Genomic DNA, 57,671 nt, shown 5'->3' with positions numbered 1-57,671 from the left:
CATTGCGTGCCCGGCCGCGCCGATAACCGGCTTCGATGTAGTCGGTGCCGCTATAGTTCCGGCCGGCGGTGACAACGTCGCGGTAGTCGGCCTCTGAGCTTGCGAGATCAGCCGTGGTCTTGGTCGCCACGGCCGCCGCCTGCTCGGTGAAAGCGATCGGCTTCAGCGTGTGCTCAAGGATGCCGGGATCGAGACCTGGCCCATCCATGGTGACCTGCGCACCGCAGGCATCGAGAATGGCGAGCGCCTTGCCGAACGCCGCGCGTACATCCGGGTTGATTGCGGCATAGCCGAAATCGACGCTCACGCCGATGCGGATGCCGGTCAGCGAGGCTGCGTTGGCATCAAACCGGCGCGGAGCTACAGGCAGGCTGGCAGGATCACGCAGATCGTAACCGGCGATGATCTCCAGCGTCAGCGCGGCATCGGCGACAGTGCGCGTGATCGGCCCGGTATGGGCGAGCGAGGCCCAGGACGGTGGCGAGAATCCGGGCGAACGCGGCACGAGGCCGAAGGTCGGCTTTAGCCCGAATACACCACAGAACGACGAGGGCACGCGGATCGAGCCGACGCCATCCGTGCCGATCGCGATCGGGCCGCAGCCGGCAGCAACGCCGGCCGCTGCGCCGCCGCTCGATCCGCCACTGGTACGACCGGGATTCCAGGGATTGCGCGTCGTGCCGGTGACCGGGCTGTCCGCCGTCAGCTTGTAGCCGGACTCGCAGGTCGTGGTCTTGCAGGTGATGATCGCACCGGATGCCTTCAGCGCCGACACGACGGCGGCATCGGCCTCGGGCACAAAGCTCCTGTTCATCGGCGAGCCGCCATAGGCCGGCACGCCGGCAACGAACACGAGATCCTTGATCGTGACGGGCACGCCCGCCAATGGCCCCGTGGCTTCGCCCGCGCGCATGTCCCTGGTGAGACGATCGGCCTCCGCCCTCGCCTGCTCGTACATCGGCGTCACCACCGCATTGCAGGCCTCGTTCGTCGCTTCGAGCGCGGCAATGGTGTCGTCGACGACATCGCGCGGGGTGAACGCCTTGCGCCGGTAGCCGGCCATGATCTCGGTTGCAGAAAGCGCGCCAAGGCCAGTCGGCGCCGGCGGAACGGCCGTTCGGCCGGAACCATCAGTCATCATCAACCCTGAAAAGCTAGCTGAGCGCCGCGTCGACGGCGCGTTTGGCCATGACCGTCACGAGATGGGCACGGTAGTCGGCTTCGGCATGGATATCGGAGGTAAGACCGTCGGTGTCGATCTTGATCGCCGCGATCGCGGACGGATCGAAATTATCCGACAGCACCGCCTCCATCGGAGGCACCCGGAATACGCCGGGACCCGCGCCGGTCACTGCGACGCGGACGCCATCAGCGAATTTCGCGACGAACACACCCACCAGCGCATAGCGCGAGGCCGGCGCCTTGAATTTTGTGTAACCGGCTTTCTGCGGCACGGGAAAACGGATCGCGGTGATAATCTCGCCCTGCTGAAGCGCTGTCTCGAACAGGCCGAGAAAGAATTTGTCGGCGGGGATCTCGCGCATACTGGTGACGATGGTCGCGCCGAGACCGAGCACGCCGGCAGGATAATCCGCCGCCGGGTCGTTGTTGGCGACGGAGCCGCCGATCGTGCCGCGGCTACGCACGGCGGGATCGCCGATCATGGACGCAAGCGCAGCGAGCCCGGGGATTCTCGCCTGCACCAGCTTTGAGGCGGCAACCACGGCATGCGGCGTCATCGCGCCGATGGTGATGGTCGCGCCATCGTCACTGATCCCCTTGAGATTTCCGAGCTTGGAAAGGTCGATCAGCGCGGGCGGATTGGCCAGCCGCTGCTTCAGGGTCGGGATCAACGTCATGCCGCCGGCGACGAGCTTGCTGTCCTCGATCGAGGTCAGCAGCTTTGCGACGTCCGGAATCTGGTCCGGCTGGTGATAGGCAAACGGCTTCAATGTTATTCTCCCTATTCTGCAGCGACCGGCAGCGATGCGTTTTGCAGCAGGCGCCAGATCCGGTTCGGCGTCGCCGGCATGTCGACATGGGTGACGCCGAGATGCGACAGCGCATCGACCACGGCGTTGATGACCGCGGCCGGCGAGCCGATCGTGCCGACCTCGCCGCAGCCCTTCACGCCCATCGGCGTGTGCGTGCAGAGCGTGGAGTGGGTCGCGACCTTCATCATCGGCAGATGGTCGGCACGCGGCATGCAATAGTCCATCAGCGAGCCCGACAGCAGCTGGCCGGAGCCCTCGTCATAGACCGCGTTCTCGAACAGCGCCTGGCCGACGCCCTGCACGATGCCGCCATGCAGCTGGCCTTCGACGATCATCGGATTGATGACAGTGCCGACGTCGTCGACCGCGGTGTAGTTGATCAGCGTTACCGTGCCGGTCTCCGGATCGACCTCGACCTCGGCGATGTGGCAGCCGCCGGGATAGGTGAAATTGACCGGGTCGTAATAGGCCTGCTCCTCCAGTCCCGGCTCCAGCACTTCGAGCGGATAATTGTGCGGCACGTAAGCCGCGCCGGCGATCTCCTCGAACGTCTTGCTGCGGTCCGTGCCGGCGACCGAGAATTTGCCGCTCTCGAACTGGATATCCACCTCGGCCGCTTCGAGCAGATGGGATGCGATCTTCTTGCCCTTGGCGATCACCTTGTCGGTCGCCTTCGACAGCGCGGCGCCGCCGACGACGAGGGAACGCGAGCCGTAGGTGCCCATGCCGAACTGCACGCGATCGGTATCACCGAACACGATGTCGACATTCTCGAAGGGGACGCCAAGTTTATCCGAGACGATCTGTGCAAACGTCGTCTCGTGGCCCTGGCCGTGATTGTGGGTACCGATCATGACCGTCACCTGGCCGGTCGGATGCACGCGCACGGTGGCGCTCTCATAGAGACCACCGCGCGCGCCCAGCCGTCCTGCGAAGCGCGAGGGCGCAAGGCCGCACGCTTCGACATAGGTTGAGTAGCCGAGCCCCCGGAACTTGCCTTTGCTGGCTGACGCCGCCTTGCGAACACCGAAATTCTTGACGTCGGCGGCGGCCAATGCGCCGTCGAGGCAGCCCATGGGATCGCCGGAATCATACTGCACCAGCACGGGCGTCTGATACGGATAGGCCTCCTTCGGGATCATGTTGCGGCGCCGGATCTCGACGCGGTCGATGCCCATCTCGCTGGCTGCGACGTCGACGATGCGCTCCAGCACGAAAGTCGCCTCGGGCCGGCCCGCGCCACGATAGGCGTCGACGGGCACGGTGTTGGTGAAGACCACCTTCACATTGCAGTAGATCGCAGGCGTGGTGTAGACCCCGCCGAGCAGCGGACCATAGAGGTTGGTCGGAATGTTGGGGCCGAAGGTCGAGAGATAGCCTCCCATGTTGGCCAGCGTCTTGACCCGGAACGCGAGGAATTTTCCGGTCTCGTCGAGCGCGAGCTCGGCTTCGGTGACGTGATCGCGGCCGTGGCGGTCGGAGACGTAACCCTCCGAGCGGCTCGCGACCCATTTCACCGGCCGCTTCACGCGCTTGGCGGCCCAGGTGATCACGGCCTCTTCGCCGTAATGGAACTGCTTGACGCCGAAGCCGCCGCCGACATCCGGCGCCACCACGCGCAGCTTGTGCTGCGGAATGTTCAGCACCAGCGCGCCCATCAGGAAGCGCACGACATGTGGGAACTGGCTGGTGGTCCACAGCGTGAAGCGGTCGGTGCCGGGCTCGTATTCCGCAATCGCCGCGCGCGGCTCCATGGGATTGCCGATCAGGCGGTTGTTGACCAGGCTGAGCTTTGCGACATGCGCGGCCTTACGGAAGGCCGACTCCACGGCCGCCTTGTCACCGAGCTCCCAGTCGCAGCAGATGTTGTTCGGCACGTCATCGAACAATTGCGGCGCACCCGGCCTGACGGCTTCGAGCACGCCGACCACGGAGGGCAGCACCTCGTAGTCGATCTTCAGCAGCTCGGCCCCGGCATTCGCCTGCTCCGGCGTCTCGGCGATGACGAAGGCCACCATGTCGCCGACGAAGCGCACCTTGCCCTGTGCCAGCATCGGGAATGGCGGCTCCTTCATCGGCACGCCCTTGGCGTCGGAGATGCCCCAGCCGCAGGGCAGCGAGCCAAGGCCGTCGGCCTTGACGTCGTCCCCGGTCAGCACCGCGATCACGCCGGGCGCAGCAAGCGCTGCGCTCTCGTCGATGCCACGAATGACGGCGTGCCCATGCGGCGAGCGCACGAACACGCCCGCCGTCATGCCCGGACGCTTGATGTCAGAGACATAATTGCCCCGGCCGGTGAGGAAGCGCTGGTCTTCCTTCCGCTTCGGCGCTGCACCGATTCCGATCACATTGCCCATGGTCATTCTCCCTTGGCGGCGTTCATGGCGGCAGCGCCAGCCATCACCGAGATGACGATGTTCTGGTAGCCGGTGCAGCGGCAGATATTGCCTTCGAGGCCGTGACGGACGTCGGCCTCGGTCAGGCCAGGCTTCTCGGTGGCCAGGGCGATCGCGGTCATCAGCATGCCCGGCGTGCAGAAGCCGCATTGCAGCCCGTGATGTTCGCGGAACGCTTCCTGCATCGGATGCATCCGGTTCGAGCCCGGAGCGCCTTGCAGGCCTTCGATGGTGAGCAGCGTCGCGCCATCGAGCGCAGGCACCAGCAGTGTGCAGCTCTTCACAGGCAGTCCGTTGAGATGCACGACACACGCACCGCACTGGCTGGTATCGCAGCCGATATGGGTGCCGGTGAGATTGAGCTGCTCGCGCAAGAGTTCGGCGACAAGCGTTGCCGGTTCGACCTCGACAGTGGTGGGCCGTCCGTTGAGTGTGAAGGATATCTGCACGATCATACTCCCTGTGTGCGACGGGTCTTTAGGCGAGTGGCAGCGCGCTGTCGGTGGCCCATGTGGCCATCACGACATCGCCGACGGTGAAGGGATCCGCGAAGAAGGTCTTTTCCGGCACGTAGGCGACGAACTCGTCGTCCGGCACGGTGTCGAGCATGACCTTGACGAAATAGCCCTGATACTCGATCGCGAGCACGCGGCTCGGCAGCGATGTGGTGCAGCCCGGCGGCAAGTCCCTGCCCGGCCGGACCAGCGCCACATCGTCGCGGCGCACGGCGATGTCGACATTGTCACCGACGGTGACGGTCGAGCGTGCCTGAAGAGGCACCTCGATGCCCGAAGGCGCGGCTTGTCCGAGGACAAAACTCGCGCCATTGACCTTCTCGACCCGGCCCGACAACACGTTCTGCCCGCCCATGAACTCGGCGACGTAGCGATCATGCGGGCGCGCATAGACCTCGCGCGCCGCGCCGGCCTGCTTGATCTTCCCCTGCTCCATCACCACGACGAGATCGGCGAGCGCGATCGCCTCGAGCTGGGTATGCGTGACGTGGATGAAGGTGATGCCGAGCTCCCGCTGCATTCGCCGGAGCTCCTGGCGCATCTGCACGCGAAGCTGCTCGTCGAGCGCAGACAGCGGCTCGTCGAGCAGCAGCACCCGCGGCTCGGTGATCGCGGCGCGCGCCAGCGCAACACGCTGCTGCTGGCCACCGGAAAGCTGCGCCGGCAGCCGGTCGGCGAACTGTGTCAGCCGCACCTTCTCGATCATGGCGTCAGCCGCCCGCAATCGATCGGTTTTGGACTGGCCCCGGACGCGGAGCGCAAAGGCGATGTTCTCGCGTACCGTCAGATGCGGGAACAGCGCGTAGGACTGGAACATCATTGCGGTACGGCGCTGCACCGGCGCAAGCCCGACGACATTCTGCCCGCCGATGACGATCTCGCCCGCGGTTGGGTCCTCATGGCCGGCGATCATGCGCAGGATCGTGGTCTTGCCACAACCGGAGGGACCGATGAAGCAGCAATAGGCACTGTCGGCGATCTTCAGATTGACGCCATCGACCACGTTGGTAACGCCGTCAAAGCTCTTGCAGACCCCTGCCAGTTCGATATCGCCGCGATCGCTCTTCATTCTTAGCCCTTTGCCGCGCTGCCGCGCTTCTTCTGGATCAGCACGATGGCACCGAGGCTCGCACCGATGACGATGAAGGAGACGATGGTCGTCACCGTGCCGAGCGCGTAGAGCGATGGCGAGGTGACGTTCAGCGTCATGCTCCAGATTTCCAGCGGCAGCGTATTCAGCGAGCCCGCGGTCTGGAGGCTGCGCGCGAACTCGTCATAGGAGAGCGTGAAGCCGAACAGCGCGACGGCGACGAGACCGGGCGCCAGCACCGGGATCATCACCAACCAGATCGACTGCCAGCGGCTGGCGCCGAGATCGTAGGCCGCCTCCTCCCAGACGTGGTTGAAGCGCGACATTACCGCAAACATCACAAGCACGCCGAACGGCAGCGTCCATGAGAGCTGCGCGCCGAGCGCCGAGGTGTACCAGCTCGCATTCAGCCCGAGCGCCTGGAACAAGAGACCCGTGCCGAGGCCGAGCACGAGCCCCGGCGCGACAAGACTGCCGATCGTCATGTAAAACACAAATGTGTCGCCGCGGAAGCGCCTGCGGAAGCCGAGTCCGGCGAGGAACGACACCACCACCGTGATGATGGTGACGATGACCGCAAGCTTGATCGAGCGGTCGAACGATCCCTTGACGTCGCCGGTGCGCACCTGGGTGAAGAGGTCGACGAACCAGTGCAGCGAATGTCCCTTCATCGGAAACACGAGGCCGCCGCGGATATCCTGGAACGACAGGATGTAGATGCAGAACATCGGGCCATAGAGCGCGATCACGTAAGACGCGAACAGTGTCGCCAGCACGTAGAACGTCCAGGGCCGGCCGCCCCTGCTCGGCGCAATTGCCTTGGTCATCGCCGGCGCGACCGCCTTGGACATGTCGGTTTTGGGCATGCCGGCGAGAACCGCGCTCATCGCGTGATCTCCTGCCTGATGTCCACCGTGCGCAGGATCAGCGAGACGATTGCGACCAGCACCAGCGTCAGCAGCACGGCGCTTGCCGCCGCGGTCGGATATTGCAGCACGCCGACGTCCTCGTAGAACGCGCTGACCACCGAGGCCGAGCCGCCGCCGGACATCACCTTGACCACGAAGAAATCGCCCATCACGATCGAGACCACGAAGATGGTGCCGAGCGCGATACCGCTCTTGGACATCGGCACCACGATCAGGCGCATGATGTCGAGGCGGCTGGCACCGGTATCGATCGCGGCCTCGATCAGCTTCTTGTCGATCCGCGCCATGGAGTTGAAGATCGGCACGATCATGAAGATCGTGAGCTGGTGCACATAGGCGATGACCACCGCAAGGTCCGAGAACAACAGCACTTCGAGCGGCTGGCGGATGATCCCGGTCGCAAGCAGCGCCTGGTTGATCAGACCTTCCTTGCCGAGCAGCGGGATCCAGGAGATCATCCGGATAATATTGGAGGTCCAGAACGGCACCGTGCAAAGCAGGAACAGTCCGATCGCCAGCAACTGGTTGCGGACGTGGAACACCAGGAAATAGGCGACACAGAATCCGATGATCAGGGTGAAGACCCAGGTCAGCATCGTGAACTTCATGGTCGCCAGATACAGCTTGAACGTCAGCGCCGCGTTGAGCACCTCGATGTAGTTCGAAAACGTGAAGCCCGGCGTCAGCCCGCCGAAGCCGTCGGTGGCAAAGAAGCTCGCCGCCAGCACGACAAGGATCGGCGCCACGAAGAACGGCACAAGCACCAGCACCAGTGGCGACACGTAGAGCCAGCCGGCGAGATTTGCGCGTGACGGATTGGGATTGGGCTGCATAGCGGCGAAGGCCTCGAAGTTGGTCGTGGCTCGCCGGCGCGTCGCCGCGCCGGCACGCTCGTCACGTCAGGAAAGCAGGTTTCAGGCCACCTTGAAGTCGTTCCAGCGCTTGTTCATGTAGGCCGCCTCGTCCATCAGCGTGTTCCAACACGAGATGTTCTTGACGCGGTCGAGGAACGAGCCGCCGTCACGCTTGGTGCCGGCTTTTTCCATCGGCACGCCGTAGGGGTCGTTGACCACCTCTGGCGCGGGCAGCCCTACGTACCAGAACGCCCATTCCGCCGGTGTCAGGAATTTCTTCGCGGTCGAGGGCACCGGACTGTAATAGCCGTAGCGCGCGACAAAGCCGCCCTGCCAGCCCGAAAGATACCAGTTGAGGTATTCGTAGGCCGCATCGAGCTTCTTGCCAGAAAGGTGTTTCATCAACCCCATGCCGTTGCACCAGCCGCGATAGCCTTCCTTGCCGTTCTTGACGTTGACCGGCGCATAGACGCAGGGAATCTCCTTCACGCGCACCGCCGCAACCGCCGGCGACCACATTGACTGGATGACGACTTCACCGGCGGCCATCAACTGCACCGACTGGTCGAAGGTGGTCCAGGTCGCACGGAACTGCCCCTGCTTCTTCAACTCGATCAGCTTGTTGCAGGTAAAATCGATCTCCTCCTTCGTCATGTTACCCTTGTTGCCGTACTTGATCAGCCCGGCGCTCTCGAAGCAGAGCGCGGCGTCCATGATGCCGATCGCGGGCACGTCGAGGATCGCGGCCTTGCCCTTGAACTTGGGATCGATCAGATCCTTCCACTCGGTGACTTCGTGGCCGACGAGGTCGGGCCGGTAGCCGATGGAGTCGGCGTTGTAGACCTGCGGCAGGAAGGTCGCCCATTCGGTGACGCCTTCGTGCAGATCAGTCGCGTCGGGCCTGGAGATGTACATGGCCTCATAGGGCGAAATGCCTTGGCGCGGAATCTTGTGGCCGTCGATCTCGCCCTTGGTGAAGATCGGCAGGATGTTGTCGAATTCCTTGATCTTCTTGACCTCGATGCCCTGTATCACGCCGCGCTTGGCGGCGAGCTTGGCCTGCCAGCCCTCGAGGTCGGCGATATCAACCGTATTAGGCTGGCTTATGAAGCGGTTAATGGCGGCGGAGGTGTCGAGGTTCTGCATCGTCACCTTGAAGCCGAGATCCTTGGCCGCCTGGTCGCCGATCGCCTTCACGACCGAATAGGAGACGCCGACATGGCGCAGCTCGATGTCCTTGATCTCCTGCGCCCAGATGGTCGGGAAGCCGCGGATCGCGTCCGACCCTGCGGCCGCGCCCGCAACTGCCGCCGCGCCCTTCAACAGCGTGCGCCGGCTCAGCTTTTTCGCAGGTCCCGCCTCCGTTCCCGCCGGATCGGAAGTGAACGTCCCCTTGGCCTCATCAGACATGGCAACCCTCGTTGGTTACGATGAACGCTCGCACCGGTCGCCATTGACCGGCTGCGGATGTGATCGGTTGCGCGTGAGGCTATGGGCAGGATTTTGCGAAGTAAAATTGGAAGAAAAAATTCGCAATATAAACGAGACTAATGGTCGGCTCGAATGCATCTCGCTTCGGCACGCCGCATAAGACGGCAGCAACGCCGTGTGCGGCTACGCCCAATGTTTCCCGACTCGCTCCAATCCATCATGGGGGCGGCTGAAATTTCATATGTTATTGGACCGACTGAGAACTTTCAGTTTAGCAACGCTTCCACAGGGTTGTTCCTCCAGGCTCATTTGGACCAAACTGGAAGCGGAAATCACGATTTCGGATTCTCAGTGAAAACGTCGCTCACACAAAAGCCCGCGTGCACACGCCGCGCGCAAGCCGTGCGTCAGAAAGATCAGCGGCATCCAAAGCTGTGCTAAATTGGCGTTATACTCAGTTCGCGGACTGAGTATAACTCGCGCCCTCTTCATTGCTCATGCAGCAAGTTGCGGAAACCGGGCAGCCATGACGAGCCGCAGGCATTGACCAGCGCACGATGAAAGGTGCGGTGAACGGATCACCCATTCTTCGTAGTGCACTGTAGCCTAGCTTCCATTGCCCTCCTCCCGACGTCCTAGGAATGAGTGGCTCCGGACGGAGCGACGTCGAGACGAACCGCGACGCCATCCAGGTCCGAGCTTGGCGCCGGATAAAGCTTCATAACGAGTGGATCGTGACCGGGAACGATATGGCCCGCATCGGATGCCGCGGCGCGCAGCTTGTCGAAGCCCACCAGCATGTCACCGACATGAAACGCCGTCGTGAACGGACGCTCGCTGGTCATGTTCTCGTAGAAATGGCTGACGTCGGAGGCGAGCACGACAGGACCGCGGCGCGTGTTGACGCGGACGAACTGAAGACCGGCGGAATGCCCGCCGGCTGCGTGGACCGTCAGCCCGGGCGCGATCTCGGCGTCGCCATCGTAGAACAGCACCCGGCGCGCGTAGTTCAGCCGCACAATCCCGCAGACGTCCTCGACCTCGAAGGAATGTGATAGCCGCGGATACTGCATATAGCGGCCGGTGGCATAGGCGAGTTCACGCTCCTGAAGATGAAACCGCGCGTTCGGAAACCGGTCGAAATTGCCGGCGTGGTCGTAGTGCAGATGCGTGAGGATCACATCCTTGACGTCGGCGATGTCGACATCGAACGCGCGGAGCGTCTCCACCGGGCAGCGCAGGAAGGTCCGTCTGCGCTGCTTTGCGATTTCGGCATTGAACCCGGTGTCGATGACGAAGGTGCGCCCACCTCCCCTCGCCAGCCACACGAAATAGTCCATCGGCATCGGACCGTCATGAGGGTCGCCGCCGATGAAGTGCTCGCCCCGCTGCGCATCCCGCGTCGCGTAGCGGATGGCGAACAGCTCGTATTCCGGATCAGCCATGGGACTAGCGCTCAGGAACCGGCCGCGTCGACCTCGTTGAAAGCCTCGCGCGCGTTGCGGAAGGCATCGATGCCGGCGGGCACGCCACAGTAGACGGCGACCTGGAGCAGGATCTCCTTGATCTCCTCCTTGGTCAGCCCGTTCTTCAGCGCGCCCTTGACGTGCAGCTTCAGCTCGTGCGGGCGGTTCAGCGCGCCGAGCATCGCCAGATTGACGATCGAGCGCGTGCGACGGTCGACGCCGGGCCGCGTCCACAGGGCGCCCCAGCAGAACTCGGTGGACCATTCCGCCATCGTCCGCGTGAACTCGTCGGCGCCTGCGATCGATTTGTTGACGTAGTCTTCGCCGAGCACCTCCTTGCGAACCTTGAGGCCCTTTTCGAACAGTTCGGTCTTGCTCATGATCGTCCCTTTCGGTCTTGAGAGCTTCTAGTTGGAAGTTGTCTGGAGCGACGCCGATGGCGGTCGCAAAGATTGCAAGAGATTGCCGACGTCATCGACCGCATCGAGCCGCCAGACCGCGTCGATGACACGGCTCGCATCCCAATCGCTCCGACCGGTCCGCACGCCTTCGCGTAGCTTGGCTTCGAGGTCCTGATCTCCGAGCGGAGCCAGCTGGCTGCCACGAGGCGAATTGACGGTCTCCGTCAGCACCTCACCGGTCGACAGGTGCAGGATAACGCGAGCAGCGCCGTCCGACATCGCGTCGTCCAGCTCCGCCCTCACCTTCTGCCGCAGCTGTGCGATATCGGTCCGAACCACGGTCTCTCTCGCGAACTCAGCAACGCCGGCCGTGCCGAGCAGCAATCCGCAAGCCGCGCAATGGTGGATGCTGACCCGCGCATCGCGCTCGTTGTTGACCGGGCGATCGCCCCGCGCGAGCAGCAGCGCCGAGCCTTGCACCGTCACCGACTCGATCTTGTCGCCCCGCCGTCCGATCCGCTCGCGCAGCAGCAGGCAGGCGTCGATGACCGCATGGAACACGATCCCAGCGGGATAGGGCTTGTAGGTGTTCTTTGCGATCTCCCAGGTCTTGCCGAGACCGTCGAGCAGACGTGCGACGTCCGGCTCGTCGCCCATGGTGCGGGCCCAGCCGAGCGGCCCCTCGATCGCACGGGGCGCAGCCTCATAACCCTGCTGCGCAAGCAGCGCGGCGAACAATCCGTTACGCGCCGAATTGCCCACGCTGACATTCTTGGCGGCGCTCGGCAGGTTCTCGACATTGCCGGCGGACTGGCTCGCTGCAATTCCGACGGCGTTTGCAATCCCCTCTGCCGGTAAGCCCAACAGCTTCGCGCACGCCGCGGCCGCGCCAAAAATCCCGCAGGTCGAAGTGATGTGCCAGCCGCGCGCGTAGTGACGCGGCGAAACCGCGTTGCCGATGCGGCACTCGACATCCACACCGAGGATGAAAGCCGTCAGCACCTCGCGTCCGGACAGTTTTCGCATCTCTGCTAGCGCTAGGATGGGCGCGGCAACCGGCGCTGCCGGATGAATGATCGTCTCGGGATGGGTATCGTCGAAGTCGAGCAGGTTGGCCGAGATGGCATTGAGAAACGAGGCGCACAGCGCGTCCATCGGCTGTGAATGACCGATGACGGTCGATGTCGCGGCGCCGCTGAACGGCGCCAGTGTGCGCATCGCAGCGGTGACAACGGGATCGCGCGCGGAGCCGAGCGCGGTCGCAAAGAAATTGAGGATCGACCGCCGCGCCTCAACGCTCTGCGCCTCCACGTTCGCCCATGACGAGGACGCGACGAAATCGGCGAGCGTCCTGCTCACACTCGGAATTGAATCTTGCGGCACGTGGGGCGTCGTCCTCGTTTTCCCGGACCATAGGACGATCCGCGGCAAACTGTCGACCCCAAATGTTATGCTTGACAGCTTGTCTGACAATCATAACAATCCGCCCCCTTGGCGCGGGATCCCGCCGCCACGACGACGGCGGCCGACAAGGCCGGCCGGCGAAAACGATTGACCAACGCGATCAAGAAGGCGCGCCCGTCACGGGATCGCGCGACAGGGAGTAGAAGATGGCGGGAGAGATCCTCGGCGTAATCGGCACGGGCCGCATGGGCGGTCCCATGGCGGAGCGATTGATCGACGCGGGCTATTCGCTCGTCGTCTATGACACGCAGGCCGAGGCAGTACAACCGTTGATCAAGCGCGGCGCGCAGCTGGGCAAATCGCCGGCAGATGTCGCCTCGCGCGCCGACATCGTGCTCGCCAGCCTGCCGACGCCCGACATCGTCAAGGCCGTCACGCTCGGACAGGACGGCATCAGCAGTGGCAACCGCGCCAAGATCGTGATCGATCTGTCGACCTCCGGTCCCGGCGCGGCAAAGCTCGTCGCGGAAGGCCTGAAGGCCAAAGGCATGACGCTGGTCGATGCCCCCGTGAGCGGCGGCATCAAGGGCGCCGTCAACGGCACGCTCGCCGTTATGGTGTCCTGCCCGCAGGCGACCTACGACACCGTGCAGCCGATCCTGAAGAATTTCGGCAAGCTGTTCTACACCGGCGACAAGCCCGGCGTGGCGCAGACGGCCAAGCTCGCCAACAATCTGATGGCGGCCGCGGCACTCGTCATCACTTCGGAAGCCGTCGCGATGGGCGTCAAGGGCGGCGTCAACGCAAAGGTGCTGATCGACATCATCAACGCCAGCAGCGGCCGCAACAGCGCGTCCGAAGACAAATTCCCCCGCGCGGTGCTGCCCGGCACGTTCGATTTCGGCTTCGCCACCGGCCTTTCCTACAAGGATGTCCGCCTCTGCGTGGACGAGGCCGAGGCGATGGGCGTGCCGATGGTCTGCGGCGCAGTAGTGCGGCAGATGCTCGCGATCACCAACGCCAAATACGGCGCGTCGTCCGACTTCACCTCGATCGCAAAAGTGCTCGAGGAGTGGGCCGGCGTCGAGATGCGCGGCTGATCGCACAAGCCTTGAGGGAGAACGATTGCGATGACGATCGGTCCGACCGGATCAGGCAAGGTCTCGCTCGCGCGCCAGATGGCGCGGAGCGTGCTTGCACTGGATCTCGGAGATTTCGGGCCGGAGGTCGTCGCCAAGGCAAAGCTCTGCCTGCTCGACTTCCTGTCCTGCGCCCTCGAGGCCGGAAATCATCCCTGGAGCCGCCAGGCCGTTGCGATCGCGCAAGCCGGCGGCAATGCGACGATCATCGGGACGTCGCAACTCTCGTCGCCGGCCGATGCCGCCTTCGCCAATGCCGTGCTGGGGCACGGCCTCGTGCGAGAAGACATGCATGCAGCCAGCATCGCGCACCATGGCGTCGTGATCTGGCCGACGCTGCTCGCTCTTTCGGAGCAATCGCAGCTGCACGGCGCCAAGCTGCTCGCTTCCGCCATCATCGGCTATGAGACCGGCGCGCGGATCGGCCGCGCGCTGCTGACCTCAGACCTCGCGCGGCTCTATCGCCCGACGGGCCTGGTGGCGCCGCCTGGCGCGGCGCTCGCGGGAAGTTTTGCGCTCGGCCTGTCCGACGACCAGGCAACCAGCGCCATCGCGATCGCGGCCAATACCTCCAGCGGTCTCAACGAATGGCCGCATGCCGGCGGCTCCGACATGTATTTCCATCCGGGCTTTGCCGCCAGCAACGCGATCAAGGCGCTTGGCCTTGCCGCAGCCGGCGCGTTCGGCTCGGAAACGATCCTCGAAGGCGAAGCCGGTCTGTTCGCCGCCTATCGCCGCCAAGCGGCGCCGGGCAGCATCGAGCTCTTCCCGAACGGGGAAAGCGAGATCATGGCCGTCTATAACAAGCCGGTCCCGGCCTGCAATTTCGCGCAGACCGCAACTCAAGCCGCGCTCCGCGTCTCGCACGAGCTCGCCAGCCCCGATGAGATCGACCGCGTCGTCATTCGCGCGCCCGATGCCGCCGTTCGCTATCCCGGCTGCGATTCCAAGGGGCCCTATCGCAACGCGCTGCAAGCCAAGATGAGCATTCCGTTCAGCGTCGCCGCGACCCTGGCGCGAGGCGAGATCGAGGAAGAGAATTACTCTGAGCTCGATGATACCGACATCGTTCGCCTGGTTGCAGTGACAGACCTCAAGGCCGATGCCGGCTTCACCGCCGCCTTTCCCGGCAAGCAGGGCGCGGACGTGACCGTGCATCTGCGCGGCGGCCGAACGATTCAGCACGCTCTGCCCGACGTCATCGCCGCAACGCCTGCAGATATTCGCGCGCGCTTTCGCGCCGCCGCCAGCCGCGTGCTCGGCGAGGACCGCGCGCATCGGCTCGAAAAACTCATCGAAGACTGCGAACGGCTCGGCAGTGCCGGCGCCATTGCAGCGCAGTGCCGCCTGGAGACGGAACGGGTTCTACGATCGGCATCATAAGAAATGCCGGAGAGTACGGGGGAAACATGGTCGATTTGGAGACCAGCTTAGGATCGCCAGCAGCGCGGAGGCGAGGCTGATGGAAGGATTTTTGCAAGCGCTCGCCGCGGGCCTTCTGATCGGCGCCGTTTACGGCCTGATGTGCGTCGGGCTCGGCCTGATCTTCGGCGTCATGCGCGTCATCAACTTCGCCCATGGCGATTTCATGATGCTCGGCATGTACACGGCCTTCTATCTCTTCACCGCCGCCGGCGTGCAGGCGGTGTTCGGAAATACGGTCGGACCGTTCGTCGCCATCCTGCTGGCCGGCCCCGTGCTAGCCGTGTTCGGCTATTTCGTCCATCGGATGCTGATCTCGCACGTCTCAGGGACGCGCACGGCCTCGCTGGAAGGCGAAGGCCACTACGCCCAGCTCATCCTCACGCTCGGCATCGCGCTGATCCTGCAGAACGGCGGCCTCATTGTGTTCGGCTCGGTGCTGGCCTCGATCCGCACGCCGCTGTCGAGCTCCGCCTGGGAGCTCGGCCCGTTCTTCGACATGAGCATCTTTCTCAACAAGGCCCGCAGCATCGATGCGGTCGTCTCGCTGGCGATGATGATTTTGCTCTCGCTGCTGATTACGCGCACTCGGATCGGCAAATCGCTCCGCGCCGCGGCCGACAATCCGACCGCCGCGACCTATATGGGCATCGACGTCGACCGCGCGCATCGCACCGCCTTTGCGCTCGGCTGCGGCATCACCGCGATCGCCGGCGGACTGCTGGCCACCAACTATCCGTTCCACCCGTTCGTCGGCCTCGAATACGTCATCGTCATGTATGCCGGCGTCGTGCTCGGCGGCATGGGCAGCATCATCGGCGCCTTCTGGGGCGGCATGACGATCGGCCTCGTGCAGCAGATGTCGACGCTGATCCTGCCGACCCAATTGCAGAACGCTGCGATCTTCGCCGTCTTCCTCCTCATCATCTTCTTCCGTCCGCAAGGCTTCTTCGGACGCATGGTCGAGAGGACGTGACCATGCTCCAGACGCGTTCCTTCTTGCCTCCCCTGCTCTTCACGCTCGCCTATGCCGGGATTTCGCTCGGCGTCACCAACTCCTATTATCAGCTCATCCTGACGCTGGTGCCGGTGTGGGCGGTGTTCGGCCTGTCCTGGAACCTGCTCAGCGGCTACACCGGACTGATCTCGTTCGGCCACGCCGCCTTCTTCGGGATCGGCGCCTATGCGACCGCCCTCGGCCAGATCTATTTCAACATCTCGCCCTGGCTGCTGATCCCGATCGCCGCCATGCTCGGCGGCATCGCCGGGCTCCTGATCGGATTTCCGACCTTCCGCCTCCAAGGCCACTACTTCGCCCTGGCGATGCTCGCCTACCCGCTCGCCATTCTCTATGTGTTCGAGTGGCTCGGCTTCCAGGAGGTGACGCTTCCGATCAAGCGCGACGCGCCGATCGCCTATATGCAGTTCGCCGATCCCCACATCTACACGCTGTTGGGGCTCGCCATCATGCTGGCCGCCATCGTGCTGACGCAAGTGATCGAGCGCTCGCGCTTTGGCATGGCCCTGCTCGCGATCAAGCAAAACGAGGCTGCCGCTGAAGCCGCCGGTATCAACACGTTGGCCTGGAAGCTGCGCGCGATCACGCTGAGCGGGGCGATTGCCGCTGCCATCGGCGGATTCTACGCGCAGGTGCTGCTGGTCGTGACCCCGCAATCGGTGTTCGGCATGCTGGTGTCGGCGCAGGCGCTGACAGTCGCGATGTTCGGCGGCGTCGGCTCCGTCTGGGGTCCGGTGATCGGCTCGGTGATCCTGATCCCGCTCGCCGAGATCCTGCATGCGGAGGCCGGCGCGCGCATCCCAGGTATCCAGGGCGTCATCTTCGGCATTGCCATCGTCTGCGTCATCCTGCTGGCGCCGGAAGGCCTGTTCTGGAAGCTGCGTGACCTTCTGCGCAAGCGAACTGCCTCCACGACAACTGCAAGCGCCGCGCCGGAAGCACCGGCCGCCAACGTCACAGCGCTGAAGCCCGCCGCGCGACAGCGTGCCGCCACCGGCGAAGTCGTGCTTGAGGTTCGCAACCTCTCGCGCTCCTTCGGCGGCCTCAAGGCCGTGCAGAATGTCAGTTTCAAGCTGCACAAGAACGAGATCCTCGGCATCATCGGCCCCAACGGCGCCGGCAAGACCACACTGTTCAATCTCCTCAACGGCTTTCTGAAGCCGAGCCAGGGAGAGGTGCTGATCGACGGCCGCAACATGTCCGGTCAGCGGCCGCACGTGATCTGCGAGGCCGGTATCGGCCGCACCTTCCAGGTGATGCGGCCGTTCCTGCGCATGTCGATCATCGACAACGTCGTGGTTGGCGCCTATGTGCGCGCCCGCTCCGACGAGGAGGCACGCAAGTTGGCCGCCGACGCCGTTGCCCGTGTCGGGCTGTCCGCCGTGGCCGACCGTGTCGCCGGCGAGCTCTCGACCAAAGAACTGCGGCTGATGGAGCTTGCCCGCGCGATCGCCGGCCAGCCGCGCATCCTGCTGCTCGACGAGACGCTCGCGGGCCTCGGCCACGGCGAGGCGGACGAGGTCGTCGGCGTGATCCAGCAGCTCGCACGCGACGGCATGACCATCGCGATCATCGAGCACACCATGCAGGCGATGGTCCGGTTGGTCGACAGATTCCTCGTACTCGACCACGGCGCCGTCATCACCGAGGGCCTGCCGGAGGTCGTGACGCGCGACAATCGCGTGATCGAGGCCTATCTCGGCAAGAAGTGGGTGGGCCATGCTGCGAATTGAGGGATTGAGCGCGGGCTATTCCGCAAAGCCCGTCTTGAACGACGTGTCGATCAATGTCGGCGCGGGCCAGTTCGTCGCGATCGTCGGCCCCAACGGCGCCGGCAAGACCACGCTGTTCAAGACGATCTCCGGCATCGTGAAGCCCAGCGGCGGGAGAATCGCCTTCGACGGCGTCGACCTGCTCGCGGTGCCGCCGCCGCAGCGCGCTCATCTCGGCATCGCCCATGTCCCCGAGGGCCGTCAGGTGTTTCCGTCATTGACCGTGATGGAGAACCTCGAAATGGGCGCAATGACCGAGAGCGGCCGGCGCGACTGGCAGGCCAATGTCGAGCGCATCTTCGAATGGCTGCCGGTGCTGAAGGAGCGTCGCAACCAGTTCGCCGGCACGATGTCCGGCGGCCAGCAGCAGATGCTCGCGATCGGCCGTGGGCTGGCCTCCTCACCCAAGCTGCTGATGCTGGACGAGCCCTCGATGGGTCTCGCCCCATCGACCGCCGATTTCATCTTCGAGCGGCTGATCGAGATCCGCCGCCAGTCCGGGCTGACCATGCTGCTGGTCGAGCAGCGCGTCGCCGAGGCACTTGAATCGGCCGACCACGGCTACGTCCTCGAGGCCGGACATGTCGTGCTCGAAGGCAACAACGACACGCTGCGCGCCGACGACCGTGTGCGCAAGGCCTATCTCGGCATGTGACCAACACAAAAACAAATACAAGGGAGAGAACACAATGAACAAGGCATCGAAGGGACTCTCGCGCCGAACTGTGCTGTCAGGCGCTGCCGCCGTCGGCCTTGCCGGCGTGGCTCGCGCGCAAGGACCGGCCGAGGTCAAGGTCGGGCTGATCGTGCCGCTGTCGGGCATCTACACCCGCCCCGGCCAGGTGATGAAGATGGGCGCCGAGATGGGCATCGAGCACATCAACGCGCAGGGCGGCATCAAGGCACTCGGCGGCGCCAAGCTGAAGCTGGTCGTGATCGACTGCGGCGACACCACCGAGAAGGCCAAGAATGCAGCTCAGCGCATGGTGGCGCAGGAGGCCGATCTGGTCGCCGCCACCGGCTCCTATCTCTCCTCCTTCACGCTCGCGGTCACCGAGGTGACCGAGCGCGCCGAACTGCCGGTGCTGACGCTGTCCTATTCCGACCTTTTGACCGACCGCGGCTTCAAATACATCTTCCAGACCGCGGCCACCGCGAGCCGCCAGTCCGAGCTCGGCCTGCCGACGCTGATGAAGCTCGCCGAGAATGCTTCGGGCAAGAAGCCGAAGACTGTGGCGATGCTGATGGACAACACGGCGACCTCGGTCGCCACAGCCAAGGCGCTCAAGGAAAAGCTGTTCGCGCAGGAAGGCCTCCAGCTCGTCGTCGAGGAAGTCTGGACCCCGCCCCTGTCGGATGCGACGCCGCTGATCCAGAAGGTTCGCTCCGCCAAGCCCGATCTGCTGCTGTTCATGCCGAATGCAGTGTCGGACGCCAAGCTCGGCCTGGAGAAAATCAGCGAGTTCGGCCTCGGCCAGGGCAAGATCCCAACCGTGTCCTTCAGCATCACCATCGCCGAACCGGACATGCTCCAGAGCGTGAACCCGGAGACCGTACAGGGCATCATGACCATCGTCGCCAACTGGGGTTCGAAGGGCCACGAGGCCCTGATCGCCGAGCTCAAGGCCAAATACAAGGAGCCCTGGATGACGCAGAACGTCATCTCGACCTATGGCGACATGTGGCTGATGAAGGAGGCGCTGGAGAAAGCTGCCAAGGCCGACCGCAATGCCGTCGCGCAGGCCTTCCGCACCATGGATGCCGGCCCGTCGAAATACTATCCGGGAGGTCAGCTCAAATTCGACGAGAGGGGCCGCCGAGTCGGCGCCGGCGTCGTCATCGCGCAATGGCAATCGGGCGTGCCTGTCACCGTCTATCCGCCCGACCTCGCGCAGGCTCAGCCGTTCTGGCCGAAGAAATCCTAAAGCGTCGCGCGATTTTCAGGGAGGAGAATTGTCATGACTGCAAAGAGCAAGATTACGATCACGCGCCGAACATTGCTCGCTGGCGCCTCCGGCACGCTGATCGCATCCCGCGCCGCCTGGGCGCAGCAACCTGCCGAGGTCAAGGTCGGCCTGCTGGTGCCGATCTCCGGGCTCTATGCCCGCCCGGGCACGGTGATGCGCGAAGGCGCCGAGATGGCGGTCGATCACATCAACGCGCAAGGTGGCATCAAGGCGCTCGGCGGTGCCAAGCTGAAGCTCGTCGTGCTCGATTCCGGCGACACCACCGAGAAGGCCAAGAACGCCGCCCAGCGCATGGTCGCGCAGGAGACCGATCTGGTTGCGGCGAGCGGCGCTTATCTGTCCTCGTTCACGCTCGCGGTGACCGAGGTCACCGAGCGCGCAAACCTGCCTATGCTCACCCTCTCCTACTCCGACCTCATCACCGAGCGCGGCTTCAAATACGTGTTTCAGACGGCCGCTACCGCGGGCTCGCAGGCCAAGCAGGCGTTGCCGCAGCTCATCAAGCTGGCGGAGACGGCCTCAGGCAAGCGGCCGAAGACGGTCGCGATCCTGACCGACAACACGGGGGCCTCGATCGCTTCCGCAAAGGCGATGCGCGAGGGCCTGCTGGCGGAGAACCAGCTGCAGCTGATCGTCGACGAGACGTTCACACCGCCGCTGGCGGACGCGACGTCGCTGGTGCAGAAGATCCGCTCGGCAAAACCCGACCTGCTGTTCTTCCTGCCGACGGTGATTTCGGACGCAAAGCTGCTGCTCGAGAAGATGAACGAGTTCGGCCTCGGCCAGGGCAAGGTGCCGACCATCTCGTTCGGCATCGCGATCGCCGAGCCGGACATGCTGCAGACCGTCAGCCCCGAACTGCTCCAGGGCGTGCTGACCTGCGTCGCGAGCTGGGGCGCCAAGGGTCATGAGGCGCTGATCGCCGAACTCAAGACCCGCTACAAGGAGCCGTGGATGACGCAGAACGCGATCTCCACCTATGGCGACATGTGGGTGATCAAGGACGCGCTGGAGAGGGCCGGCAAGGCCGAGCGCGTCGCCGTCGGCGAGGCGCTGCGCACCATGGATGGCGGCCCCTCCAAGTATTACCCGCTGGGTGAGATCAAGTTCGACGAGAAAGGCCGCCGCGTCGGGGCCGGCATGACCATCGTGCAATGGCAGACCGGCGTGCCGGTGACGGTGTTCCCGCCAGAGCTTGCATTGGCAAAGCCGTTCTGGCCGAAGAGCTGACAACGCCGAACAAGGAACGGAGAACAACATGGACAAGGCGACTTACGACCGCGGCCTCGAAATCCGCAAGAGCGTGCTGGGCAACGAGTTCGTCGACAAGGCGATCGCATCCGCGGACGAATTCAATCGCCCGATGCAGGACCTCACCACGGAATATTGCTGGGGCTACGTCTGGAGCCGCGAGGGTCTGACGCGGAAGACCCGCAGCTTCCTCAACCTCGCAATGCTCTGTGCACTCAATCGCCCGCACGAGCTGAAAACCCACGTCCGCGGCGCGCTCGCCAACGGCGCCACGCGCGAAGAGATCCGCGAAGTCTTCATGCAGGTCGCGATCTATTGCGGCGTTCCGGCAGGTGTCGATGCGTTCCGGAACGCGAAGGAAGTCTTCGCCGAGCTCGACAAGAAATAACGGAGCACCAGACGATGATGGGCAAATGGGCACTCGTGACCGGCGCAACCGCCGGCCTTGGCTTGGCTGTCGCGGAAGGCCTTGCCGGCGCGGGCGCCAACATTGTCCTTCACGATCTTGTCGCGCCGAAGCAGGCCGCGGACGAACTGCGCGCCCGCTTCGGCGTGAAGACCATCGCGGCCGGCGTCGATCTGTCTCAGCGCGACGCAATCGAGGCGATGGTGGCCGATCTGCTCGCCCGCTGCGGCGCGATCGACATACTCGTCAACAACGCCGTTATCAGGCATTTCTCCCCCGTCGAGCAGTTCCCTCCCGAGAAATGGGAACACGCGCTCGCCGTCAACCTCTCGGCGCCGTTCCATCTGATCCGCCTGGCGCTGCCGGCAATGAAGCAGTGCGGCTGGGGCCGGATCATCAATTTGGGCTCGATCTACTCAAGCCGCGCGGTTGAGGATCGCATCGACTACGTCACCACCAAGACCGCAATTCTGGGTATTACCCGCGCCGTCGCCATCGAGACAGCCCGCAGCGGCATCACCTGCAACACGATCTGCCCCGGCACGCTGCCGACGCCCGCCATCCTCAACAAGATCGCCGGCATCGCTACGAATAGTGGCCGTGCGGTCGACGACGTGACCCGCGAATATCTAGGCGAGCGGCAGCCGACGCAACGTTTCGTCGAAATGAATGCCGTCGCCGCTATGGTCGTCTTTCTCTGTGGCCCCGCCGCAAACGACATCACCGGCGCCAGCCTGCCGATCGACGGCGGCTGGTCGGTGGCATGAGCACATTGGAATGGGAGTGCTGCGATGACTGAACAATCGGGCCAGACCGTCGTGCTGACGGGTGCCGCCGGCGGCATGGGACGCGCCATCACCAAGGCACTGCTGGATAGCGGCCGCCGCGTCGTGCTGGTCGATCGCGACGCCAAGGCGCTTCAGGAGCTGGCGTCCACCGCCGGCAATGCGGTGTTTCCGATCCAGCTCGATATCAGCGACGCACAGGCTGTGGATGGCCTGCCGGACGCGATTCCCGGTCATTTCAAGCCGGTCGACGTCCTCATCAACAATGCCGGTCACGATATCGGCGGGCGGACCCGCTTCGACATCGGCTCCGCCGACGACTGGTCCAACATCATCCAGACCAATCTGATCGGCCTGATGCGCGTGACCCGCGCGATCCTCCCCGACATGGTCCGCCGCAATGCCGGCCATGTCGTCAACATCAGTTCGATCAACGCCGTCCGGATTGTCCCTGACATGGCCGCCTACAGCACCAGCAAGGCGGGTGTGCACATGTTCACCGAGACCCTCCGGGGTGAGCTGGCGGAAACCGCGATCCGGGTGACCGAGCTGCAGCCCGGACTGACCCGGACCAACATCATCCTGACCCGCTACCGCGGCGATACGCGGAAGGAAAAGGACTATTTCGACCAGTTCAGGATGGCGCTCGATCCCGCCGATATCGCCCGGTCCATCGTCTTTGCCCTCGATCAGCCAGCCCACGTTCAAATTGCCGAAATGATGATTCTGCCTGTAAACCGGTACTGAGTTTTCCCGAACAGGACCCGGACATGGAAAGACGTAGCGAATTGCAGTCGACACTCCGCATCGAGGACGTCCCGACCGTCCGGGCGATGGTCGCGCAAAAGCTGCGGGAGGCGATCATGTCCGGCACGCTCAAACCGGGCCAGCGCCTGGTCGAGCGCGAGCTCTGCGAGATGATGGGTGTCAGCCGCCCTTCGATCCGTGAAGCGCTACGCGCGCTCGAGGCGGACGGGCTGGTGAATACGGTTCCGCACCGCGGCCCCGTGGTCTCCACGATCAGCCTCGAGGAGGCCCGGCAACTCTATGCAGCACGCGCGGTCCTCGAAGGCTTTGCCGGCCGCGAATGCGCCAGGCTGCATGACCCGGAAGTGGCACGCCGGATCGGGGAGGCCCTGACGCGGCTGAAGGCCGCCGCGGCCAAACAGGATCTCGTCGGGTGCCTCGAGGCCAAGACCGACTTTTACGCCGCACTGATCGGCGGCTGCCGCAATGCCTTCATCGAGCGCATGCTCAAGCCGCTGCACGACCGGATCCAGCTGTTGCGGATCACGTCGATGTCTCAGCCGAAGCGGATCAACAAGAGCCTGCGCGAGGTCACCGCGATCTGGCGCGCGATCCAGAGCGGCGATGCGGACCTCGCCGAGCGCTGCTGCGTCGACCACATCAATGCGGCCGCCGTGGCCGCGCTCGACATGATCGAGAAATCGTCGGCGGCCAAGGAGGCGGCGCCTTCCGACGACTAAAAAATGCCGCCAGGGAGTGTTCGATGACGTATCTCGTACGATCGCTGATCCTGTTTTTCCTGCTCTACCCCTGCGGCGCCGCGATCGCGGATGACTATCCCACTCGCCCGGTCACGATGATCGTGCCCTTCTCCGCCGGCGGCCCCGGCGACGTCATAGCGCGCATCCTCGGCAATGCCATGAGCGCGACGCTGAAGCAGTCCATCGTCATCGAGAATGTCGTCGGCGCCGGCGGAACGCTCGGCACCAACCGCGTCGCCAAGTCTGCGCCCGATGGCTACACGCTGCTGCTGATGCATGTCGGCCAGGCCACTGCGCCCGCGCTCTACGCAAAACTGCCGTTCGACCCGGTCGGCGACTTCGCCATGATCGGACTTGTCACCGACGTGCCGATGATCCTGGTGGCCCGGCCAAATTTTCCGGCCAAGGATTTGAGCGAGATGATCGCGCGCATCCGCAGCGAGGGCGACAAGATGACCTTCGGCAATGTCGGTCTCGGCTCGGCCTCGCAGCTCTGCGGCCTGATGTTCATGAACACGACCGATACGAAGCTCTCGCAAATCTATTACAAGGGCGGCGGTCCCGCGTTGAACGATGTCATCGCCGGCCACATCGACGTCTATTGCGATCCCGCGACCGGACCGACGCCGTACATCCAGTCAAAGACGATCAAGGGCTACGCGATCACCAGCAAGACACGTGTCGCGACGCTGCCTGAAGTGCCAACCTCGGCAGAGGCCGGCGTTCCCGAGTTCAACGTCACGACCTGGTACGGCCTCTACGCGCCGCGCGGCACGCCTAAGCCGGTGGTTGACCATCTGGTCGGCGCGCTCCAGACCGCGCTCAAGGATCCGGCCCTGATCAGCCGCTTTGCCGAGCTAAGCATGGCTCCGGTCGAGCCCGAGCGTGCAACGCCGGATGCGCTCGAAGCTTTCTTGAGGTCCGAGATTGGCAAGTGGGCACGGATTATCAAAGCGGCCGGAATCGAGCCGCAATAGAGACCAGCTCGAGGCGGCGACCAATCTGGCAAACTACCTGCCTGTGACGAGATTCTTTTCGGATTTCCTGGTGCACACGTCGCCTCCGAATCGATTGAAAGACCTGAACTCCCAGTCCAATCCATCATGGACCAGCGTGAGCCAATTACGGCCAGGCAAAAACGACGAGATCAAGTGTCAAGCCGATCTTCATCAGTCGAACTGGACCGGCTCCGATCCGGGATAGGAGTGGGCGACGAACTCGCAGAACGCGCGCCCCGCCGGAGACAGCTTCGCCTCGGCCTTCCAGGCAAGTCCCACATCCATGGTATGAACGTCGTCATCGAGAGTCTTGAGATCGATGCGATGTCCCTCGAGCGACCAGGGACGATAGACCATGTCTGAAAGGATCGTGATTCCCATGCCGGTCGCAACCATGCTGCGGACGGCCTCGACCGACAACGTGCGGAAGATGACGTTCGGAACGAGCGTCGTATGCTGCCAGTAACGCATGGCAGCTCGTTCGGCTTCGTCGACGGTCAGCATCAGATAGGGTTCGCTGGCCAGATCTGCGAGTTTGATGCTCTCTTTGCGGAGGAGCGCATGATTGGCGCAGGTCCACAGGCGACGCGGTGAGCGCAGCAACAGCCGCGAGCGAATGGAGTGGCGATCATGCAGGTTGGAGACCAGCATGATCGCCGCATCGACGCTGCCACTGACCAGACTCTGCTCGATCGCATCGCGCTGAAACTCGTGCAGACGCACCGTGATGCCCGGGAACGACCGCCAGAAGCGCGACAATAGCGGCGGCAGGAAATATCCGGCGACAGTATAGCTGACAGCCACGTCGACGGTACCGTCGACCTGCGTCCCCCAGCGATGCGGGCCGCGCATCGCATCCGACACGCTCGCCTCGATCGTGCGGGCGCGCTGCAAGAACTCCTGCCCGTCGAAGGTCAGCGTCACGCCGTTCGAGTGGCGGTCGAACAGCTTGCGGCCGAGCTCCGCTTCGAGCGCCTTGATGGACGCCGTCACCGCCGACTGTGTCACGCTCAGCGCCGCAGCGGCGGCCGAAACGCGACCGGTCTCGGCCGTTGCGATGAAATGTCGAACCTGACGGAATGTCAGAGGCATCAAAATTTCCGATATCAGCGAACGATATTTCGAATTTTACAATCACCCGGTGGAACGGAAAAATCAATCTATCGGTTCGCGGGTGAGAAGGCGTTGAGATGAGGTCTGATGGCTTGGAGTTGGTCGCTCGCGATGTCAGCGTCCAATTCGAAGGCTTGAAAGCGCTGTCGGACGTTACACTTGCCGTGCCACGGGGAGGTATCACTGGATTGATTGGCCCGAACGGGGCCGGCAAGACCACCCTTATCAATGTGCTGACAGGTTTTCAGCCGGTTGGCGCCGGCAGCATCGAACTGGAAGGAGAGCCGCTCAACGGTATTGCGGCGCACAAGCTCCGACACAAAGGCGTCGCGCGCACTTTTCAGTCGGGTCGACTTTTCCGCGATCTGCCGGTCGTGGACAACCTGGAGGTGACCGGCGTCGGTCTCGGCCAGACCCGCCGCGATGCGATCGCGGAAGCCCAGCGCGTCCTGGCCTGGCTCGGTATTTCCAGTCTGGCCAACACCATCGCGGGTGCCCTGCCCTATACCGACGAGCGGCGCGTTGCCATCGGCCGGGCCATCATGTGCACGCCGCGCTATCTCCTGCTCGACGAGCCGGCAGCCGGCATGTCCGAACATGAAAGCCACGATCTTGCGGCCATCATCCGGCGGATCGCCGGTGAACTGAATGTCGGCGTGCTCCTGATCGAGCACAATATCGGTCTCGTTCTCGAACTTTGCGAGCGGATCTTCGTCCTCGACTCCGGCGAGATCATCGAAGTCGGCACGCCTGCGGAAATTCGCGACAGCGATGCGGTACGGCACGCTTACATGGGGACGCAGCGCGACGAGTTGATTCCGCCAATCGTCGCGGAAGCGGCGGTCGCGTCATGACGCTGCTCGCTGTCGACGACATCACAGTCAGCTATGGACGCCTTACCGCCCTACGCGGCGTGACGCTGAAGATCGACGAGGGCGAGATTCTGTTCGTCACCGGTCCGAACGGCGCCGGCAAGTCGACCCTGCTCAACGCCATCGCGGGCGTCGTGCCGGCCGGCTCCGGCTCCATCATCATCGACGGTGCGAGGGTCACGGGCAATTCGCCCGAAGACATCGCCAGGCGCGGCTTTTCGCTGGTGCCCGAGGGGCGCAACGTCTTCGGCGCACTGACGATCGAGGAGAATCTGAAGGTCGGCACCGGCATGCGGCGCGACCGGAAGAGGATCGCCGACGATCTGGAGTCCATTTACGAGGAATTCCCGATGCTGGCCGAGCGTCGCCGCACTCCGGCGGGCATGCTCTCCGGCGGCCAGCAGCAGATGCTCGTAATCGGCCGCGCCCTGATGGCCGCGCCGCGCATCATGGCCATCGACGAACCGTCGCTCGGTCTTGCGCCCAAGATCATCGACCAGGTCTATGAGATCCTGGTGCGGCTGCGCGCTCAGCGGAAACTCACGCTCCTCATCGTCGAGCAAAGCTCGACCCGGGCCATGATGACCGGCGGGCGGATGGTCCTGATCCGCGGCGGCCGCATCGTTCTGGAGGGCGCCGCCGCCGACATGATCAAGGACGATCGCCTGAAGCAGGCCTATTTCGGCTTCGGAGATCACTGAGATGACCGACGTCCTCCAGATCGTCTTCGACGCGTTGAGCCTTGGCAGCCTCTATGCGCTGGGTGCACTCGGCATCGCCCTGATTTTCGGCGTCATGCGGCTCGTCAATTTCGCTCACGGCGATTTCATCGCCTTCTGCGTGTTCGCGATGCTGTGGCCTTCGATCGACGCGGCAGCGATCGTGTTTGCCGGCCGGCTACCCTTCTATCTGCTGATCCCGCTTCTGCTTCTGATTGGCGCTGTGCTCTCGATCCTGTCCGAGATCGTCGTCTTCCGTCGCTTCCGCAACACAAATCCGGCGACGATGATGATCGCGTCCTTCGCGCTCGGCTTCGTCATCCGGCACCTGCTTCTGATGCTGTATTCGAGCCGGCCGAAATCCATCACGCTGTGGCCGAGCCTCGGCCTGCCGGTCGAGTTTCTCGGTGCCCACATTCCTATGCTCCAGGTCGTGACCATCATGATCACGCTGGTCGTGCTCGTCGTGCTCGTCCTGTTCCTCAAGCGCACACGCTACGGCCTGGAGATGCGCGCGGCGGCCGAGAATTTCACCATGGCCCGCATGCTCGGGGTCCGCGCCAATGGCGTGATCCTGCTCGCCTTCGCCATCAGCGGCATGCTGGCAGCGGCGATCGGCCTGATCCTGGCCACCAATTCCGGCACCGCCGATATCGGCATGGGTGCCAACGTGATGCTCATCGCCTTCATCGCGACCGTGATCGGCGGCCTCGGCAGCATTCCCGGTGCGGTAGCCGCCGGATTCCTGATCGGCGCGGCGAGTGTCGTATTCCAGGCGACCTTGCCGCACGACGCCCGTGTGTTCCGCGACGCCTTCGTCTACGGCGCCGTCATCGTCGTGCTCCTGGTGCGGCCGCAGGGCCTGTTTGCACCGAAATCCGCCAAGCAGAGAGTTTGATCGAATGTCGACGCGGCCATCCGTCATCCGGCAGACGATCGTGACACCGATCATCCTGATCGTGGCGCTGCTCATCATGGCCGCCCTCACCTATCAATTCGGCAGTCGGGCCTTCAATCGCACCGCGGTTGAGATGTTCATCAACATCATGGTCGTCGTCGGGCTCTACGTCTTCGTCGGCAATTCGGGCCTGCTGTCGTTCGGCCATATCAGCTTCATGTGCCTTGGCGCCTACATGACCGCATGGCTCGCCATCCCGCCGGTGATGAAGTCGATCACACTCAAGGGATTGCCGGCTTGGCTGCTCCACACACAACTGCCGATGTGGGTGGCGACCCCGATCTCGGGTCTGTTCGCGGCGATATTCGCGCTGATCATCGGACGCGTGATCATGCGCCTGTCGGGCATTGCCGCTTCGATCGCGACCTTCGGCCTGCTTGGCGTCGTCAACAATGTCTATTCGAACTGGGACTCGGTGACGGGTGGACAAGGCTCGATCGTCGGCATTCCGCCGACCATGAACGTCTGGATCGGATGGCTCGGCGCAACGGCCGCCATCGTGATCGCCTATCTCTATTCGATCTCGCGCTCCGGACTTGCGCTACGCGCCACGCGCGACGAGGCGGTCGCGGCAAGCGCCTCGGGCATCAACATCGTCCGCGAGCGGCTGATCGCCTTCGTCGTCAGCGCCTTCATCATCGGGCTCGCCGGCGCGCTCTACGCGCACTTCCTGAGCATCGTCAATCCCGGCGCGTTCTATCTGCGGACGACCTTCGTCACGCTGTCGATGCTGGTGGTCGGCGGCATGTACAGCCTCAGCGGTGCCGTCTCGGGCGTCGTCGTGATGTCGGTGCTCATCGAGCTGTTCCGAAATCTCGAGAAGGGCATCAGCCTTGGCGGCCATACCATCGCATTGCCGAACGGTGCTCAGGAGATCGCAATCGGCGCCATCACCATCGTGATGCTGATGTACCTGCCCACGGGACTGAGCCGAAATCGGGAGTTCTCCTGGCGCGGATGGCCATTGCAGCGGCCGCTGGCGCGCCCCGTGCAGACGGCCCTGAAGGAACTGAACTGACGTTCGTTTTGCTCAATTGGAGGAGTGGCTCATGCGTTTTACGACATTACTCAGCATCATGGCCGGAGCATCCACGCTCTGGTTCACGCCTGCTCAGGCCGCCGACGAGATCGTCATCGGCTTTGCGACCGCGGCATCCGGATTCATGCAGGCCTATGACAAGCCGGCGCAGGATGCGGCGCTGATCCGGATCGACGAGATCAACAAGGCCGGCGGCCTGCTCGGCAAGAAGATCAAGCCTGTCTTCGCCGACACCAAGACCGACCAGGCTGAAGGCGCCAAGGCCGGTCTTGCGGTGCTCGACCAGGGCGCAGACCTCGTGATCGTCTCCTGCGACTACGATTTCGGTGCGCCGGCAGCGCTCCAAGCGCAGGCGGCCGGCAAGGTCTCCTTCTTCCTCTGCGCCGAATCGATCAAGGCCGGCATTCCCGGCGTCGGTCCCTTCTCGTTCTCGGCGTCCGTACTGGCGGCCGTGCAAGGCGCGACCATGTCGGAATGGGCCTACAACAAGAAGAATGCGCGCACCTTCTACCGTCTGCTCGATAGCTGGACGGTCTACAACAAAGGCATTTGCGACGGCTTCGATTGGCAGCTGCCGCACTTGAAGGAGGCCAAGCTCGTCGGCAGCGACACCTTCAAGAACGACGATGCCTCGATTGCCTCGCAGATCACCCGCATCAAGGGCTTGCCGAAGGAGCCCGATGCCATCATGCTCTGCACGATGATGCCGGGCGCAGTCTCAGCCATTAAGCAGATCCGCGCCGCCGGCATCAAATCGATGATCCTGAACGGCTCGGGCGTCGACGGCAGCTACTGGTTGAACGCCACGCCGGATCTGTCGAACTTCTACGTTCCGGTGCAGGGCTCGGTCTATGGCGACGATCCCAATCCGAAGGTCAACGAGTTCAACAAGAAGTACAAGGAGGTCACCGGCGGCGATCCGTCCAGCCAGTACGTCTATCCGGGCTACGTCCTGATCGACGTCTGGGCCAAGGCGGTCGAACGCGCCAAGTCGACCGATGCGGCCGCCGTCGTGGCCGAGCTCGAGAAGATGAACAACGAGCCGACGCTGTTCGGCCCGCGCACCTTCACCAAGGAGATCCACCACCAGAACCAGGGCCGTTACCTGATCGTCAACACCGAGGCGGGCAAGCCACGCGTCGTTGATCAGTGGACGATCTCGGAGAAGATTCCGGTCGACTATCTGGTGTCCAAGTAAGCCGGGATGCGCTGCCTCGCGCCCCCGAGGCGGCGCAACCCCTTCGTCTGCAAAGCTGTTTTGGAGGAAATGGAGAGATGGTCGTGATCAACTGCGACATGGGTGAGGCCTACGGCCTCTACAAGATGGGCGACGACAAGGCGCTGATGCCCCATATCGACGTCGCCAACGTCGCTTGCGGCTTTCATGCCTCCGACTTCAATCACATGCGCAAGACGGTGCAGCTCGCCAAGGAGTTCGGCGTCAAGGTCGGCGCGCACCCCTCGCTCCCGGATCTCCAGGGCTTCGGCCGCAGGGAGATGAAGATCAGCCGCGAAGAGCTGGCCAATTGCCTGCTCTATCAGATTGGCGCACTCAAGGCGTTCTTGGATGCCGAGGGAATGGCGCTCAACCATATCAAGCCGCACGGCGCGCTTTACGGCATGGCATCCCGGAACGAGGAGATCGCGGAAGCCGTCGCCGACGCCGCCGACGTCTACAAGGTACCGCTGCTCGGCATGAAGGGAACGCTGCATCAGAAGGTCTATGAACGGCGCGGCCACACCTTCGTCGCCGAATATTATGCCGACCTCGACTACAATGCCGACGGCAGCCTCATCATCACCCGCGAGCACGAGGCCAAGGACCCCGTCGATGCCGCTTCGCGCTGCACGCGCGCCGTGAACGAGGGCAAGACGCGGTCGGTTGCCGGAAACGACATTCCGGTCGGGGCGGACTCGATCTGCATCCATTCCGACACGCCCAACGCCGTCGCGATCGCAGAGGCCGTTCGCGAGGCGGTCCGCCCCTATCTCACCGCACGCTGACCGACGCACCGAAATCGAGAGGGAGACCCATGGCAACCCAGCAGATCTTCTCGCCGCTTCCCGGCATCTTCTATCGCAAGCCGGCCCCCGACAAGCCGGCCTACAAGAGCGACGGCGACGTGGTCGCCGATAGCGACACGATCGGGCTAATCGAAGTGATGAAATCGTTCAACGAGGTGAAGGCTGGCGCCGCCGGCAAGATCCTGCGGTTCCTCGCCGAGAACGAAGAGCCCGTCATGGCCGGGCAACCGATTGCCGAAATCGACGTTTGAGGCTCACCGGTTCCTCCATGGCGATCGAAAAACTCCTCATAGCCAATCGCGGCGAGATCGCGGTGCGCATCATCCGCGCAGCGCGCGAGCTCGGCATTGCGACCGTCCAGGTGTACAGCAAGGCCGACAAGGACTCGCTTGCCGTCAGGCTCGCCGACGAAACGGTCGAGATCGGCCCACCGCAAGCGTCGAAATCCTATCTCAACCAGGCCGTCATCCTCGATGCGGCCAGGAGCACCGGAGCAGACGCTATCCATCCCGGCTACGGCTTCCTGGCCGAGAATGCCGAGTTCGCGGCGGCCGTCGAGGCGACGGGGTTGATCTTCGTCGGTCCGACTGCACAATCGATCCGGTTGATGGGTGACAAGGTCGCGGCGCGCGAAGCCGCGGCCGCAGCCGGCGTTCCAACCGTCCCCGGCAGCCAGGGACGCCTGGACTCCGCGGAGGCCGCCTTCGCGCTGGTCGAAAGGACCGGCTTCCCGGTGATGATCAAGGCCGCAGCCGGTGGCGGCGGACGCGGCATCCGGATTGCGCGTTCGGCGGAAGAGTTTCATCACCTGATGCCGCAGGCGCAGGCCGAGGCGCTCGCCGCCTTCGGCGATGGCGGGCTTTATGTCGAAAAGCTGGTCGAAGGCGCACGGCACATCGAGGTGCAGGTACTCGGTGACGGACATGACGTCATCCATTGCTACGAGCGCGAATGCTCATTGCAGCGCCGCCGGCAGAAGGTTTGGGAAGAAGCGCCCTCGCCTTCGCTGGCATCGGCCATCCGGGAACAGCTTTGCGCCTCTGCCGTCGCACTGGCGAAGGCAGTAAGCTATCGCGGCGCCGGAACGCTCGAATATCTCTACGACGACAGAACGCACGAATTCTATTTCCTGGAGATGAACACCCGCATCCAGGTCGAGCATCCCGTGACCGAGATGGTGACCGGAATCGATCTCGTGCGCGAGATGATCCGGATCGCCGGCGGCGAGCGCCTGCGCATCCACCAGGACGAGGTGCGCGTCAGCGGCCATTCGATCGAGGTCCGCATCAACGCCGAAGATCCCGCGAGGAACTTCCTGCCGAACCCCGGCACCGTCAGCGCGCTCGCCGTGCCAGTCGGCGACGGCGTGCGCTTCGACAGCATGCTCTATCAGGGCTACACCGTTCCGCCCTTCTACGACAGTCTGCTCGGCAAGCTGATCGTCCACGACAAGGATCGGTCGGGCGCGATCCTGAAGCTCCGACGCGCCCTCGCCGAGCTCAACGTCGAGGGCCTCGCAACGACAAAGCCGCTGCACGAGGCGCTGGCCCGCGATGCCGACGTACAAGCCGGCTGCTTCCACACAGCCTGGCTCGAGCCTTGGCTTGAATCTCATGCCGCGACGCTCGCGGCACCGTCACCAGCCGCAAAGGTCGCCCCATGATCGCGAGAGAACCCGCCCCGTCAACAACAGGAGGCCGCTAGTCATGCAAACCCGATTTTCCTTCGGCGGCGATGAGCACATCTTCGCCGAAGTTGGCGAGGCGATGTCGCTGGAGGCATTCTTCAAGAGCCTCTTCGTCACCAATGCGGTGCGCGACGCCAAGATCAAGGGCGTGACCGAGATCTGCCCGGCAAATGCATCCTATCAGATCAAGTTCGATCCTGATCAGATCAAGCCGGACGATCTCCTCGTCGAGCTGAAGCGGCTTGACGCCGGGTCCGAAAAGTCCGAGCCGGTGATCAAGACGCGGATCATCGAGATCCCCGTGCTCTACAACGATCCCTGGACGCACGACACCTTGATGCGCTTCCGCGAGCGTCACCAGGATCCGAACGGGACCGACCTCGAATACGCTGCGCGCATCAACGGCCTCGATGGCGTCGATGCCTTCATCAAGGCGCATTCGAGCGCTCCGTGGTTCGTCTCGATGGTCGGCTTCGTCGCAGGCCTGCCCTTCCTCTACCAGATGGTGGAGCGCGAGCGGCAGCTTCAGGCGCCGAAATATCTGCGCCCGCGCACCGACACGCCGAAGCTGACCGTCGGGCACGGCGGGTGCTTCAGCTGCATCTATTCGGTACGCGGCGCCGGTGGCTATCAGATGTTCGGCATCACGCCGATGCCGATCTACGATCCCAATCAGAAGATCAGCTATCTGCGCGACTTCATGTGCCTGTTCAAACCCGGCGATATCGTGAAGTGGAAGCCGATCGACCGGGCGGCCTATGACGCGGCGGTCGCCGACGTCGATGCCGGCCGCTTCGCGCCGGTCATCCGTGACGTCTCGTTCTCGCTGACCGAGTTCAACCGCGACATTGACGCCTATAACCGCAAGCTCGATGGAGTCCTCCATGGCCATTAAGGTGTTGAAACCGGGTCTTGCGACCACCGTCCAGGACCTCGGGCGCCCCGGTTACTATCATATCGGCATCCCGCTCTCCGGCGGCATGGACCGCCATGCGCTCGCTGCCGCCAACCTGCTCGTCGGCAATCCGGAAGGCGCGGCCGTGCTCGAAGCCGTGTTCATGGGCCCGGAGCTCGAATTCACCGAGGATGCGATCGTCGCAATCACCGGCGCCGAGCTGCCGCCAAAGCTCGATGGCGAGCCGCGCGAGACATGGACCAGCTTCAAGGTGAAGCGCGGCCAGATCCTCTCGTTCGATTTCCTCAAGCAGGGCGCGCGCGGCTATATTGCGGTCGCCGGCGGCATCGACGTTCCCGTCGTTCTCGGCTCGCGCTCGACCTACGCGCTCGGTGCGCTCGGCGGCTTCAACGGCCGCAAGCTCGAGGCCGGCGACGAACTGCCGGTTGGCAGGGCCGCAGCCGCCGCGAAGGAAGGTCGCACGGTCGCAAAGGACCTGCGCGGTCAACCGGCGGGCATGCCCACGGAGCTGCGTGCCATGCCGGGGCTCTACTGGCACCGCATCACCGAGGCCGCCGGCAACGGTTTCTTTTCCGACACCTGGAAGGTGGCGCCGGAGGCCGACCGCATCGGCTATCGCTTCAAGGGTGGCAAGCCGCTTGAATTCGTACCACGCGAGCCGCCGTTTGGCGCCGGCTCCGATCCGTCCAATATCACGGACGCCTGCTATCCCTACGGCTCGATCCAGGTGCCAGGCGGCACCGAGCCGATCGTGCTGCATCGCGATGCAGTCTCGGGCGGCGGTTATTTCATGGTCGGCACCGTCATCGCCGCCGATATGGACCTGATCGGACAGCTTCAGCCGAACACGCCGGTGAAGTTCGTCAAGGTCGGCATGGATCAGGCGATCGCGGCCCGCAAGGACCGGGCAGAGTTGCTGGGCAGGCTCCGCACAGCCCTGGCGTAGCTGCCGTGCACGATCTGCTGGTGCCCTGGCCGCCCACCGGCCGGGACGACCGGGTGTGTCTGCGCCTCACGTCTGAATCTGCTCTGCTGTGCAGCAATGCTCGTTCGGCACGAGAGTTGCAACGGACACGCTCGGGCTGAGAAACACCATATGACCTGCGTTAACATCGGAACAACTCGATGTCCGTTTCTCTGAAACAGATCCGCTATTTCGTCGCCGCCGCCGAGACTGGGCGCATCAGCCAGGCGGCCATCGACCTCAACGTCTCGCAATCCGCGGTCACTGCGGCGATTCAGCAGCTCGAAGCAACCGTTTGCGCGCGCCTCCTGGAGCGGACGCCGAACGGCGTCACCGTCACCATGGAGGGCAGTCGTTTCCTGTCCCAGGGTCGCCAGATCCTCGCCGCGGTCGCCGAAGCGGTGCGGAGCACGCACATGTCCGCGGGACCGCTGTTCGGCACCGTGCGCATCGGCGTCACCTACACCGTGTCGGGATATTTCCTGCCCCGCCACCAGATGCGCTTCCAGGCGAGCTTTCCCGGCATCACCATCGAGCTGTTCGAGGCCCCGCGCGACGTGCTCGAGCGCGCACTGGTCGACGGTGCGCTCGATCTTGCGGTGATGCTGGTCTCGAACCTGCGCGACAATGCCATGCTCGTCAGCGAAACATTGCTGCGCTCGCCGCGTCGATTGTGGCTTGCGCCGGAGCATCCGCTGACCCGCGCGGAGCGGGTCCATCTCGCGGAGATCGCGACCTACCCCTACGTCATGCTCACCGTCGACGAGGCCAAGCACACCTCGATGCGGTACTGGACCCACGCGGCGCTCGAACCGAAAACCGTCTTCCGCACCTCCTCGGTCGAGGCCGTGCGCTCCATGGTTGCAGGCGGCATGGGCATCGCCATTCTGTCAGATCTGATCTACCGACCCTGGTCGCTCGAGGGCCAGAGGATCGAGACCCGGATCATCGAGGACGAGGTTCCCAGCATGGACGTCGGCCTCGCCTGGCGGCGCGACACCAAGCTGTCGGAAGCCGCCAGGGCATTCCTTGATTTCATGCGCTTTGCGGTTGCCGGCGTCGGTCCGGCGAGGCCTCCAGTCAGCCTCGACCATGGGCACCGGACCGAGGAGGCAATCGAAATCTGAGATATCTGTTTCCGTTTTATTCGACTTGACGCCGTCCGGCTGCCCTCGTCACACTTGCGGGGGACACGACGACCGGCGGGACAGCCGGCGGCGGGGAGTGAGACATGCAAGTCAGCTACGCGACCACTGACATCTCGTTGCAGGCCCGACGTCAGTACTGGCAGGACGTCGTCTCAAAGACGTATTTCTCGTTGGACCTGCGTTTTCCGAGCCGCAACGACTTCAGCGCCAGCCTGGGCGCCTGGTCGATGGGGCCCGTCGCCGTTTCCCGAAACATCGCGAACGGTCTGCTCTACAAGCGCCACGAGCGGCATCTCCAGAATGAGCGGGAAGAATCTTTTCTGATCACCGTTCCCGAGCTCGCCGAAATCCGCTTCGAGCAGGATGGCAAGGACGTACGCTGCCGGCCGGGCGCCTTCGTGATCGAGCGCAGCCACTTGCCTTACGAATTCAGCCACCATGATCCGGCCGCGCTGTGGGTGCTGAAGATCCCAAGCGCGGTCCTGCGCGAGCGCATCACGCGCCCGGAACGTCTCGCCACGCTGCAATTCGATGCCAGCCGCAGCGTCGGCGCGCTGTTCGTCGACACGCTGCGCCTCGCCGGCGAACGCATCGGCGAAATGGACGAGGCGACTCGCACCATGATGGGCAGGCATCTCGTCGAACTCCTGGCGATGGCCATCGAAGCCGACGACCGCGTGCTGACCGGCCACTCCTCCTCCGTGCGCAACGGCCACCTGCTGCGCTGCGAACATTTCATTCGCAGCCGCCTCGACGACATGCGGCTCACGCCACAGATGATCGCCGACGGCTGCGGCATCTCGCTTCGATATCTGCACCAGATCTTCGAGGGAGAGGGCATGACGGTCTGCGCCTATATCCGCAACCAGCGCCTCTCGATGTGCGACGCGCTGCTGCGCGATCCCAACTGCCGCAAGAGCATCTCCGAAATCGCCTATCAAGGCGGCTTTGCCGACCAGGCCCAGTTCAGCCGCAACTATCGTGGCCGCTTTGGCCGCACACCGAGCGAAGCGCGAGCGATCTCGCGCGGCTCCAATTCCTGAAAGCGACGTCACCTGACGACCAGTTGACCGCTTCTTAGGCAACCCGCCGCTCGTGCGGGCACGCCCGCCCGTCGCTCTCTCGCACAAGTTTTCCTGCGCTCAGCGTCAAGAAGCCGGGCCGCCGGTCCGCCTATGATCGGCGAAACGCTTGCTCGAAAGGAAGACGCATGGTGCAGACCCTTCGTGTGGCCGTCGATGTCGGCGGCACCTTTACCGATATCTGCATCATGGATGAGACGACCGGCCTCATCCGGATCGAGAAAACAGCGTCCACGCGCGATCCGATCGACGGGATCATGGGCGGCGTGTCCAAGGCCGGCATCGACCTGTCCAAGGTCGCGCTGTTCTCGCACGGCACCACGGTCGCCACCAACGCGCTGATCACCCGCCGCCTGCCCCGCACCGCCGTCGTAACGACCAAGGGCTTCCGCGACGTCATCGAGATCCGCCGCGCCAACAAGGAAGATCTTTGGGACACCTACAAGGACGTCGTCAAACCCTACGTTCCTCGGCGTGATCGCCTGACCGTGCCCGAACGGGTCGATGCAGGCGGCAAGGTGATCGAACCGCTCGACGTCGAGGCCGCGCGCAACGTCGCGCGTATCCTCAAGCGTCGCGGCGTCGTCGCGGTCGCGGTGTGCTTCATGAACGCCTACCTCAACGGCGCCAACGAGCGCGCGATGCGCGACATCCTGCTGGCGGAAATGCCCGACGTCCCCGTGTCGATCTCCTCGCAGGTGCTTCCTGAAATCTTCGAGCACGAGCGGTTCTCGACGACGGTCGCCAATGCCGTCGTCAGCCCGGTCGTCGTCAACTATACGAGCCGGCTCGGCGACCGTCTCGCCCACGAGGGCTACTCCCGCGATCTCCTGCTGCTCCACACCGGCGGCGGCGTGATGACGCCGGCCAGCGTGAAGGACTTTGCCGCGCGCCTCGCCGGCTCCGGGATTGCCGCCGGCGCGATCGCCAGCCGCTACATCGCCGGTCTCTGCGGCTTCCCCAATTCGATCGGCCTCGACATGGGCGGCACCTCGACCGACGTGTCGCTGGCCTATGAGGGCCAGTCGCGCATCACCAAGGACTGGCACATCGAGTTCGGCTACCCGATCCGCTTTGCCTCGATCGAGGTGCTCACCATCGGTGCCGGCGGCGGCTCGCTGGCCTGGACCGATCCCGCCGGCTCGTTGCGCAACGGTCCGCAATCGGCCGGCGCCCATCCCGGACCGGCCTGCTACGGCAACGGCAACACGCAGCCGACCAATACCGACGCCAATGTCACGCTGGGCCGGCTCGGCACCCGACTCGCCGGCGGCAAGGTGACGCTCGATCCCATGCTGGCCGAGCGGGCCGTCGAGGACGGCGTCGCAAGGCCGTTCGGCCTCGGACTGCACGAGGCCGCCGATGCCATCGTCAAAGTCGCCAACGCCAACATGTCGGATGCGGTGCGGCTGATCTCGATCAGCCGCGGCTACGATCCACGTGACTTCGCGCTGGTGGCCTTCGGCGGCGCCGGCGCCCTGCACGGGGTCGATGTCGCGCGCGAGCTCGCGATCCCCGTCGTGATCGTGCCGCCCAATCCCGGCGTGACCTCGGCGCTCGGGTGCCTGCTGGTCGACATGCAGCACGATTTTTCGCAGAGCTGCATGGTCGACGCCGCCGATGCCGATGCGACCGACATCGAGGCGCAATTCGCAGCGCTCGAGAAGGATGCGATGGCGCGGCTGGCCCATGAGGGCGTCGCCCAGAAGGATATCCTGCTCCAGCGCTCCATCGACATGATGTATCGCGGCCAGTGGCGCTCGCTCGCCGTCAACGCACCGCGTCCAATCGGCACGATCGCCGACCTCGTGCAGAGCTTCCATGCCGAGCATCAACGCGAATACAATTTCCGCCGCGACAGCGCGCCGGTCAGCTTCTTCCGCCTCAATCTGAAGGCGGTCGGCATCGTCCCCAAGGCCGAATTTGCCGTTCACGAACCGACCGGCGCGATCCCCGAGCCGGTCGGCCGCCGCCGGGTCTGGTTCGACGGCAACGGGCTCGACACGCCTGTCTACGAGCGCGACGACCTGCCCTGCGGCTTCTCCTTCCAGGGCCCCGCAATCGTCGAGCAGGTCGACGCGACCACTGTCGTACCCCCCGGCGCCAGCGCCGAGGTCGACAAATATCTCAACATCATCATCCGCGTGAAGGAGTGAGCCATGGCCGGAGATCTCCCGCTCGATCCCGTCACCTTCGAGGTCCTCAAGAACTCCTTCATCACCAGCGTCGACCAGATGGGCGAACAGGTGCTGCGGACCTGCTACTCGTTCGTGATCTACAACCGCGACTTCTCGAGCGCGCTGCACGATGCCAAGGGTGAATGTGCGGCACAGGGCAACCAGGACATTGCCGTCCATGTCGGCACGCTGCACTTTACCTGTCAGGACGTCATGCGTCACTTCGAAGGCGACATGCACGAAGGCGACGTCTTCGCCATCAACGATCCCTATGCCGGCGGCACGCATTTCTCCGACGTGCGCCTGATCCGGCCGATTTTCGCCGACGGCAAGATCATCGCCTTCAGCCAGTCCAACGGACACTGGTCCGATGTCGGCGGCAGCGTGCCGGGATCTTTCGACGTCGCCGCGCGCGAAATGTTTCGGGAAGGCCTGCGCATCACGCCGGTTCGCCTGTTCGACAAGAACGGCCTGCGCAAGGACGTCGCGCATCTCATCGCCTCGAACACGCGCGATCCCGCCTCGATCATCGGCGACATCCAGGCGCAGGCCGAGGCGACCGCGGTCTGCCGACGCGAGATCCTGCGCCTCGTCAACAAGTATGGCCGCGACACCGTCGAGACCGGGCTTGCTGCCGTGCAGGACTATGTCGAGCGTTCCGCGCGCCAGCGTATCGCGGCACTGCCCGACGGCGAATGGGAGACCGTCGACTTCATCGACCGGGATCCGGCTGGCGGCGAAGGCATGATCCCGATCCGCGTCAAGATGACGATCAGGGGTGACCGGGTCATCTACGACTTCACGGGCAGCCATCCAACGATCGGCTCAATCTACAACTCGGCATTCGGCTCGACCTTCTCCGCCGTTGCCGCCGGAATGAAGACGTTCTTTCCCGACCTTCCGCTGAACTCCGGCTTCTACCGCTGCTTCGAGATCATCGCGCCCGAAGGCTCGATCGTCGATGCCAGATGGCCGATCGCGGTCACCGGCTTCCTGATGCCATTCGAGAAGATCATGAACTCGATCTACGAGATGTGGTCGAAACTGATGCCGGAACGGGCGCTCGCTTGCGCCTTCAATCTCGAATATCTGCTCACCGGCGGCCTCGATGCGCGCAACGCCGACAAGCCGATCTTCATGTTCTACGACTGGCTTCCGGGCGGCTGGGGCGGCCGGAACGGCAAGGACGGCAGCAATGTCACCACGGCCTGCTTCGGCACCGGGCTGATGTCGCAACCGGTCGAAGGCCAGGAGCGGGCCAATCCGATCCTGACCACCGAATGCGAAATCCTGAAGGACTCGCCTGGCCCCGGCAAGTGGCGCGGTGGCGCCGGCGTGGTGAAGACCTCGCGCATGCTTCAGGCCGAGAAGACCGTGATCTCCTACATCTGCGACCGCGAGCGCGCGGTCGTGTGGGGCATCGAGGGTGGCCTGCCCTCCATGCCACACGGGCTGACCCTGAAGCGATCCGGCAGCGCGGCCGAGGAACGGCTTGGCTCGATCTTCTCCGACGTTCCGATCGGCGAAGGCGACATCTTCTCGCGTCCGACCGCGGGCGGTGGCGGCTTCGGCGATCCGCTCGAGCGCGATCCGAACCTCGTGATCGAAGACATCAAGGACGACTACGTCTCGGTCGAACGCGCGGCCAAGGATTACGGCTTCGTCGTACATGCCATCGATGCAGAGCTGTGCAGCTACGAAGTCGACAAGGTCGCGACCGATGCGCTGCGCGCCAGGATCCGGGCCGAGCGTGTCGCCAACGTCCGGCTCGATCCGGAGGTCGTGGCAGAACGCTATCGCAGCGGCGCGATCGACGCGTTCGACGTGATCCGCAAGCACGCGGTGATCCTCGACTGGGGCACCGGTGCTCTGCTCCCCGAATCCACGCGCCAGTTCCGCGACGTGTTCGAGCGACGCTCGGTCGCGATGTGGACCTGATCTTTGTCGGCAACCGCACCGCCCTCGGGCGATGCGGCGCGTGCATACGACGAGGATCCGAAGTCGTCGGCCCTCGCCCTTCATTCCAACCCAGAGGATTGCGCTATGACGAGCTCGACATGCCTTTCTCCCAACCGGTTTCGGCCGATCCGCTCTGCACTCGGTCTCGCCGCCGGTCTCGCCTTTGCCGCCGCGATCACACCTGCCGCGGCCGATACGCCCTGGTTCCCGATGAAGGTTTACGACGCCTCGTCAGGAACGCCCAAGCCCGCCGAGTACACGCCGCTCCCCAAGGCCGAGAAGCCGTACAAGCTCTGTGTGCTCTTTCCGCACATGAAGGACAGTTTTTGGGTCGCGGTCGCCTACGGCATCGTGAAGCAGGCCGAGGCCATGAACGTCAACATGAACCTCTACGAAGCCGGCGGCTACGAGAACCTGCCCAAGCAGCTCTCGCAATTCGATGATTGCATGGCGAGCGGACCGGATGCCATCATCGTCGGAGCCATTTCCGGCGCCGGCCTCAGCAAGAAGTTCGAAGAAGCCAAGGCCAAAGGCGTCCCGGTCGTCGGCGTCACCAATCCGCTGCCGCCAAATGCCTTGCCAGCCGCCAACTACGTCGACTTCGTCGCCATGGGAGAAGTGACCGGCGAAGGCCTGCTGGCGCAGACCAAGCCGGCCGACAAGCTCAACATCGTGACATTCCCCGGTCCGGCCGGCTCGGGCTGGGCAGAGTCGTTCAACGAAGGCTTCAAGAAGGCCGTCGCCAAGAACCCGAACGCCAAGATTCTCGCCGAGAAGTTCGGCGACTCCGGCGTTGCGGTACAACTCCAGCTCATCCAGGACGCGCTGCAGGCCTATCCCGGCATGAACGTGATCTGGGGCACCGCGCCAACGGCCGAGGCCGCGATCGGCGCCGTGGCCGAAGCCGGCAGAAACAACCTGAAGATCGTGTCGTCCTACGAAAACCAGGCCATGCTCGACGCGCTGAACCGTGGCGACATTCTCGCCTTCGCGACCCAGTATCCGGTCGGAGAGGGCGCCATCGCGATCGACCAGGCAGTGCGTCTCATCGAGAAGAAGCCGGTGATGAGCCTTGTTCAACCGATCGCCGCCGTGATCGACAAAACAACCGTGCCGAAATTGCAGATGGACCTGGTATTGGCGCCGTCGAGCTGGACCCCGGTCTACTCGGTCAAGGCCAAGTAGGCCCGCCAACGATCCCCGAGGCGGGACACAACCTCTCCCGCCTCTCGCCCCACGCTTGCGGAGCTATAGATGGATGTCGACGTCGCCCCGAAGCCGGCCGAGCCTCTGCTTCAATTGCGGGGCATCTCGAAGCATTTCACGGGCGTCCAGGCGCTGGACCGGATCGATCTCGGCGTCCGTGCCGGCGAATTGCACGTCCTGTTCGGCGAAAACGGCGCCGGCAAATCGACCCTGATCAATGTCGTCTCGGGGACATTCCCGCCGGACGAAGGCAGCTTCCATTTCGAGGGTGAAGAGATCCGCCATCTGACGCCCCAACGGGCACGGGCGATCGGCATCAGCCCGGTTTTTCAGGAATTTTCGCTCGTCCCAAGCCTCACCGTGGAAGAAAACCTGTTCCTCGGTCGCGAGATCACGACCGGCGGCGTGCTGCGGGCGCGCGAAATGCGCAAGCGCGCGCAGGCGCTCATCGACGAGCTTGGATTCGACCTCGATCCGTCGCGACGCGTCGACGATCTCTCCCGTGCGCACCAGCAGATGGCGGAGATCGCCAAGGCACTGCTCGGCAAGGTTCGCCTGCTGATCCTCGACGAGCCGACTGCGTCCCTCACCGAACGCGAGACCGGGCGGCTGTTCGAGTTGATCGCCAGGCTGAAGAGCCGGGGTGTCGGGCTGATCTATGTCTCACACCGCATGCGCGAGATCCGCACGCTGGCCGACCGCGTGACCGTGCTACGCGACGGCCGCCACGTCCGCACCCTCGATGCTGCGTCCTCGACCGACGGCGAACTGGTGGAATTGATGACCGGGCGCAAGATTGATCTGCTGTATCCGACCATCACGCACAAGCCGGGCAAGGTGATAGTCGACGTCGAAAACCTGACGCTCGCCGACGGCAGCGTTCGCGACGTCAACTTCTACGGCCGGGCCGGCGAGATTACCGGCATCGCCGGCCTTGTCGGCTGCGGCAAGTCGGAGCTGATCCGCGCCATCTACGGCATCGAGCCGGCAACATCCGGCGCGATCCGGATCGACGGCGCGCCCTATGAATTTCCCGCCGCCAGACGCAGCCTGAAGCGCGGCATCGCCTATTTCCCCGCCAACCGGACGGCGGAGGGCCTCGCACTGTCCCGACCCATCCGCGAGAATGCTTCGATGACAGTGCTCGACCTGCCCGCCTTCGCCCGTTTCGGCGTGCTGCGGCAGGCCGCGGAGCGCGCAAAGATCGGCGGCATCATGGCCCAGTTGCAGCTCAGACCGCCCAATATCGAACGCGCCGCCGGTGCGCTGTCCGGCGGCAACCGGCAGAAAGTGATGCTCGCTCGCGCGCTAACGCGCGAGCTCACCGTATTCCTGTTTGACGAGCCGAGCGTCGGCATCGACGTCGGCGCCAAGCTCGAAGTCTACGAATTCATGAAGAGCCTGGTCGAAGCCGGCGCCGCGGTGATCGTGGTGTCGTCGGAATTGCCGGAGGCGCTGGCTCTGTCGAACCGCCTCTATGTGATGCATCACGGCCGCATCGTCGCCGAACTGACGGGGGCCGACAGGACCGAGCAGAACGTGCTTTCGAGCTTCTTCCGGGATCATCTCACGGCGGAGGTTGCATGAGCACCGCGCTGACCGCAGCGGAACCGCGCGGCACGATCGGCCTCCGAGCGATCGCCGGCCGGATCGGGTTTCTGCCGGGACTGCTGCTGCTGCTCGTCGCCGGCATGTCGGCGGTTGATCCGCAGTTCTACGGCATCATCAACATCCTCAACATTCTGCGCAACGCGTCCCTGCTCGCGATCGTTGCTTGCGGTCAGGCGCTGGTCATCGTCGCGGGCGGCTTCGATCTTTCGGTCGGCGCCGTTGTCGCCCTCGCGAGCGTCGTGACCGCCAAGACGATGGCAGCGACCGCTGCCGCGTTTCCCGGCAACGTCGTCCTTGTCATTGCAAGCGGAGTCGCAGCCGGGCTTGGCTGCGGGGTCGTGGTCGGACTCGTCAACGGCTTCTGCGTGGCAAAGCTGAAAGTCTCCGGCTTCGTGGTGACGCTGGGCACGATGTCGGCGACCGCGGGCGTCGGCCTCATGATCACCAACGGCATCCCCGTCTATGGCATGCCCGATATCTTCGTGAAGAGTTTCGGGCGCGCGCAGGCGTTTGGCCTGCCGACCGCCGTCCATGTCGCGCTGATCGTGATCATCCTGATGGTGTTCGCGCAGCGCCGCACCCTGTTCGGCCGCTACGTCTACGCGATCGGCGGCAACGTCGACGCGGCCGTGGTGTCTGGCGTGTCGATCCAGCGGCACATCGTGGGCACCTATGTCGTATCGAGCGTGCTCGCGGCGCTGACCGGCATCCTGCTGACCGCGCAGGTTGGCTCCGGCCAGGCAAGCTTTGGCGGCGACCGGATGATGCTCCAATCGATCGCCGCGGCCGTCATCGGTGGCGTCAGCCTGCGCGGCGGCGTCGGCCGGGTCGAGCTCGTCGCGATCAGCGCGCTGTTCCTGACCATCCTGGGCAATGCTCTCAACCTTCTGCACGTCGACTCCCGGCTTCAGCCGGTGTTCCTCGGCGTGATCATGGTGGCAGCCGTGGCGCTGGACGAACTTATCCGGCGAAGGAGGGGCCGTGTCTGACCTCGAGCTATCCGTCATGGCCAAGGACACGGACCGCGCCAAGCCGCTGTCAGACCGCTGCGTCTGGAATGCGGTGCTCCCTGCTGCGCTGGTGGTGCTACTGTTCGGCTTTGCCGCATTCGACCGTAGCGTGCTCTCGTCGGCCAACCTGCTCAATATCGCGCAGCAGACCAGCTATCTCGCCTTGTTCGCGATGGCCCAGACCGTGGTCATCCTGACGCGCGGCTTCGACCTCGCGCTTGGTCCGACGGTGTCGATGGTGAGCGTCGGCACTGCGCTCGCTATGGCCGGCGCCGCGGCGACGGGACACGAGACCGGCGTGGTGCTGCTTGCCGGGCTCAGTGCAGGCTTCGGCCTCGGCATTGCCTGCGGCCTCTTCAACGGCGTGGTCATCGCACTGCTCGGCGTCAATCCTTTTGTCGCGACGCTCGGCAGCTACAACATCGCAATCGGGATTGCGACCACACTGTCTTCCGGACGGCCGGTGCAAGGCGTCCCCAAAATCTTCTCGGAGCTATTCTACGGTGGCAGCCTCTTCGGCGTGCCGGCAGCTATCGTCATCACCGTCGCCGTCGGCATCGTGCTCCACCTGATCCTGTCACGCACCGTATTCGGGCGATCGCTCTACATCCTCGGCACCAATTCGCGCGCAGCCGCCGTCGCAGGTCTGCCGGTGAAGCGCATCCTGGTTGCGACCTATGTGCTGTGCTCGGCTCTTGCCGCGCTCGGAGCGATCATGATGACGGCGCGCACCGGCTCGGGCGAGCCGAATCTCGGCGGCGCGCTGTCGCTCCAGGCGATTGCCGGCGCCGTGGTCGGCGGAACGAGCCTCGCAGGTGGACGCGGCGGAGTCGGCACTGCCGTGCTCGGCGCGCTGTTCATCACGATCCTGTCCAACGGCATGAATCTCACGCGCATCGACGGATACGTCCAGATGGTCGTGCTCGGTGCGATCGTCATTATCGGCGTGCTGCTCGATCGCCTGCGGTTGGAGCGCAGCAGCCAATGATTCCCGGTCCTCAAATGCGAAATGCCCCGGTCGAGACGCGCAATGCGACGACATCGATCCATGTCGCACCTTCGCTTGCGAGCGCGCTCGATGCGCTCGCCGAATACGGCGCGGCCGGAGCCGCCTTTGCCGGCGGCACGTGGATCATGAGATCGCCAGTCCGGCACGAGCCGTTGAGAGCGCACTATGTTGCGATCGGGAGAATCCCCGAACTCGGATCGATCCGGATCGGTCCCAATGCGGTCGAGATCGGCGCAGCGGTGACGCATGCGGCACTCGCGGCCGCGTTGTCCGATCTCCCAGAATTCAACGTCCTCGTGGCCGCCGCCGCTCGCTCCGCAAACCCGGCGATCCGCGAGATGGCAACGATCGGCGGTAACCTCGCGACGTCGGACTTCGCCGCGGCCGATTGCGTACCGGCCCTGCTCTGCCTTGATGCGGAGGTCGAAATCTCGAGCCGCGACGGTTGCGAACGGATGAAGCTGGAGCGCTTCCTCGAGATCCGATCGACATTGGCTCCCGGCCGGCTCGTCACGCAAATCATCGTGCCGCGTGGCGAGCACAAGACTGCTCACGCCCGCCTGCCCTTGCGCAAAGCCGGCGACTATCCGGTCGCCATCGTCAGCCTTTCGATCAGCGTCGACGGGACGGGCCGCGTAAGGACCGCACGGATCGCCGTCGGCTCGGTCGAGCCGGTGGCGCGCCGATGGGAGCGGCTCGATGCCGCCCTGATCGGGCGCCCGCTCGACCCCGCGCACGCGGCGCGGGTTGCGGCGGAGCTGGCGGGCGAATTCGCGGGCCGCGACAGCGTGGACGCGCCAGCCTGGTATCGGGTCAGCGTGCTGCCGGGTCTCGTTCGGCGCGCGGTCGCCGCCGCGCTTGGCGCCTAGCTTATCGGAGATGCATATGGCTCTCAGCCTGACCGTTAATGGTGATCACCTTGCCTCCACCGCCGATCCAACCACCCCGCTCGTCGATATCCTGCGCGAGGAACTGCATCTGACCGGCGCAAAACCGGTCTGTCGCGAGGGCTTTTGCGGTGCCTGCATGGTCCTCATCGACGGCACACCGAGGCCATCGTGCCTCACTCCGGCCGCACTTGCCGATGGCTGCGAGATCCGCACGGTCGAAGGGCTTGCAACACAGGGCCAGTTGAACCGCATCCAGGCCGCGCTCGACACCAGCGATGCCGTCCAGTGCGGCATGTGCTTTCCCGGCATGGTGGTCAGCCTGACGCATCTCCTGGCGACCACGCCCGACGCCGTGCGCGAGGACATCCGCGCGGCGCTGACCGGCAATATCTGCCGCTGCACCGGCTATGAACGCATCATCGATGCGACGCTGCTCGCGTTGGCGACGAAATAACCGGGAGACGCTGATATGTCCGACGTTGCCGCGACAATGGACCTGCGCCGACGCGACGCCGCCGACAAGCTGCGTGGACGCACGCGCTATACCATGGATCGCTATCTGCCGGGCATGCTGCACGCCGCGGTGCTGCGCGCGAGCGTGCCGTCGGGCCGGATCGTCCGTCTCGACATATCCCCGGCCGCTCGCCTGCCCGGCGTGCGTGCCATCGTGACCGCGGCGGACGCGCCCGGCATGACGGGAATCGGCATCGCCGACCATCCCCTCTTCGCGCGCGACGTCATCCGCTATGACGGCGAGCCGATCGCCGCAGTTGCAGCCAACACACTGGCGCAAGCGCAAGCGGCTCTCGCTGCGATCGAAGTCGAGATCGAACCGCTACCTGCCGCGCTCACGATGGCGGATGCGCTGGCGCCCGAAGCGCCCCTGGTCCATCCCAACTGGCGCGACTACGAAGTCCTGCTCGAAGGCGGAGCACGCGAAGGCAATGTCGCCTGGGAGGCCACCGTCGTCCGCGGCGATGTCGATGCCGCCTTCGCCCGGCCAGATGTCGAGATCGTCGAAAGCTCCTTCCGCGTCGGCCGCCAGAACCACGTCGCCTTCGAGCCCCGAGCGGTGGTCGCAAGCTACGAGGACGGTCGTTTCCACATCGAGACATCGACGCAGGTGCCGTGGGGCATCCGCAACGCCACCGCGCGTCTCCTGGGCGTGCCGCCATCGCAGGTTCGCGTCACGGTGCCGCCGGTCGGCGGCGGCTTCGGCCTCAAATTCGATCTCGCGATCGAGCCCTTTGCCGCCCTCCTCGCCCGCGCCAGCGGTCGTCCGGTCCGGCTCGTGAATTCGCGCGAGGAGGAGATGCTCACCTGCCTGTTCCGCGAAAATGCCGATATCCGGATTCGCTCCGCGGTGACGCACGAGGGCGAAATCGTCGGCCGCGAAGCGGTCGTGCTGATGGATTGCGGCGCCTATGGCGGCGAGCAGATTTTTCTGACCACCATGACCGCACACACGCTCGGCGGAAACTACAGGCTCGGCAGCGTGCGCCTGGTCTCCCGCGCGGTCTACACCAACACCGCGCCAAACGGCGCCTTCCGCTGCTGCAACGGCGTCTACAACACCTTCGCGCTGGAGCGCCATACCGACGAGATCGCGGCCAGGATCGGCATGGATCCGCTCGCTTTCCGCCGCCTAAACGTGCTCGGCGACGGCGATCTCGGTGCCACCGGCCAGGTGTTCGAGGCCGACGTGCTCCGCCCGATGCTCGATCGCATGGACACGCTGCGCGACTCCGCCGCTCCGCCGCCCGCACTTCGCGACGGCCGGCTCTATGGACGCGCGACCACGGTCGGCACCTGGTTCGTTTTCGTTGGTCCGTCGGCCGCGACCGTGAATATGAACGCCGACGGCACGGCGACCCTGGTGACATCCGGCGTCGAGATCGGATCCGGCTCGATGGTGCAGAGCCTCCCGCAGATCGTCGCGAGCACGCTTGGCATCCCCCCCGAAACCGTCATCGTGCGCGCAGCCGATACAGACGCGGCCGGCTACGACGTCGGCGTCGGCGGCGGCCGCACCACGGTCTCGCTCGGCGCGGCAAGTCTTTCGGCGGCGCAGGAAGTTCGCACGAAGCTCCTGAAAGTTGCTTCAGAGATGATCGAAGCCGCGCCCGAGGACCTCGTCATGCGGCACGGGCGGATTGAGATCGCCGGTGCGCCGGGCTCGGGCCGTACCGTCGCGGAGGTCGCGACCTATGCCCAGGCGAGGAATGGCCCGGTCTCCGGGACGGGCGCCTTCACGGGTGCAGGGGTGCCGGCAATGCCCGGATGCGTCGCCGGCCATTTCATCGATGCGATCGACATCCCCGTGTTCGCCGTCCATGACTGCGAGGTCGCGGTCGATCCGGAGACCGGACATGTCGAGGTGTTGAACTACCGTGTGGTTCAGGACGTCGGCCGCGCACTGAACCCGCGCGCGATCCACGGCCAGATCCAGGGCGGTGTCGTGCAAGGGCTCGGCTATGCCTTGCATGAGGAAGTCACCATCGGCAGCAACGGTCGGGTCTGCCAAAGCGGTTTCGAAACCTATCGCGTGCCACTGGCGCTCGATGTCGTGCCCGTCGAGATCAGCCTCTACGAGGGCGCGCCTTCGATGGGACCGCTCGGCACCAAGGGTGCCGGCGAGGTGCCAATTCTAAACGTCGGAGCAGCCATCGCATGCGCGGTTGCAAACGCGACGGGAAAGCGCATCCAGGAGCTGCCATTGACGCCGCCGCGCGTCCTTGAACTTCTGCTCGATCGGAAGCCGGACCTCGCTCTTCCCCACATTGCCGAAGCATGGGCAGACAATCTAGTGCGCCCTCACAAAGCTGCCCAGGGCAACATGTAGGCCCGCAACTGGACCAGAGAAGATCGGGAGCTCTCCAATGTGATGATGAGCTATGTCGGCCACGAGCCAGGAGCTATCCGAACTAGGCCGTTTTGCCGCCAAGTCCCGCCATCGTCGCAAAGCCGCGAGCGACAAGCCATCCGGGCTCACGTTGAAAGAATGCCTTAGCCGCCCGCACCGACGTAACAACGGCTGCGGCCCGCATTGACCTGCCCAAGCGCAGCATTTATTCGCGGCCAGAGGTCCTGTATAATGCTTCCCAGGAGGGATCGCGATGAAGGCTTTCATCCTTGCCTGTGTTGCGACGATCGTATTCACGGCAGCTGGAGTTGCCGTGCTCGACAGCGTCCAGCAACCCGTCGCAGAAGCCTTTGCGACGACGGGCGTACGTCTATAGGCAACGCTCCGTCAGCTCTATTCGGCTGCGGACGCAGCTTGGCGGGGCCGCGGCTGGGAATCGTTCGGGCTGCTCCCTGCCAACTCCTGGTCGAGCCACAGGCTATGGTGCTCGCGCGCCCAGTTGACATCCACTTCACCTGATCCCATCGCCTCGAAAGCCCCCTCCATCCCGATTGTGCCGATGTAGATGTGAGCGAGCATCGCGGCGATAAACAGCACGGCCACGACGGCGTGAATGATCTGGGCAATCTGCATGCCCTCGATTCCCGTCAGGTAGAATGGGAACATGAGCTGATACCCGGTCGCAGCAACGAGGCCACCGCCGATCACGACGATCCAGTAGATCCCCTTTTGACCCGCGTTGAAACGGCGAGCCGGCGGATGATCGTGACCGAACAGGCCGCCTCCGCGCTTGACCCACTCCAGATCCACCTTGTTGGGGATGTTGCCGCCGATCCACATCAGAAAGATCAGCACGACGCCAATCGTGAACGGAAAGCTCAGGTAGTTGTGCGCGAATTTCGCCCATTGCGACCATTCCGAGAAGGCGTCAAATCCCATCAGCGGAAGCAGCAATGGCCGTCCGAACGTGATGTTCAGTCCCGAGATCGCCAGGACAATGAAGCAGGTCGCGGTCATCCAGTGCGCGAAGCGTTCAAAGGCGTTGAACCGCACGATGGTGCGGCCGGATCGTCCGCTTTCGAGGCGAACCATGCCGCGTGTCAAATAGAAGATCACCAGCACCGCCAGCATGCCCAGGATAGCAACGGCGCCGATCCACAGCAGCGCAACGTTGCGGAATTCACGCCACTCGCGGCCGGCAGGTTGCATCAGCACGCTGGAGCGCTGGTCGGGGATGCTGACGCGTCCCTGGATCCGGTCCATCTCCTGGAGCAACTGGCGCTCGTTGACCGAGCTCGCCGTCGGATTGACCTGCTGGGCCGGCGACGGTACCGGAGCTGCCATGATCAGCAGAAGCAACGCCCACGCGCCGATGGCTGGTCGAATGAACCTTGCAAATGAGGACATGCACGCCTCCTCGGCATGAGTGCCGCGTCGCCCGCGGCCTGCTTCAGGACTCGATCGTCTCGCGATAGGCGGTCTTCCAGCCCCACGCGCCTGAGCCATAGCCGCGCTTCAACACGCGCTCCTTGTAGATCTGGGCGATGATCTCGCCGTCACCGGCGAGCAGAGATTTGGTCGAGCACATCTCGGCGCACAGCGGCAGCTTGCCCTCGGCCAGGCGGTTCGCACCGTATTTTTCGTATTCCTCCTTGCTGCCATCGGCCTCGGGGCCGCCGGCGCAATAGGTGCATTTGTCCATTTTCCCGCGCGAGCCGAAATTGCCGACCTTCGGATATTGCGGAGCGCCGAACGGACAGGCGTAGAAACAGTAGCCGCAGCCGATGCAGAGGTCCTTGGAGTGCAGGACCACGCCATCGGCGGTGGTATAGAAACAGTTCACCGGGCACACTGCCGCGCACGGCGCATCCGTGCAGTGCATGCAGGCCATCGAGACCGATCGCTCGCCCGGCTTGCCATCGGCGATGGTGACGACCCTGCGGCGGTTGATCCCCCAGGGAACCTCGTGCTCGTTCTTGCAGGCCGTGACGCAGGCGTTGCACTCGATGCAACGGTCGGCGTCGCAGAGAAACTTCATACGTGCCATCGTCGTTGCTCCTATGCCGCCGCGATCTGGCAGAGAGTGACCTTGGTCTCCTGCATGTTCGTCGCGGGATCGTATCCGTAAGTGGTGATCGTGTTGGCGCTTTCACCGAGCACGATCGGATCGGTGCCCTTCGGGTAGTTGGCGCGGAGATCCTTGCCCGCAAGCCAACCGCCAAAGTGGAAGGGCATCCAGGCAACGCCCTTGCCGACGCGCTCGGTGACGAGCGCCTTCATCCTTGCCCGAGAATTGTTCTCGGCACCCGTGACCCAGACCCAGCCGCCATCCTTGACGCCGCGCTCGGCGGCGTCGGCAGGATTGATCTCGATGAACATGTCCTGCTGCAATTCGGCGAGCCACGGGTTGGTCCGGGTCTCCTCGCCGCCGCCCTCATATTCGACCAGGCGGCCGGAAGACAGGATGAGCGGGAGCTGTTTTGCAATTCCCTTTTCCACCGCCGCCTTCTGCACGGAGAAGCCGATATTGGGCATCCGGAACTGCTTGGCGTCGGGCAGCGTCGGGTATTTGGCGACGAGATCGACGCGCGGCGTGTAGATCGGCTCGCGGTGAACCGGGATGGGATCGGGCAAGCCGAAGGCATTCATGCGCGCCTTGCCGTTGCCATAGGGAACGCAGCCATGCGCCAGCGCGACGCGCTGGATGCCGCCCGACAGGTCGAGCGCCCACGACACCGCGTCCGGAGTGGCTGGATTGACCTTGTTGATCACGGCCATTTCCGCTTCGGTGAGATCGGTATCCCAGCCGAGCTTCTTCAAGCTCGCGAGCGTGAACTCCGGATACCCGTCCTGGATGCCCGACCCCAGCGAATACGAGCCATCCGCGAGCAGGCTCACCTTGCGCGTCGTGCCGTCCGGCAGCTTCTCCTCGCGCTCGACGCCGAACCGCGGCCGGAACGTGCCGCCGCCATCCATCACGTGCAGATTGGTATTGTAGAGCAGCGGCGTTCCGGGATGCTTGACCTCCGGTGATCCCCAGCATGGCCATGGCAGACCGTAATAGTCGCCGCCGACCTCGGGATCGTCCTTCGGCGCGCGCATCGTCAGCATGTCGAACTTGGCCTGGTTCTTCAAATGCGCCTTGAGGCGCTCGGGCGATTGCCCGCAATAGCCGGTCGACCAGCTGCCGCGGTTCATCTCGCGCAGCACGTCCTCCGCTTCGGGCAGATTGTTCTCGACCTTGATGTTCTTGAACATCTGGTCGGCGAAACCGCACTTCTTCGCCAATCGATAGATGATCTCGAGATCATCCTTCGACTCGAACACCGGCTTCACGATCTGCTCGCCCCATTGCAGCGAGCGGTTGGAGGCGACGCGCGAGCCCTTGCACTCGAATTGCGTGGCGACCGGCAGGATGTAGACGCCATCCTTGCGCCCCGCTTCGACTGCGAGCGAGGCCCAGGTCGTCGGATGCGGGTCGGCGATGACGAGCAGATCGAGTGCCTTCAGGCCGTTGAGGGATTCAGGAATACGGGTGATGCTGTTGGAGGCGTGTCCCTGCACGAACACCGCCTTCACATTGTCCTTCTGCGCGACCTGATCCTTCGGCAGCGTCACCGCTTCGAACCAGCGGGTCAGCGGGATGCCCGGCGTCTCCATGATCTGCTTGGAATCGAAGCGCGACTTCAGGACATCATAGTCGACCTCCCAAACCCGCGACCAATGCTTCCAGGCGCCTTCGGCGAGGCCGTAGTAGAACGGCAGCGTGACGATATCGAGCCCGACATCGGTCGCGCCCTGCACGTTGTCGTGGCCGCGGAAGATGTTGGCTCCCATGCCCTCTCCGCCGACATTGCCGGTCATCAGCAGCAGGATGCAGCTGGCGCGCACGTTGGCGGTGCCGACCGTCTTCTGGGTCTGGCCCATGGCCCAGATCAGCGTGGCCGGCTTCTCGGTGGCGAACATCTTGGCGACGCGCTTGAGCTGCTCGCCGGGGATGCCGGTGACTCGCTCGACTTCTTCCGGAGTCCACTTCTCGACCTCCTTCTTGAGGTCGTCAAAACCGTAGACGCGTTGCCGGATGAACTCCTTGTCCTCCCAGCCGTTCTGGAGGATGTGCCACATCATGCCGTAGAGTATGGGAATGTCGGTGCCCGGCCGCATCCGCACATATTCCGTCGCGTGCGCAGCGGTACGGGTCAGACGCGGGTCGATGACGACGAAGTTGGCCTTTTGCAGTTCCTTTCCCTCGAGCAGGTGCTGCAGCGAGACCGGATGCGCCTCGGCCGGATTGCCGCCCAGGATGACCTGCGTCTTCGCATTGCGGATATCGTTGTAGCTGTTGGTCATCGCGCCGTAGCCCCAGGTGTTGGCGACGCCGGTGACGGTGGTCGAATGGCAGATGCGGGCCTGGTGATCGGTGTTGTTGGTTCCCCAGAATGCGCCGAGCTTGCGAAACAGGTAGGCGCCTTCGTTGGTCATCTTGGCCGAGCCGAGCCAATAGACGGAGTCGGGGCCCGACTTCTCGCGCACCGCCTGAAGCTTGTCTCCAATCTCGTTGATCGCGGTATCCCAGGAGACGCGGGTCCACTGGCCACCCACCAGCTTCATCGGATAGCGCAACCGCCGCTCGCTATGCACGAGTTCACGCACGGAGGCGCCCTTGGCGCAATGCGAACCGCGATTGATCGGCGACTCCCAACTCGGCTCCTGGCCGATCCATACCCCGTTCAAGACCTCGGCCGTGACCGTGCACCCGACCGAGCAATGCGTACAGATGCTCTTGCGGACGGTCGCACCTGCGGTGAGCGGACCGGCCATCGCCGCTTCCGCCTTGCGCACACCGCCAACCGGCAGCGTGCCGAGCACGGCGAGCGCGCCGCCGGCAAGTCCGGATTTGCGCAGGAAGCTGCGGCGGTCGAGACTGCCGGCCTGCCCCGCAAGGGACTCGGCAGCGGAACCATGGCGCAGGGAACGCAGGTTTGTTCGCTTGATCAGCACGGTCAACCTCCCTTGGCCGGATAACGATTGACGCGATAGAAGGCCTTGACGTGATCGGTTTCCTTGTAGCGCGCCTTGCGCTTGTCGTCGGTGGTTTCGCTATCAGCCTGCGCGGACCCGACCAGCGGTGTCGCGAGCGTCGCGCCGGCGCCCACCGTGCCGACGCCCACCTTGCGCAGGAAATCGCGACGTCCGACTGTGGTTTTCCTGTCTTCACTCATCGCATCTCTCCTGGACCTGCCGGTGCAGGTCAGTTGGCGAACGTGAATGCTTCCGTCTCGATCTCGATAAAGGCACGACCGAGCGCGCCGACCGCACGATAGAAGACGGCACTCTCCGCGCGCTCGATGTCGGCGAACAGCCGCCCCATCCAGAGCCCGACATGTTTGTCAAAGAATGCGCGCTGCGCCTCGAACGACGCCGGGAAACGGCCTGCCGCGAAGCCCGCCATGATCTCGCACAGGATGGCGGCGTGATCTTCCGGCTCCGAATTGTTCGCGGCGCGCTCGATCCCAAGCGCGGCGAGGTCGGCCCGCAGGCGCGACAGCGGCCGCTCGTTGAGAAATCCCGTCAGGTAGTAGGAGGCATAGGGCAAGAGCTCGCCGCGGCCGAGACCGACGAACAGATCGAAATATTCGCGTTCGACCTTCGCTGCGACTGCATTGGCGGCGGCCGCGGCCAGCTCAGAATGCGCACGCCCGAGAGGCGTCGCATCACCGCTCAATGCGGTCAGTTGATCGAGCAACTTTCTCGACGGTGCTGCGGACAACAGCGCCGCGAGCAGCAGATATTCCTGCGCACGTGCCGCATCGACGGGATCAATCGACTGTTCGGACAGAAGCGGCTCGCTGTACAGATCAGGCCGCAAGGCGTTGCGCGATACGCCGGTGGCCGCTTCGACTGCAACCACCCGTTGTGCGGGCACCTTGCTCCAGTTCGAAACGGAAGGCTGGCTGATACCGATTTTCCGCGCGAGCTGGGCAACGCCGCCGACAGCGTCAATGGCTCGCTCGAGGCCATCATCCCGCACGTGGACCTCCATCCAAGTCCCAGGTGCTTGATTTTGCTTTTGTTACAAAGCGCTAGGCGAAGAGTAATCCCGGTTCCGCGGGGGGTCAATCGCCTCCCATAGTCCGAGGCTATGGCCTTTCGTCGGGGGAGCCCTTAGCGGGGCAGCGCGCCGCCATGCGTGCGGCGCGGAAGCGACAGCTGTTCGCTTTCAGTGCGTTCAACGAGAGTTGGTTGCGTCGCAGCAAGAACAGGTACGGGCGCGGTGCGCGCGGCTTCCTCGGCGGCGACCTCAACGCTTGAACTCTCGACCTGGCGCAATTCTCGCGCAGAATCCGAGACTTCAACCGGAGCTTCGGACAGCAACTCGGCCGACTTGTTGATGCCGCCGACGATTCTGTCCACGAACGCGGCCAGTTCTGCTTCCGAACAATCCAGCGGGCCAAAGCCCGGCATCGCGGTCGGATCGTTGAAGTCCCACGCGCTTTCGGCAAGTCCCACGAAGTCGCGAATGGCGGGATCGGCGCTCCAGGCGCGACGAAGCGCCGCACGCGTCAGCTCCTGCGGAATCCCTTTGCGCAGGAATGCCTTGATGTCGGTTGCTGATGTGATCAAGTCGATCGAAGGCAGGCTCGAGAGGTCCACTTCGTCGTCGTTCTTGGCGGGCGGCGACGCCGACTGCATGTCGTCGTGCATTGCCGGATCCGGTTGCGTCGCCTTCGCCTTTGCCTCCTGCTTGCGACGGGACCAGCGCGCCAGGAACTTGTCCTCGCCCAACTTATCCTCGCTCATTCGCGTTCGCCTTCATGCTGTCGGCGCGCCAGCGCCTCCGGATCGGCCTGCCGCCGCTTGCGTTTGAAGAACTCCCGTTCGACGTGGTGCTCGGCAACGAAGCTTTCAATCTGCTCACGCAGCACTTCCGGCATGGGGACGGCCTCGACCAGATTGGCACCGGCCTCCGTGAACGCCTCGCCTTCCGCGGGATCGGCGGTGGCGGCAGCCACCGAATAGGGCCAGACGCCTTCCGCAGGCGACAACACGGTCCAGATGCTCGGACGACCCGAAGCGAGATTGTCGCGATAGCGCGCCGTCTCGGAACTGTAGAGATCGACCATCGCGCTGCCGGCATAGAACAGCGTCCCGCCGTGCTCTGCACGGAGCACTGTCCAGGCCTTTGTGTCCGGCTCGTCCGGCAGCACGGCGACAGCGCGCCAGACGAAGTCGGCCCACGGCGAGTCCGCCTTGTGCCGCTCGACCACGATGCCGACGGGAATGCGCACAAGCGGCAGCGCAGCCGGACTCATGTCACCCTCTCCAGGTGTTTGATCGGCAGCCCCGTTAGCAAATTCTGCGGCTTCATCCGGAGCTTCTGATCGGAATTCATCGCCAGAATGAGATAGACCGGCTCGCCCTGCATCTCGTCTGCGGCCGCATTCGTGTCCGCAAACGTCAAGCGGAACAATGAAAGCACACGGCCGGCGCTGCGGTCGTCGAGTTGCTCGCCATGCCAGAGACGGTCGCCAAGCCTAGTCGCATCGGCGTCGAGCCCAACATACCAGATGAGCCGCGCATCACGCAATTCGCGCAGCGGCTCGATGCCGACGTCGATCCCGAGCAGATGGGAGATCCAGCGCGTCATCGCCTGCGCCAACGCCCTCGGCCCCCGCC

The 57,671-nt window shown here is 64.3% G+C and carries 54 protein-coding genes (1 of these 54 running past the window's edge); 34 read left to right on the top strand and 20 right to left on the bottom strand.

All coding sequences use genetic code 11. From position 1 onward, the window contains the following. The 11 genes from GPL20_RS21490 to GPL20_RS21440 form a co-directional block, all read right to left on the bottom strand. Positions 1–1,138, bottom strand: partial view of an amidase gene (locus GPL20_RS21490; RefSeq protein WP_157331501.1) — the 5' portion only. Its footprint begins 353 nt before the window's first position; only the first 1,138 of its 1,491 coding nucleotides appear in the window; it begins with the start codon at positions 1,136–1,138; its stop codon lies off the left edge, out of view. A 16-nt stretch (positions 1,139–1,154) separates the two neighbouring features. After that, positions 1,155–1,952, bottom strand: coding sequence for an FAD binding domain-containing protein (locus GPL20_RS21485; protein ID WP_157331500.1), 798 nt, complete (start codon positions 1,950–1,952; stop codon positions 1,155–1,157). 11 nt (positions 1,953–1,963) lie between these two features. Next, positions 1,964–4,351 carry a xanthine dehydrogenase family protein molybdopterin-binding subunit gene (locus GPL20_RS21480; RefSeq protein WP_157331499.1) on the bottom strand — a complete coding sequence of 796 codons (2,388 nt, stop codon included), beginning with the start codon at positions 4,349–4,351 and terminating at the stop codon, positions 1,964–1,966. A 2-nt stretch (positions 4,352–4,353) separates the two neighbouring features. Then, positions 4,354–4,845, bottom strand: coding sequence for a (2Fe-2S)-binding protein (locus tag GPL20_RS21475; RefSeq protein WP_157331498.1), 492 nt, complete (start codon positions 4,843–4,845; stop codon positions 4,354–4,356). A gap of 22 nt (positions 4,846–4,867) precedes the next feature. Next, positions 4,868–5,974 carry an ABC transporter ATP-binding protein gene (locus GPL20_RS21470; RefSeq protein WP_157331497.1) on the bottom strand — a complete coding sequence of 369 codons (1,107 nt, stop codon included), beginning with the start codon at positions 5,972–5,974 and terminating at the stop codon, positions 4,868–4,870. A gap of 2 nt (positions 5,975–5,976) precedes the next feature. Then, positions 5,977–6,882, bottom strand: a complete 906-nt coding sequence (locus GPL20_RS21465) for an ABC transporter permease (protein ID WP_157331496.1) — start codon at positions 6,880–6,882, stop codon at positions 5,977–5,979. After that, entirely contained in the window at positions 6,879–7,757 is an 879-nt protein-coding gene (locus tag GPL20_RS21460) for an ABC transporter permease (protein ID WP_157331495.1), read from the bottom strand. The genes GPL20_RS21465 and GPL20_RS21460 overlap by 4 nt, the downstream gene beginning before the upstream one ends. Positions 7,758–7,838: 81 nt before the next feature. Beyond that, positions 7,839–9,188 carry an ABC transporter substrate-binding protein gene (locus tag GPL20_RS21455; protein WP_157331494.1) on the bottom strand — a complete coding sequence of 450 codons (1,350 nt, stop codon included), beginning with the start codon at positions 9,186–9,188 and terminating at the stop codon, positions 7,839–7,841. A gap of 656 nt (positions 9,189–9,844) precedes the next feature. Further along, a complete protein-coding gene (locus GPL20_RS21450; RefSeq protein ID WP_157331493.1) occupies positions 9,845–10,654 on the bottom strand; it encodes an N-acyl homoserine lactonase family protein in 810 nt (269 codons plus the stop codon). Between the two features lie 11 nt (positions 10,655–10,665). After that, complete coding sequence (locus tag GPL20_RS21445; RefSeq protein WP_008557256.1) at positions 10,666–11,055, bottom strand: carboxymuconolactone decarboxylase family protein; 390 nt, start codon at positions 11,053–11,055, stop codon at positions 10,666–10,668. Positions 11,056–11,082: 27 nt separating this feature from the next. Continuing rightward, a complete protein-coding gene (locus GPL20_RS21440; RefSeq protein WP_254125554.1) occupies positions 11,083–12,435 on the bottom strand; it encodes an MmgE/PrpD family protein in 1,353 nt (450 codons plus the stop codon). Between the two features lie 251 nt (positions 12,436–12,686). On the opposite strand from GPL20_RS21440, the gene GPL20_RS21435 reads away from it, so the two are divergent. The 12 genes from GPL20_RS21435 (at position 12,687) to GPL20_RS21380 (ending at position 24,725) form a co-directional block, all read left to right on the top strand. Continuing rightward, the gene (locus tag GPL20_RS21435; RefSeq protein ID WP_157331491.1) at positions 12,687–13,580 is read left to right on the top strand and encodes an NAD(P)-dependent oxidoreductase; all 894 of its coding nucleotides are present in this window, start codon (positions 12,687–12,689) and stop codon (positions 13,578–13,580) included. Between the two features lie 30 nt (positions 13,581–13,610). Continuing rightward, positions 13,611–15,002, top strand: a complete 1,392-nt coding sequence (locus GPL20_RS21430; RefSeq protein WP_157331490.1) for an MmgE/PrpD family protein — start codon at positions 13,611–13,613, stop codon at positions 15,000–15,002. A gap of 79 nt (positions 15,003–15,081) precedes the next feature. Next, positions 15,082–16,017: a branched-chain amino acid ABC transporter permease gene (locus GPL20_RS21425; RefSeq protein ID WP_157331489.1), complete on the top strand. Its 936-nt coding sequence runs from the start codon at positions 15,082–15,084 to the stop codon at positions 16,015–16,017. Positions 16,018–16,019: 2 nt separating this feature from the next. Further along, complete coding sequence (locus GPL20_RS21420) at positions 16,020–17,792, top strand: branched-chain amino acid ABC transporter ATP-binding protein/permease (RefSeq protein WP_157331488.1); 1,773 nt, start codon at positions 16,020–16,022, stop codon at positions 17,790–17,792. Beyond that, positions 17,779–18,486: an ABC transporter ATP-binding protein gene (locus GPL20_RS21415; RefSeq protein WP_157331487.1), complete on the top strand. Its 708-nt coding sequence runs from the start codon at positions 17,779–17,781 to the stop codon at positions 18,484–18,486. The genes GPL20_RS21420 and GPL20_RS21415 overlap by 14 nt, the downstream gene beginning before the upstream one ends. Positions 18,487–18,520: 34 nt before the next feature. After that, a complete protein-coding gene (locus GPL20_RS21410) occupies positions 18,521–19,756 on the top strand; it encodes an ABC transporter substrate-binding protein (protein WP_157331486.1) in 1,236 nt (411 codons plus the stop codon). A 33-nt stretch (positions 19,757–19,789) separates the two neighbouring features. Further along, on the top strand, positions 19,790–21,028 hold the full coding sequence (locus GPL20_RS21405; RefSeq protein WP_157331485.1) for an ABC transporter substrate-binding protein: 1,239 nt from the start codon (positions 19,790–19,792) through the stop codon (positions 21,026–21,028). A gap of 28 nt (positions 21,029–21,056) precedes the next feature. Beyond that, positions 21,057–21,437, top strand: a complete 381-nt coding sequence (locus tag GPL20_RS21400) for a carboxymuconolactone decarboxylase family protein (protein WP_157331484.1) — start codon at positions 21,057–21,059, stop codon at positions 21,435–21,437. Then, positions 21,365–22,222 carry an SDR family oxidoreductase gene (locus GPL20_RS21395; RefSeq protein ID WP_246250783.1) on the top strand — a complete coding sequence of 286 codons (858 nt, stop codon included), beginning with the start codon at positions 21,365–21,367 and terminating at the stop codon, positions 22,220–22,222. Before GPL20_RS21400 ends, GPL20_RS21395 begins: the two co-directional genes overlap by 73 nt. Before the next feature lie 24 nt (positions 22,223–22,246). Then, positions 22,247–22,987, top strand: a complete 741-nt coding sequence (locus GPL20_RS21390) for an SDR family oxidoreductase (RefSeq protein WP_157331482.1) — start codon at positions 22,247–22,249, stop codon at positions 22,985–22,987. A gap of 23 nt (positions 22,988–23,010) precedes the next feature. Continuing rightward, positions 23,011–23,727, top strand: a complete 717-nt coding sequence (locus GPL20_RS21385) for a GntR family transcriptional regulator (RefSeq protein ID WP_157331481.1) — start codon at positions 23,011–23,013, stop codon at positions 23,725–23,727. A 23-nt stretch (positions 23,728–23,750) separates the two neighbouring features. Further along, positions 23,751–24,725 carry a tripartite tricarboxylate transporter substrate-binding protein gene (locus GPL20_RS21380; protein WP_157331480.1) on the top strand — a complete coding sequence of 325 codons (975 nt, stop codon included), beginning with the start codon at positions 23,751–23,753 and terminating at the stop codon, positions 24,723–24,725. Between the two features lie 192 nt (positions 24,726–24,917). Here the strand turns inward: GPL20_RS21380 and GPL20_RS21375 are convergent, their stop codons facing one another. Next, a complete protein-coding gene (locus tag GPL20_RS21375; protein WP_157331479.1) occupies positions 24,918–25,838 on the bottom strand; it encodes a LysR substrate-binding domain-containing protein in 921 nt (306 codons plus the stop codon). A gap of 113 nt (positions 25,839–25,951) precedes the next feature. Between GPL20_RS21375 and GPL20_RS21370 the strand changes: the two genes are divergently transcribed. From GPL20_RS21370 to GPL20_RS39975, 22 genes are all read left to right on the top strand, one after another. After that, entirely contained in the window at positions 25,952–26,713 is a 762-nt protein-coding gene (locus tag GPL20_RS21370) for an ABC transporter ATP-binding protein (protein WP_246250782.1), read from the top strand. Beyond that, positions 26,710–27,432, top strand: a complete 723-nt coding sequence (locus tag GPL20_RS21365) for an ABC transporter ATP-binding protein (protein ID WP_157331477.1) — start codon at positions 26,710–26,712, stop codon at positions 27,430–27,432. The genes GPL20_RS21370 and GPL20_RS21365 overlap by 4 nt, the downstream gene beginning before the upstream one ends. A gap of 1 nt (position 27,433) precedes the next feature. Beyond that, positions 27,434–28,348, top strand: coding sequence for a branched-chain amino acid ABC transporter permease (locus GPL20_RS21360; protein ID WP_157331476.1), 915 nt, complete (start codon positions 27,434–27,436; stop codon positions 28,346–28,348). Between the two features lie 4 nt (positions 28,349–28,352). Next, positions 28,353–29,426 carry a branched-chain amino acid ABC transporter permease gene (locus tag GPL20_RS21355; protein WP_157331475.1) on the top strand — a complete coding sequence of 358 codons (1,074 nt, stop codon included), beginning with the start codon at positions 28,353–28,355 and terminating at the stop codon, positions 29,424–29,426. 31 nt (positions 29,427–29,457) lie between these two features. Then, entirely contained in the window at positions 29,458–30,645 is a 1,188-nt protein-coding gene (locus GPL20_RS21350; protein WP_157331474.1) for an ABC transporter substrate-binding protein, read from the top strand. A gap of 77 nt (positions 30,646–30,722) precedes the next feature. Continuing rightward, a complete protein-coding gene (locus tag GPL20_RS21345; protein ID WP_157331473.1) occupies positions 30,723–31,451 on the top strand; it encodes a LamB/YcsF family protein in 729 nt (242 codons plus the stop codon). A 29-nt stretch (positions 31,452–31,480) separates the two neighbouring features. Further along, entirely contained in the window at positions 31,481–31,723 is a 243-nt protein-coding gene (locus tag GPL20_RS21340; protein ID WP_157331472.1) for an acetyl-CoA carboxylase, read from the top strand. A gap of 17 nt (positions 31,724–31,740) precedes the next feature. Further along, positions 31,741–33,135 (top strand): acetyl-CoA carboxylase biotin carboxylase subunit, encoded by a 1,395-nt coding sequence (locus GPL20_RS21335; RefSeq protein ID WP_157331471.1) that lies wholly within the window; start codon positions 31,741–31,743, stop codon positions 33,133–33,135. A gap of 43 nt (positions 33,136–33,178) precedes the next feature. Then, positions 33,179–34,054 carry a 5-oxoprolinase subunit B family protein gene (locus GPL20_RS21330; RefSeq protein WP_157331470.1) on the top strand — a complete coding sequence of 292 codons (876 nt, stop codon included), beginning with the start codon at positions 33,179–33,181 and terminating at the stop codon, positions 34,052–34,054. Then, entirely contained in the window at positions 34,044–35,021 is a 978-nt protein-coding gene (locus GPL20_RS21325; protein ID WP_157331469.1) for a 5-oxoprolinase subunit C family protein, read from the top strand. The genes GPL20_RS21330 and GPL20_RS21325 overlap by 11 nt, the downstream gene beginning before the upstream one ends. A 179-nt stretch (positions 35,022–35,200) precedes the next feature. Then, complete coding sequence (locus GPL20_RS21320; protein ID WP_157331468.1) at positions 35,201–36,166, top strand: LysR family transcriptional regulator; 966 nt, start codon at positions 35,201–35,203, stop codon at positions 36,164–36,166. Between the two features lie 104 nt (positions 36,167–36,270). Continuing rightward, on the top strand, positions 36,271–37,230 hold the full coding sequence (locus GPL20_RS21315) for an AraC-like ligand-binding domain-containing protein (RefSeq protein ID WP_167533143.1): 960 nt from the start codon (positions 36,271–36,273) through the stop codon (positions 37,228–37,230). Between the two features lie 170 nt (positions 37,231–37,400). Next, the gene (locus GPL20_RS21310; RefSeq protein WP_309143225.1) at positions 37,401–39,425 is read left to right on the top strand and encodes a hydantoinase/oxoprolinase family protein; all 2,025 of its coding nucleotides are present in this window, start codon (positions 37,401–37,403) and stop codon (positions 39,423–39,425) included. 3 nt (positions 39,426–39,428) lie between these two features. Beyond that, positions 39,429–41,384 carry a hydantoinase B/oxoprolinase family protein gene (locus GPL20_RS21305; protein ID WP_157331466.1) on the top strand — a complete coding sequence of 652 codons (1,956 nt, stop codon included), beginning with the start codon at positions 39,429–39,431 and terminating at the stop codon, positions 41,382–41,384. A 105-nt stretch (positions 41,385–41,489) separates the two neighbouring features. Next, positions 41,490–42,590, top strand: a complete 1,101-nt coding sequence (torT, locus tag GPL20_RS21300) for a TMAO reductase system periplasmic protein TorT (protein WP_157331465.1) — start codon at positions 41,490–41,492, stop codon at positions 42,588–42,590. A gap of 69 nt (positions 42,591–42,659) precedes the next feature. Next, entirely contained in the window at positions 42,660–44,198 is a 1,539-nt protein-coding gene (locus GPL20_RS21295) for a sugar ABC transporter ATP-binding protein (protein WP_157331464.1), read from the top strand. Further along, entirely contained in the window at positions 44,195–45,211 is a 1,017-nt protein-coding gene (locus GPL20_RS21290; protein WP_157331463.1) for an ABC transporter permease, read from the top strand. Before GPL20_RS21295 ends, GPL20_RS21290 begins: the two co-directional genes overlap by 4 nt. After that, positions 45,204–46,220, top strand: coding sequence for an ABC transporter permease (locus GPL20_RS21285; RefSeq protein WP_254125558.1), 1,017 nt, complete (start codon positions 45,204–45,206; stop codon positions 46,218–46,220). Before GPL20_RS21290 ends, GPL20_RS21285 begins: the two co-directional genes overlap by 8 nt. 14 nt (positions 46,221–46,234) lie before the next feature. Further along, a complete protein-coding gene (locus tag GPL20_RS21280; RefSeq protein ID WP_157331462.1) occupies positions 46,235–47,110 on the top strand; it encodes an FAD binding domain-containing protein in 876 nt (291 codons plus the stop codon). A gap of 16 nt (positions 47,111–47,126) precedes the next feature. Next, entirely contained in the window at positions 47,127–47,585 is a 459-nt protein-coding gene (locus GPL20_RS21275) for a (2Fe-2S)-binding protein (RefSeq protein WP_157331461.1), read from the top strand. 15 nt (positions 47,586–47,600) lie between these two features. Then, positions 47,601–49,973 (top strand): xanthine dehydrogenase family protein molybdopterin-binding subunit, encoded by a 2,373-nt coding sequence (locus GPL20_RS21270; RefSeq protein ID WP_157331460.1) that lies wholly within the window; start codon positions 47,601–47,603, stop codon positions 49,971–49,973. Between the two features lie 274 nt (positions 49,974–50,247). Then, positions 50,248–50,370 (top strand): hypothetical protein, encoded by a 123-nt coding sequence (locus GPL20_RS39975; RefSeq protein WP_256557425.1) that lies wholly within the window; start codon positions 50,248–50,250, stop codon positions 50,368–50,370. A 17-nt stretch (positions 50,371–50,387) separates the two neighbouring features. Here GPL20_RS39975 and GPL20_RS21265 read toward each other — a convergent pair whose 3' ends face one another. From GPL20_RS21265 to GPL20_RS21230, 8 genes are all read right to left on the bottom strand, one after another. Further along, positions 50,388–51,401 carry a formate dehydrogenase subunit gamma gene (locus GPL20_RS21265; protein WP_157331459.1) on the bottom strand — a complete coding sequence of 338 codons (1,014 nt, stop codon included), beginning with the start codon at positions 51,399–51,401 and terminating at the stop codon, positions 50,388–50,390. A gap of 43 nt (positions 51,402–51,444) precedes the next feature. Beyond that, positions 51,445–52,041: a formate dehydrogenase FDH3 subunit beta gene (fdh3B, locus tag GPL20_RS21260; protein WP_011088224.1), complete on the bottom strand. Its 597-nt coding sequence runs from the start codon at positions 52,039–52,041 to the stop codon at positions 51,445–51,447. 11 nt (positions 52,042–52,052) lie between these two features. Then, positions 52,053–54,995 carry a formate dehydrogenase subunit alpha gene (locus tag GPL20_RS21255; protein ID WP_254125560.1) on the bottom strand — a complete coding sequence of 981 codons (2,943 nt, stop codon included), beginning with the start codon at positions 54,993–54,995 and terminating at the stop codon, positions 52,053–52,055. Between the two features lie 2 nt (positions 54,996–54,997). Beyond that, positions 54,998–55,216 (bottom strand): twin-arginine translocation signal domain-containing protein, encoded by a 219-nt coding sequence (locus GPL20_RS21250; protein ID WP_157331457.1) that lies wholly within the window; start codon positions 55,214–55,216, stop codon positions 54,998–55,000. Positions 55,217–55,245: 29 nt separating this feature from the next. Next, on the bottom strand, positions 55,246–56,025 hold the full coding sequence (locus tag GPL20_RS21245; RefSeq protein ID WP_254125562.1) for a Cro/CI family transcriptional regulator: 780 nt from the start codon (positions 56,023–56,025) through the stop codon (positions 55,246–55,248). Positions 56,026–56,159: 134 nt separating this feature from the next. Beyond that, positions 56,160–56,780, bottom strand: coding sequence for a DUF3306 domain-containing protein (locus tag GPL20_RS21240; protein WP_157331559.1), 621 nt, complete (start codon positions 56,778–56,780; stop codon positions 56,160–56,162). A gap of 11 nt (positions 56,781–56,791) precedes the next feature. Continuing rightward, on the bottom strand, positions 56,792–57,307 hold the full coding sequence (locus GPL20_RS21235) for a DUF3305 domain-containing protein (RefSeq protein ID WP_157331455.1): 516 nt from the start codon (positions 57,305–57,307) through the stop codon (positions 56,792–56,794). Continuing rightward, on the bottom strand, positions 57,304–57,671 hold a 368-nt coding region (locus GPL20_RS21230), incomplete at its 5' end, for a DUF6352 family protein (RefSeq protein ID WP_246250781.1). The genes GPL20_RS21235 and GPL20_RS21230, both read right to left, overlap by 4 nt.

The sequence above is a fragment of the Bradyrhizobium cajani genome (genome assembly GCF_009759665.1).
In the GTDB taxonomy this organism is placed as follows: domain Bacteria; phylum Pseudomonadota; class Alphaproteobacteria; order Rhizobiales; family Xanthobacteraceae; genus Bradyrhizobium; species Bradyrhizobium cajani.
This window is presented reverse-complemented; position numbering and strand designations above follow the sequence as displayed.

Coding starts and splice junctions, on each gene's coding strand:
- GPL20_RS39975 (WP_256557425.1), top strand. CDS start 50,248: ATGAAGGCTTTCATCCTTGCCTGTGTTGCGACGATCGTATTCACGGCA.
- GPL20_RS21250 (WP_157331457.1), bottom strand. CDS start 55,216: ATGAGTGAAGACAGGAAAACCACAGTCGGACGTCGCGATTTCCTGCGC.
- GPL20_RS21320 (WP_157331468.1), top strand. CDS start 35,201: ATGTCCGTTTCTCTGAAACAGATCCGCTATTTCGTCGCCGCCGCCGAG.
- GPL20_RS21350 (WP_157331474.1), top strand. CDS start 29,458: ATGCGTTTTACGACATTACTCAGCATCATGGCCGGAGCATCCACGCTC.
- GPL20_RS21415 (WP_157331487.1), top strand. CDS start 17,779: ATGCTGCGAATTGAGGGATTGAGCGCGGGCTATTCCGCAAAGCCCGTC.
- GPL20_RS21460 (WP_157331495.1), bottom strand. CDS start 7,757: ATGCAGCCCAATCCCAATCCGTCACGCGCAAATCTCGCCGGCTGGCTC.
- GPL20_RS21275 (WP_157331461.1), top strand. CDS start 47,127: ATGGCTCTCAGCCTGACCGTTAATGGTGATCACCTTGCCTCCACCGCC.
- GPL20_RS21455 (WP_157331494.1), bottom strand. CDS start 9,188: ATGTCTGATGAGGCCAAGGGGACGTTCACTTCCGATCCGGCGGGAACG.
- GPL20_RS21315 (WP_167533143.1), top strand. CDS start 36,271: ATGCAAGTCAGCTACGCGACCACTGACATCTCGTTGCAGGCCCGACGT.
- GPL20_RS21480 (WP_157331499.1), bottom strand. CDS start 4,351: ATGGGCAATGTGATCGGAATCGGTGCAGCGCCGAAGCGGAAGGAAGAC.
- GPL20_RS21270 (WP_157331460.1), top strand. CDS start 47,601: ATGTCCGACGTTGCCGCGACAATGGACCTGCGCCGACGCGACGCCGCC.
- GPL20_RS21410 (WP_157331486.1), top strand. CDS start 18,521: ATGAACAAGGCATCGAAGGGACTCTCGCGCCGAACTGTGCTGTCAGGC.
- GPL20_RS21450 (WP_157331493.1), bottom strand. CDS start 10,654: ATGGCTGATCCGGAATACGAGCTGTTCGCCATCCGCTACGCGACGCGG.
- fdh3B (WP_011088224.1), bottom strand. CDS start 52,041: ATGGCACGTATGAAGTTTCTCTGCGACGCCGACCGTTGCATCGAGTGC.
- GPL20_RS21325 (WP_157331469.1), top strand. CDS start 34,044: ATGGCCATTAAGGTGTTGAAACCGGGTCTTGCGACCACCGTCCAGGAC.
- torT (WP_157331465.1), top strand. CDS start 41,490: ATGACGAGCTCGACATGCCTTTCTCCCAACCGGTTTCGGCCGATCCGC.
- GPL20_RS21290 (WP_157331463.1), top strand. CDS start 44,195: ATGAGCACCGCGCTGACCGCAGCGGAACCGCGCGGCACGATCGGCCTC.
- GPL20_RS21380 (WP_157331480.1), top strand. CDS start 23,751: ATGACGTATCTCGTACGATCGCTGATCCTGTTTTTCCTGCTCTACCCC.
- GPL20_RS21235 (WP_157331455.1), bottom strand. CDS start 57,307: ATGAGTCCGGCTGCGCTGCCGCTTGTGCGCATTCCCGTCGGCATCGTG.
- GPL20_RS21330 (WP_157331470.1), top strand. CDS start 33,179: ATGCAAACCCGATTTTCCTTCGGCGGCGATGAGCACATCTTCGCCGAA.
- GPL20_RS21405 (WP_157331485.1), top strand. CDS start 19,790: ATGACTGCAAAGAGCAAGATTACGATCACGCGCCGAACATTGCTCGCT.
- GPL20_RS21280 (WP_157331462.1), top strand. CDS start 46,235: ATGCGAAATGCCCCGGTCGAGACGCGCAATGCGACGACATCGATCCAT.
- GPL20_RS21430 (WP_157331490.1), top strand. CDS start 13,611: ATGACGATCGGTCCGACCGGATCAGGCAAGGTCTCGCTCGCGCGCCAG.
- GPL20_RS21365 (WP_157331477.1), top strand. CDS start 26,710: ATGACGCTGCTCGCTGTCGACGACATCACAGTCAGCTATGGACGCCTT.
- GPL20_RS21355 (WP_157331475.1), top strand. CDS start 28,353: ATGTCGACGCGGCCATCCGTCATCCGGCAGACGATCGTGACACCGATC.
- GPL20_RS21465 (WP_157331496.1), bottom strand. CDS start 6,882: ATGAGCGCGGTTCTCGCCGGCATGCCCAAAACCGACATGTCCAAGGCG.
- GPL20_RS21420 (WP_157331488.1), top strand. CDS start 16,020: ATGCTCCAGACGCGTTCCTTCTTGCCTCCCCTGCTCTTCACGCTCGCC.
- GPL20_RS21335 (WP_157331471.1), top strand. CDS start 31,741: ATGGCGATCGAAAAACTCCTCATAGCCAATCGCGGCGAGATCGCGGTG.
- GPL20_RS21445 (WP_008557256.1), bottom strand. CDS start 11,055: ATGAGCAAGACCGAACTGTTCGAAAAGGGCCTCAAGGTTCGCAAGGAG.
- GPL20_RS21400 (WP_157331484.1), top strand. CDS start 21,057: ATGGACAAGGCGACTTACGACCGCGGCCTCGAAATCCGCAAGAGCGTG.
- GPL20_RS21345 (WP_157331473.1), top strand. CDS start 30,723: ATGGTCGTGATCAACTGCGACATGGGTGAGGCCTACGGCCTCTACAAG.
- GPL20_RS21475 (WP_157331498.1), bottom strand. CDS start 4,845: ATGATCGTGCAGATATCCTTCACACTCAACGGACGGCCCACCACTGTC.
- GPL20_RS21385 (WP_157331481.1), top strand. CDS start 23,011: ATGGAAAGACGTAGCGAATTGCAGTCGACACTCCGCATCGAGGACGTC.
- GPL20_RS21390 (WP_157331482.1), top strand. CDS start 22,247: ATGACTGAACAATCGGGCCAGACCGTCGTGCTGACGGGTGCCGCCGGC.
- GPL20_RS21360 (WP_157331476.1), top strand. CDS start 27,434: ATGACCGACGTCCTCCAGATCGTCTTCGACGCGTTGAGCCTTGGCAGC.
- GPL20_RS21305 (WP_157331466.1), top strand. CDS start 39,429: ATGGCCGGAGATCTCCCGCTCGATCCCGTCACCTTCGAGGTCCTCAAG.
- GPL20_RS21425 (WP_157331489.1), top strand. CDS start 15,082: ATGGAAGGATTTTTGCAAGCGCTCGCCGCGGGCCTTCTGATCGGCGCC.
- GPL20_RS21435 (WP_157331491.1), top strand. CDS start 12,687: ATGGCGGGAGAGATCCTCGGCGTAATCGGCACGGGCCGCATGGGCGGT.
- GPL20_RS21265 (WP_157331459.1), bottom strand. CDS start 51,401: ATGTCCTCATTTGCAAGGTTCATTCGACCAGCCATCGGCGCGTGGGCG.
- GPL20_RS21470 (WP_157331497.1), bottom strand. CDS start 5,974: ATGAAGAGCGATCGCGGCGATATCGAACTGGCAGGGGTCTGCAAGAGC.
- GPL20_RS21295 (WP_157331464.1), top strand. CDS start 42,660: ATGGATGTCGACGTCGCCCCGAAGCCGGCCGAGCCTCTGCTTCAATTG.
- GPL20_RS21375 (WP_157331479.1), bottom strand. CDS start 25,838: ATGCCTCTGACATTCCGTCAGGTTCGACATTTCATCGCAACGGCCGAG.
- GPL20_RS21340 (WP_157331472.1), top strand. CDS start 31,481: ATGGCAACCCAGCAGATCTTCTCGCCGCTTCCCGGCATCTTCTATCGC.